This window comes from Pseudaquabacterium inlustre (genome assembly GCF_038066595.1).
GTDB lineage: Bacteria > Pseudomonadota > Gammaproteobacteria > Burkholderiales > Burkholderiaceae_C > Pseudaquabacterium > Pseudaquabacterium inlustre.
This window is the reverse complement of record NZ_JBBUTH010000002.1, coordinates 1-56770: the sequence shown is the minus strand read 5'-3', so window position 1 is coordinate 56770 and position 56770 is coordinate 1. Positions and strand designations below refer to the sequence as shown.

Genomic DNA, 56770 nt, shown 5'->3' with positions numbered 1-56770 from the left:
ACAGGCATACGCTCAAGACACCGCAGGCCACCCGCCGGGTGCCGCTTTCGCTGCTGGCGCCGACCGTGGTGTTGGACCGCATCGCCGGCCGCGTTCAATCGATGATGGCGGAGCTGGCTGCCATGCCGGCGGATAAGGCAAGGCAGCAACTGCTATTCGCCCAAAGCAAGGGTACTGACCGGCTGGCGCATCACAACCGGCTGCTCGCTTTGCTCCGACAGATCCTTCGTCAGGTAACGGGTGATCCAAAATTTCGGGTGTATAGCCTGCGCCACACCTGGGCGAACTGGCTCTTCATGGCCCTGGAGTCCGATGGTTCGGTGGTGTGGACCCGACTGTGGCAGGCGCACCCGGCGACGCTGAAGCACCTGAGCGATGCGAATGCATTGCGCCAGCGCCTGCTGGACAGCACCGACCGCATGGACCGCCGCGCCATGCTGGCCATCACGAAGCTGGCCGGACACCTCGCGGGTGCGACCAGCTTCATGCACTACATCCATACGGCTTGCTTCTTGCAACTTCAGGCAGTCTTCCGCTTTGCGGAAGAGATACCGAAGACCGTGCTTGCCGCCGCGGCGGGCATCTCGCCCGCAACCTACAGCGAGCAAGCATTGCGCGGGCTTGGTGAGGTGCTGCGCCAGGCGCGCAGCCGGGCGGGGTGGACACCTGTAGAGCGAGTCGTTGCCACACGCGAAAACAGCAGCGACACGGGCCCGAAGTCCTGGCTTAGCTTCGACGACCTGTGCCTGATGCTTCGTGCAAAGGCGAGGCATGAGCAACCGACGTCGCAGATTGCTGTCCATTTCGGTCGAAGCGAAGCGGCCATCGAGGACATGATCAGCGGCGCGCTCGAAGCGGCCAATTTTCTGGGTGCCGAGATCGACGAACTGGAGGACGCCGATCGCCTTGTTGCCTCAATCGCCGAGACACGGATGAACGAAGCCGAGCGGACGCAGCTGCGTCACCTATGCCAGAACATCGAAGATCTGCACCGACGGGACCCCGAGCTGGTCGCGCAGGGAATCGCCGTTATTCAGCAGCGAACGACACGCCTGCATCACGAAGTCGCGCTTGATAACAACGCTGATGCGCAGATTGTTCTGAAGTTCCTGCATGCCTGCGCTGTCGCCGAGGACGAACTTCAGATCGTTCTACGCCGACGCGTTGAGGACAGGTCGCTGCCCAGTTGGCTAGCCGGCGAGCTAGGACCGTATGCTGGGTCAACCATAAAACTTGGCGCGCCCGATACCAAAACCTCGGATGCGACGCTGCACCGTTGGGTCCGTCTCCGATTGGTCGATCGCGCCGGGCACGCGATTTCGAAGGTCTTTAGACGGGCGGTGTGGACGGCGCAAACAAACATTCATATGGTGAACGTCGGTGGCCACTAGGCCGACGGTACTTCCATCGACTGTTCCGCAGCGGCTGCTGACGGTCGCGCAATCCGGCCGGTTGGTGGCTTTCGGCCAGGAGGGGCCAGTCGCGACTGGCTGGTATGAGCAGATCCGACCTTGTACAACCACCCCTACTAGCAGCTACACTTCTTGCAGTTTACGACTTACCTGCTCTGCTTCTCGCGGGTGGGATGTTCGGAGACTTCCTAGGTGGTCTGCTGGTTTTCGCCTCCATCATCTCGATGTTGGAGTTCGAGTTCGAATTTGCGGGTTCGCCCGAGAAAAGGAGCAAGAAATGAAGGTCAGAATCAACCTGAAATGCAAGTGCAATGGCGCCAAGTCTCTGGGGGTAAAGGCGGCAGACCACTGAGGGAAGCTAGAACATTCGCTGTGAGAAGTGGGTAAGAGCAGACTCCCCCGCCATTAAAAGGGCGCCCCTGGAAGGGCGCCCTTCCTCTTTGTGCGCCCGTCTGGCGCCGCCCTTATCTATCTGCGAGACGCGGAGGTACCGCCGACTCGAAGGTCAGCCAGTCGGCCTTGCCACAGCAGGAAGCATCCGGCCAGAACTTGACGGAGGGGATAGGTAGCTTTATGGCATCCTGTACCGTCGACACCGTCTCAGACACATTGAAGTCCGGCTCAGTGTGGCAAGTCGACTCCGCAGTGAGATAGCAAGCCTCTTACCGTACATTGGGGCGAGTTTGGGATTTGCGCCAAGTGAATCAGACCCGTCGCGCAACGATCTCCGGCCACTCGACAGATTTGCGCCTCGGCGTACGGACACCGAAACTCTCCTGTGCGAAAGAGGAAGTCGGCAAGCTCCATCACCGTGAATCGATCGAGCAACTCCTGAGTAAGTCCGAAATTCTGACTTGGATCGACAATTCGCGCCCCCCAATCCAACTTTACAAACCCCTGGTCTGGGGTCAGATAAATGATGGGTGCCTCCATTTCCAACAGGATCCCGAGGCCACGACTGCGCATCACCGAACCACGGCTAAGCCTAAACTCACAGGCGTTGAAACGGAGTTTCGCAACCATAGAGCCTTCTGAATGCTCCCGGAGTTCTGTTGCCCACGCCTCATAAACTTCGTCGCTTGCGGGATACTTAATCGGACTGACTTCAATCAGCAACCGTTCCGCCTCTAGGTCGCTACCCTCCATAAGCGCCGTTAGGAACCTGTCCATCGATGCCCCGGCCAGTCTTTGAAAGGCGATCAGTAGACGTCCGAATTTCACCAAAGGCTCAAAGTCATCCAGACTGGCTGACCTTTTCGCGACCCATGTCGCAGGCGGATGTGCTAGTGCGATGTCCGCAAACAAGCCGAAGAGAAGGTTGCCCAGACGGATGGTCGCATTGGCATCCAAATCGCAATGGTGGGCGAGAACTTGGTAAAGATTGGCCCGCGTTCTCCAATACTCTTTGCCCAGCCGCCTCGGGTCGACCAGATCAAGGCTCCCCTCAAGAATCGCGCGCTGCTCCGGCGATACGAGCATCCCGCCAACATACGCCACCACTTCTCCGGCGGCGTCGGACTCCATGATCGCCTGGGTGGAATAGTCAAACAGCGTGTCGTCGCCCAACGGCTGACCGAGGTCGTGTTCAAGAATGCGGCGTAGTCGGTCGCGCTGATCGTCCGCGATCAAATCAAAGGGTGCGTATTTCAGCAAAAGAGTGTCTAGCCCAGTTGCAGGCACTTCGGCATCGAGCGCAGATATGGGCGCACTTGGCTCGTACGGCGGCCTGGGGCCGTGCACTCGAACCATCGAGGCTGCATCATCTAATCGACTGCGCGTGGCACTGGCGTGAACCAAAAAGTCCCAATGCCCGATACCTGTACTCAGATCCTGGGCCAAGTGCGCGAGTTCATGCAAGAGCGCCACGGTGGCTCGAAACTCACCCTCCGTGTTCCAAGGGGCGGCGTTTTGGGCGATCGCGGCAATGGCCCTAAAAATGAAATTTTCAGGCAAAGCTGCCGCTGGCGAAAAGCGACAGAACAGCGTGCTCCAGTGATACTGGGCGAGGGACGGGGATCGTATATCGAATCGCACGACGTCAGCCCTCCATGTCAACCAACTCCGGCTGCCGAGTTATGAGAACATGTGCAGGATGGCCCTGCTGAACCGAACTCGCGTCCTTTAGCTGAGGGGAGTCTACGGTGTCAGTAGATGGCGAGATTGCGCGAATCGAGCCGTCGTCCCTGAGTACGAGATTGACGCAGTTGAATGCGAATGTGAGCCTGCTCTCGGACCGGATCACGAGATTGCCCTTTCCCTTTACAGCGCAATCAACTTTTGCGTTTGCCAACTCCTGCGCAAGGGAGGACATGTCAAGTGCCACTTCAGCACTGCCCTCGCCGCCAATTTCTATCTCCAGCTCCGCGCAGGTGATGACAGAATCCACGAGCCTCACAGTGCTGTGGGGATCGAGCATTACCGGCAACAAAAGGTTGTCCTTAGCGATTGCTCGCCCCGAAAGAAGTCGTCCAAGCAGTGCAATCTCAATGTATTGCCTAGTCACTTTCGGAAAACTGAAATGCACCGACTTTGTGTTCTTGATCTGAGCTGCGGCGCTCGGTGCCCGCCCTGCACTAATGCCCTGCAACATGCCTGACAGAATTTGCGCCGCGATCTCTCCATCGACGCTGCGCGTTCGGCGGTTGACCAGCGTGGCCATGTCGGACTGCATCAGCGCGTTTGTGCTGATTTCAAGCGCTGGCCCCGCTAAGAGCGTCTGAATGTCACCGACAAAACGAACAGCATCCTTAGTCGAAATTAGAACCGTCATCGGCAACACACGCGACTCTGGCACGCGCAAGATGTTGGTCTTGAATGTTCGACGAAGTTCGGTGACGACCGGATCGTTCTGACATAACCTGAACGACATGGTAGATCTCGCTGCTGCTTGTAAGAATTCAAACGTTTACGCTAAGTGCGCCATTTTGTCCATCCCGCGCGCTTGGGCTCGTATCAATGCATCGTGCCGCCCATACCGGCAACGTGCTAGCGGTCAGGAACAGCAAAGGTGGTCCAACTCATCGCGGTAGATGCTTCGTTCGAACGCACCAATATTTGCCGCTGACACACCGACTGTTTGACCGGCGCCATGGTCTGAGGCAATGCGTGGAAGCTCGCAGTGGAACAGGGCGCCATCCGTCTCTCGCTTGGGCTGCCGGCCAATTGCTCGCGTGCTCGGTTCCCGTGTTTGTAGCCTCGGACAGTCTCAGGCGATGCAGCGCGCCTCAATTGCACCGTGTGCCGACAATCTTTCTCTACCTACTGCCGACGGGGCAAACTCGGGGCCTCGGTTCGGATGCGAGCGGCTGCTTCGGGGCGACATGTTCTGGCCAGCGAGCGTCTCTGAAGGGTCGATAGCCGCCGGCCGCTCGGCCCTACACGAGAGACCGCTTCCAGTCTGCAGGAGTCATAGGCGAGCGAAGGACCGCGCCATAGCCCAAGCCTGGGCGAGAAACCACCCGGGAGCCTCACGTGCTGGTCGCGCGGGCGCGAACCGACAAGTGGTTGAACCCCGAAGGATCCGTCGTCTCCTTGACCTCCAAGTAGGTTTGCTTTCGAACCAGTTCACTGAGCTTCGTGAACCCATAGTTCCGCGGATCGAACGACGTGTTGTTCTTGTTGATGAAGGACCCTACCGCCGATAGCGACGCCCATCCACTGTCACGCGACGTCTCCTTGATTGCATGGGTCAGGAGTTCCTTGAGATCAGGAACATCAGACACCGGCACGGGCGCGGCGGCCTCAGCCGGCCGCTTGAGCACTTCGAAGAAGATGAACTTGTCGCACGCAGCGATGAACGGCTCAGGCGTCTTTCGCTCTCCGAGCCCGTAGACCACCTTGCCGGCCTCCCGCATGCGCGTGGCCAGGCGCGTGAAATCGCTGTCACTGGACACCAGGCAGAAGCCGTCCAGATTGCCGGCGTACAGCAGGTCCATTGCATCGATGATGAAAGCCGAGTCGGTCGAGTTCTTGCCCTTGGTGTAGGCGAACTGCTGCATGGGCTGGATCGCATGCTTGTGCAGGTGCTCCTTCCAGCCTGACAGGTTGCTGGTGGTCCAGTCTCCGAATGCACGCTTGACCGTTGCTGTGCCGTACTTGGCAACCTCCTCCAACAGTTCCTTGATCACGCTGGCTGACGCGTTGTCGGCATCGATCAGCACAGCAAGTCGAACCGTGTCGTTGTTGGCCATTCGTTCTTCCCCCGTTTCGATGTTGTCAGAAGTTGCCCACAGCCTGTGGCGGGCAGATGCAGCGGAAGTCGCACGTGCCCTATCCCGGTCCGAGCGCCGACCTCAACGCGCCCCGAACGCCGTAATTGTCTTTCGCGACCAGTGCGGACGCCCGCTCGCCAATGTCGTCAGCTGACAGCCCCGCTGCTTGTGCCGCTGCCGACCAGAGCCTGCAGGCGAGTTCAAATGAGCCGCCGATACATGCCCCGTCGTCGTCGACCCGCTCGAACAGGCTGTCGAGTTCCAGGAAGGCAGCCAACAACCCCATGGCTTCGGCCGGAAACCGCGGCAGCACTTCACGCTGTACCTCGGCCACCCACACGTCGAGCTCATGACCCAACGCCGACGCTTCATCCAGGCGGATGTAGCGATGATCGGAGGCCCAATGCTGCAGCCGTTCGGTGAACGAGGCTGTCAACGCCGCGGCGTCGCCGCGCAGACGCAAGCGCTCCAGGAACACGGCCACTGGCGCATGGTCCTCGTCCAGGTCCAGCAGCGCCTGCGCCAGCGTTTGCGCATCTTGGGTGGCGAGGAACCGGGCCAACTCTTCCCGTTCGCGGATGGTGTCCATGCGCCCATTCTGAAGTCGCCGGGACTTGCGACTCCGTGCCTGCTCAGCACAATGGTCAAGGATCAAGGAGGCTCCCATGCCTGAACCGCTGCTCACCCGCCTGCGCACGCCCTTCGACGACTTTCCGGCCGAAGCCATGCCAGAGTTCGCCGCCTTCGTCCGGACCCATGCGCCCCGGTGGGTACACGCCAGTCGCAGCCTGTCGCGGCTGATGGCGCGCCGGGCGCAGCTGCAAACGTCCACCCGCCATCGTCGGCGCGGCATCCGGTGCATTCCTGCGCCTGCACCGGTGGGCGGCACAGCCCTTCGGCGCCGACCCTGATTCACTCTGCGTCGGTCGAATCTTCCGGTGGGCGGAGGCCCAGGCGCGCCACCAGCGCCAGCGGCCGCGGCCGGTACCACGCATCCTCGCCGCTCCCCCTGTCCACCCAGTCCAGCGCCATCACCTCGTACACCGGCACCCAGCCATCACCGATGCGCAGCTGCATCGCCGGGTTCGGCAGGTAGCGCCCGGTACCTGCCCGCGCCCACAGCTTGCGGGCAGGCTGGTAGGCACTTGCGACCTCCGCCCGCGCCAGCACCTGGTTGACGTAGCTGGGCTTGCGACGCTTGTCGGCCCACAACCAGGCGGGCAGATTGGCGAGCACTTCGTGCAGCTGATCCGCGAAGAACCCTTCCGGGTACTTGCGCAGCTCGGCGCTGCGCACGACACAGCGCGACCACTGCGTCTTCAGCCCTGCCAACATCAGCTGCAGCACCCAGTACTCGGCTTGCCCACGTTCCAGCCGAACGAGCCGGCCGTCGGTCTGCACGTCCAACGCAGGGGGCGCCAGCAAGGGAAAGATGGCCGGCATGCCAGTGCCGGCGAAAGCCGGCTCCTGCATGGCGCGCCCGAGCGCATGGTCCCAGGCTGTGTGGCCGAACTCGTCGCGGCGCTGCGGGTCGGCGCCCTTGTCCAGCAGGGCCTGCACCAGCGGCGCATTGCCGGCCATGGCGGCCAGCATCAGTGGCGTGGCCCCCACCGGGCTGGCGTGGTCGGGGCCGTAGGTGTCGGCCTGCTGCAGCAAGTCCTTGAACTTCTTCGCCTCCCAGGCAAGCAGGTGCCGTTGCCTGACCGCGGCAACCGACTTGCGGGTCAGCGACTCCAGCTGCTCCCAGGTATCACTGCGGAAGCCGTGGGGATGGGGCTTGGTACTGCCAGCGCCCCAGAACACCCCCTGATCCAGCAGCTGCCGCGCCGGTGCAAACCCGGCTTGGCCCAGCGCCGTCACCCACTGGTGCTGCCGGTGCCACAGCGCGTAGTCATACAGCGCCTGCCGCGGCTTGTTGCTGGGGTTCTTCGCATCCAGGGCCTTGGGCGCGAGGTCTTCCACCAACTGCCGGCTCCAGGGCGCCCACGGCACTGTCTTGTGCTGCAGGAAGGCCGCCTGGATGGCCTGTGCCTGCTCGTCCTTGCCCTGCAGCTGCAGCTTGCGCGCTTCCTGGGCCCATTCTTCCCGGGTCGAGGCCCGTACGGGCTGGCTTACCGCGTCACCCGCCTGCAGGCCCAGCAAGGCCAGCAGCGGGTGGGCGGGATCGGACTCCACCAAGGTCAGGCTCTGCACCGCCCTGGTCATCGCCACGTACAAGGCATTGACATAGAACTTGTAGAGCTCCAACGACTTGTCGGCCTTGTCCTTGGCGCGGCGGTAGTCCAGTTCGTCGGCTTCCAGGTCAGCCGGCTGCACACCGTCGCAGACCTCGGCATAGGCCTGGCGCTGGCCAGAGACGATGTCCACCAGCAGCACGTGCGGGTACTCCAGGCCCTTGGCTTCGGCTACGCTGAAGACCAGCGGCGTGCGAAACCGCGCCCGGGCCGCAGCCTTGTCTTCGTCGCGCAGCACGATCAGCGCATGCTGGGCCGACTGGCGCGTGGCCGCGTCCAGCGCTTGCACCGCGGCGCCCTTGGCGGCCACCAGCGACACGCTACCGGCCTCGGGCGCGGTGCTGCGCACCAGGAAGTTGCTCTCGCGGTCGACCGAGCCGAACCTCGCTTGCTTGATCTTCAGCAGCCGGTTGGCCAGTGCGGTCACCGCTTGCGTGTTGCGGTAGTTGGCCTGCAGCACCCGCAGCGGCTGGCTGAGCGCGCGCTCGGCCGCCTCACCAGCCAGGCCCTGCCAGAAAAGGGCTTTCAGCGCCGACCAGCTGAAGAAGTTGGGATGGACGATCTGGTGGCTGTCACCGCAGAGGATGAAGTGGTCGGGCTTCTTCAGCAGCGCCAGCACCAGGGCCAGCTGCACCGGCGTCAGGTCCTGCACCTCGTCGACGACGACGAAGTCGTAGACCGGCCCGGCGGGCACTGCGATCTGGGTGCGCCACGCCTCGGCCACGAGGTTGCTGTCGTACAGCCCGCTCTCGTCCAGCCAGGCGCGGTAGCGCTGGAACAGGCCGTGCGCCAACTCCCTCTGCGCGGGGTTGAGCAGGCTTTGTCGGGTGCCCAGGGCCAGGTAGTCTGCAAGGCTCAACGGCCCGCCGGGCTGCGCGCCGATGACACCGCGGAATTCCTCGAACAGAGCCTGCGCGTCCAGATCGCCCAGCAGGCGCAGCGACTGGCGGTGGCGTGCACACCAGCCGGCGAAGGCCGGCAGCGTTACCTCGCGGCCGGGCGGTACGCGCAGGGTCTCCAGCAGTTCCCGGTAGCTGAGGAAGTCGACCTCCTGCTTCGGGTTCTCGAAGCCGTGCGCGGCGTGCAGGGCACGGGCGCCCTGGGCCAGGTAGGCCGAGAGGGTGACGTACAGCACCCGCCCTTCGGCCTGGCGCAGCCGGGACAGCGTAACCGCCGTCTTGCCCGACCCGGCCGAACCGATGACCACCAGCGGTGCCGGCTGCTCGAGGGCCGCTTCCTGCGCCTCGTCGAACACGATGGGCTTGTCCAGCAGCTCGAACTGCTGCTGCGAGCCCAGCCAACGCAGCGGCGTGGCCGACGCCGCCAGGGCGGGTGCTGCCAGCGCCGAGGGCGGCTCACGCTCGATCTTGGCTTCGTCCACCGTCGCGCCGCGCAGGAAACGCGACTTCTCGTAGGCGTGGTTCTCGATGACCTCCAGCGCCAGGCAAACGGTCACCGGCGCGCCGTCCAGGTTCACCCGGGCGAATTGCAGCAGCAGGCGGTTGGCGTAGTCGAGCTTGGCCCGGTGGTACGGGCCGACATTGAGCTTCTTGACGTCGGCAGAGCGGAAGTCGTCGGCCTCGATCGCCGCCTTGACCTTGTCGAAGGCGGGCTTGACGCGGCGGAGATCGATGTCCTTGTACAACAGCAGGCGCATGAGGGCGAGGAAGAGCGGGGACTGGCGCCTCGCATTCTCCCCGCCCGCCGTTGGCGGCTGGCGGAGACTAAGGCTTGGTCGCGGCGGGCAAGGGCATGATCGATCCCACAGCCTTGGACAAGGCCTCGGCCACCACTTCTTCAGGCGCCAGCGTTTCGCTGAAGGCAGAGGCCAGCACACGCAGTTCCTGCTTGCCGTCGGAGCTGGTGAAGGTCACGAACGCATAGGCCGTCTGCTTGACCTTCTTCCAGTCCTCGCAGCGCGACAGGCAGATGCCCCGCGGGTCTCCGGTCAATGCGGTGTTGAAGGCGCCCTTGATGCCAGAGGCCTCCCCAAGCACGTCGGCCATGCGACTGACGGCCAGGCCGGACCAGAACGGCGTCGTGGCTGATTTCAGCGCCGCAGCATTCAGCGCCACGCCCACGGCAGCATTGGCCGCCTCTCCTGCGCTAGGCGTGCGGTTCGCAGCGTTTGCGGCCAGCGTTCTTTCGGTGGCTTCGCCCATGGCCACCTTGGCGCCCTTGTGAAAGACCGGGCCGCCTATCAGCACGACGTCACCCCGGATGGACAGCGTGCTCTTGGCGGCCGATCGGTCCGTCGTGGTGCGCACGCCCTGGGCTTCCAGCGCGGTGGCCAGCACCTGTGTGAGCGCCGGGCTGCGGTCGAACTCGACGAAGAGGGGCATGTGCGCCTCCGGCTGGAGCTCGATGCGACCATTGGCCTTGCTCTCGATGCTGCCAGCGGCCAGCTTGGGCAGCGGAGTGTCGGTTTGCGCCTGGGCCGTGGACACAGCCAGGAACAGCGGAAGTGAAAGCGCCAAGCCAGCCGCGACGCGGTGCAGACGTGTCGGCATGTGGTTGTTGCAGAGTGTGTGCATATCTTCTCCCTGAGTTGCTTGTTGCATGAGTGGTGATGTGAAAGGGGTCGGCACATCGACCCAGCCCGGATAGCTGGCCTGCCGCCCCATCTGCAAGCCGGCGAGGCTCTACCGCCTGAGCATTTCCTCATGCCGAACGCGCCCGGCTTCCGACGAGGCGGCCTGCGCATCGTCCTTCTGCGCAAAGCGCGTTCTGACCCAGGGCTCGCAGTACGCAGCCAGTTGACTGGCGCTGACGTAGCGGTCTTCATCCCAGTAGGCCTTGGCCTCTGCCGCACCTGTCATGAGCCGTGTGACCAGCTCCGGGTGAGGCCGCAGGAAGTAGATGGCGTTGTGGCACCGCAGCAGCGGCGCGACGGTCTTGCCGCTCTCCATGGCCACGGCCATCGCCGCCGCCAGGGTCTGCAGCACGCCCGAGCACGGGATGTCGCGTTGCCACTGCTCGGGCCGGTGCAACCGGCGGCTCTGCGACTTGTACTCCAGTGACAGCAGTCCCCGGCCGTGCCGGAGCACGGCATCGGGCTGCGCGATCAGCGGGTCAGCCACGAAATTCTTGCGGTCCTTCTCGCTGTAGAGCAACGCCGGGCGCGCCGTCTTGAACACCGGCAGCATGCGCCGGGTGAAGTCGTCTTCGCGTTCAACCACCTGCGGGTCGAAGAAGCAGGCAGAGATGTCGCAGCCGTGCGCGGCTTGGCGGTCGGTCCAGGTCAGTTCCATCGAAGGCTCCTTGGGCTGTTCATTGATCGGGCTCAGCGTCGACTGCCGCGCTGGCAGCGCGGCTGCGTGTCGGTTGGCTGGCCGCTTGGGCCGCCTTGTGGACCGGCTTCCCCACGCCGGAAGCGGGTGTCGATCCGGCCGTTGGCCGGGGCGTGATGACGATGCCGTTCGCCCCGAGCTCCACGGTGATCGCTCCGGGATTCGGCGTGCCGGGCAGAGGGGCCGTCAGTGCGTCCGTCAACGCCGGCAGCGGGGCGTTCTGCGCCTGACCCTGTTTGCCGGGAAACAGCCACCAGAGCGTCCACAACGCAAGCGCCCCGACGACCAGGCCCCAGCCGCCGTTAGTGGCGGCGTTCAGGTTCAGGCCGGAGCTGTTTGGAGCCGAGCGCCCAGGTGCGGAGATGTGGCGGTCGCCCTCGATGTCCTCCTCTGTGAGCTCGGTGCCCAGCGTGAAGTCTCTGTCCATGTCGATCCCCCTGGATCTTGATGTATGAATTAGTGTGTGTACGAATGAGTGTACGTACCGGACAGTGCCTGGGTGCAGACACGTGTCCAGGTCAGGTTTGGGAGTCGGGTGCGCCAGCTCAGGCTGGCCGCTGAGATGACCCAGGAGGATCTGGCCCACCGTTGCGGGCTGTTCCGGACCTACATGAGCCGGATCGAGACGGGCGCTGCCAATCCGACCCTGACGATGATTCATGCACTGGCAAGCAGCCTGCGCGTGCCGGTGAGCTCACTCTTCGACGATGACAGCTCGCCTGAGGCGCCCAAGCGCAAGGCTGCCAAGACAGCAACGCCCTCACCGCCTACCCCTCGCATGGCCCGCAAGGCCCGCGGCTGAGCGGTTGTAGGCCACCAGGCCGCGCAGCCGCTCCACAAGAGCCTGCACTTGCCAGGTCAGGGCGCCATCCGCCCAGCGGCGCACGGTCCGCGTGGGCGTGAGCTGAAGTAGCAGGTCATTGCCCTCGTACTGCATGAGCTGAACGAACGACCCGCTGCGCCCGCCTGCTGACCAGCGGTAGGTGTCGATGTCGAGCAACGCCCATCGCATCGCCTCACCCAGGCGGGCCCTTGGACCTCGCACATCCTTCAACCGGATCGACAGGCAATCACCCTGCCCTTCGACGCACACCGGGTTCAAGGCGCAGGCCCGCAGCAGCAGGTCTTCCATCGCCCACAAGACATCCTGGGCGCTCACGATCACGGCGCTGTCCGCATCCTGCGGGGCGGCATCGAGCAAAGGCCGCGGTGCCGCTTCGAATGGCACCAACGCTGGTGGCAGGCTGGCCACGCCACCGGCCGGCATCTGACGGAGCATCCGCACTGCCGTCCGCAAAGCGGCTGGCATGAACCACTCAGTGTGCCCCTCGAGCTGGTGCGGGGGCACCGCGCGCTGCGTCGCCAACCCGCGGTGCAACGAGCGCTCGATCTGCCGGGCCCGCAGCGGACTGGGCAGCCAAGCCGCGTGCGAGGCCTGCAGGTTGAGTTCATCCGCCAGGAACTCGGGCAGGCGCCTGACTCGTGTCATCGGCTCGACCGCCCAGCCAATCTTGAAGCGTTGGCCGTCGTGGCGTTGCAGCAGGTAGACGGCAGCAGCCGTGGTGCCGTCCCCCGGCTGGGCGGACATGGAGACTGGATTCGAGCCCATGGTCATGCCTCCAGGTTCTCGGACGGGCGGTAGACATAGCTGCCCAGCGCCTCCAAAAAGCCGGCGCCATCCAGCCGTCCGGACTCGTAGAGGGCGCGCGCAGCGTCGACGAGGGAATCTTTTGCGGCAGCCTCGACCCAGATCAGGCCGGTCACCTCCTCGGACAGGTCATTGGCCTTGCCCACCAGCGGGCCGACGCGCCCCTGCTGCACCGCCGGGTCGTCCAGCAGCCGAATCAGCAGGTCGGCCTGGTCGGTGGGCGTCAGCTCGCGCTCGGACACGATGGTGAAGGCCGTCTGCGCGCCTTCCATGACGAGATCGCGTTCTGCGATCCACACTTCCAGGCGGCGCAGGAACGCCAGCTCCTGCGAGTGAGTCAGTCCGCGCCGCATGTGCACGCGCACTGCGAAGTTCGTGGGGCCGGCCGGGCGAATGGGATAGATGTTCACGGCTGAGCCCCCGCGGTGTTGGCCGGCTTGTTGGGTTGTGCCAGCGACGCGTTGGACGTCGCGAAGCGCGTGGCCAGCAGCCGCTCGATGGCCGACCCGTCCTGCCGGGTGAGATTGGGCACGTAGCGGCTGTAGACGCGGAACAGCATCTCGGTGCTGCTGTGGCCCAGTTGCCGCGCGATCCATTCGGGCGCCTCGCCCGATGCCAGCCACAGGGTGGCTGCGGTATGGCGCATTTGGTACGGCCTGCGCTTCTTGAGGCCCAGGTGTCGCAGCAGCGGGTACCAGACGCGGGTGCCGAAGTTGTCGTTGTCCAGCGGCTTTCCTTCCTTGTTGCAGAAGACGTAGTCGCTGAGCTTGGCCGTGGCCGCATGCTGGGCTCGCAACGCCTCGAAGACGACCTGCGTCATCTGGATGTCGCGCTGCGAGCTGTCGGTCTTGGTGTACTCGTCCTCGCCCAGCACGAAGGTCTCGCGCACGAGGATCAGGCGCTTGTCGAAGTCGACGTACTTCCACTTCAGGCCATGGGCCTCGCCGGTGCGGATGCCGGTGAAGAAGCGCACGGTGAAGTAGTTGCGCCAATCCACCCGCACGGTGGCCAGCATCTGCTGCACCTGCTCCAGCGTGAAGGGCTCGACGTCGGTCTTCCTCAACCTCAGCGGCTTGAGGTTGAGCGTGGGCGAGACGAAGCCGTAGCGGTCAGCTGCCTCGGCCAGGATCTGCCGCATCGGCGCCAGGATGCCGTTGATGCGCTTGGGGCTCATCTTGGGCCCGGTGCGGCCAGGCAGGTCGGCCAGCCTGGCGCGGAATGCCAGGATGTCGGCCTTGGTGATGGAGCCGACCGGCTTGTCACCGAAGTGCGGCAGCAGGTGGCCGTCCAGGGTGCACTTCAGCACCTTGAGATGGGACCGGCGCCATTCGATCTGGTGCTCGGACAACCAGGTGGCGGTGAAGTCCTTGAAGGACGGCGTGGGGCTCGTGGCGGCCGATGCTGCTGCGGCAGGTGCTGTCGTGGGCAGGGCCGGGGTACCAGGCGGTGCCTCAGGTGCGGGCCAGGGTCCACCTGCAGGGATGCTTCGGCTGCTGGGGAAAGTGGCCCCGTAGTCGAAGGTGCCGGCGGCGATTTCAGCTTCGATCTTGGCGAGCGCCTTCTCCAGCCGCTTGCGGTTGGCGGGCGTGTCCTGGAGCATCGTCTGCTCTCGGCACCGCTGGCCGCGGAACCGGAAGTCGAAGAACAGCAGGCCCGTTTCTTTGCGGACGCGGATGCTAGCCATGGAGCACCCCGCCGTTGGCCATCGGGATGGCGCTGCGGCCTGCGGCCGACGCCTGACCCATGTCGCGCTCGATGGCCTCCCAGACGAACAGGATCTTTCGCCCGCCGAACGGCCGCACGTAGTGCGTGCCTTCAAGCAGCACGCTGTCCTTCAGCCGCTCTCGGATGGTTCGTACGTCGTACTTGATGCGGGCCGACAACTCGTCGGTGGTGAGGTAGGTCGCTCCAGACACTTTGCGCTCCTTGCTAAGCCTGTGACAATGAGGCTGACAAATTTCCATGCAACTGGCTTTTTTGTCATCCTGAATGGCATTCTTTCTCGCAGAAAGTCGCTTGTCAAGGCTTTTTGTCGTTCTGGATGACTTTTCTTTGTTGGGAACGACATGATCAAGTGCCACCTGTCCCGACTGATGGGGGAGCGCAAGCTGAAGATCGCGGACGTTGCCCGCGACACGGGCTTGCACCGCAACACGGTCACGCTGCTGTACGACGAGACAGCAGCGCGAGTGGACCTGGATGCCATCGATCGCTTGTGCAGCTACTTCGGCATCCCTGTGGGGGAACTCTTCGAGCACCTGGCCAGCGATAAGGAGCAGGCCAGCAAGCCGTGAGCATCGGCGCATGGCACTGCCAAGAGATCAGGGAGAACAACGAATGCAAGACGTCTTCGATTTCCGCAATCGGCTGATTGACGAGTACAGCGCCTTCTCACGCAGCTTCTCGACCATTGCCGCACCTGACCTGGCGGCCAAGGTCGATGACGAATACAGCCGCGGCCGGTACTGGCCGGAGCCGCTCATCCAGATCAACCCGAACTACAAGCGCAGCGGCTCGGTCCAGAAGTTGGTGAAGGAAGGCAGCCTGCACGCCGCATGCGCCGCCCTGTTCCAGACGGGCAAGGTAGAGGGCAAGCCCGCTGACCTGCATCTCTACGTGCACCAGATGCAGGCCATCGCCAAGGCGCAGGAGCGTCGAAGCTATGTGGTCACGACGGGAACGGGCTCGGGCAAGTCGCTCTCGTTCTTCATCCCGATCATCGATCGCATCCTGAAGGCCAGGCAGGCAGATCCGACGCCACGCACCCGCGCCATCGTCATCTACCCGATGAACGCTTTGGCCAACAGCCAGTTGGAGGAGCTGGACAAGTTCCTCCACGGCTACGCGCAGGGCCAAGAGCCTTTCACGGTCAAGCGCTACACCGGTCAGGAGAGCAGCGAGGAGCGCAAGGCGATCGCCGACACGCCCCCAGACATCCTGCTCACCAACTTCATGATGTTGGAGCTGATCCTCACACGTTATGAGGACATCGATCGTCGCGTAGTCGACCACTGTCGAGGCCTTGAATTCCTGGTCCTCGACGAGCTGCACACCTACCGCGGCCGCCAAGGGGCCGACGTCGCCATGCTCGTGCGTCGCCTCCGCGAGCGCATGCAAGCCGATCAGCTCGTCTGCATCGGTACCTCGGCAACCATGTCCTCCTCCGAGCGGCAGGACGATCGCAATCAGACAGTGGCTGAGGTTGCCAGCCTGCTTTTCGGCACGCCCATCACGGCACTGGACGTCATCGGTGAGACGCTCGAACGCGTCACGGACAAGTCCCGTGACGTGGTCGCCGTCAAGCCGCAGCTGCTCGCCGCGCTGTCCAAGACCACCCATGCCTGGTCAAGCTTCGACGAGTTTCGCGGCGACCCACTGGCCATATGGGTCGAGCTCAACCTCGGCATTGATCTTCCCTCCGACCAACCCCCACGTCGCGCCAAGCCGATCACGGTGGAGTCGGCTGCCGAACGCCTGGCTGCAGACGCAGGCTGCGGCATCGAACTCGCCAGCGAAGGCTTACGGCGCTTCTTGGTGGCGGCGCACGAGGTCCGCACGCCAGAGGGGCGCGCCCCTTTCGCGTTCAAGCTGCATCAGTTCATCAGCGGTCCAGGAAAGGTGCTTGCCACGCTGGAGCCAGCAGGCAAGCGCCACATCACCTTGGATGCACAGCGTTTCGCACCGGGCAGGCAGACTGAGGGCACACAGCTCTACCCCGTTCACTTCTGCCGCGACTGCGGGCAGGAATATCACCCCGTCTGGCGATCCGGCAAAGGTGCGCCCCGGTTTGATCCGCGGGAGATCGATGACATCTCTAGCGACGATGACGATGCCGCTCGCTACGGCTTCCTCTGCCCGCTTCGCGCGGGCATGGCCTACACCGGCTGGGAGGATGTGCCCGACAGCTGGCTGGATCTATCGAAGAGCGAGCCCAAGCTCAAAAGTACCTACAAGAACGCCGTCCCTGAGTCCGTCACCGTCACGCCGCAGGGCGACACCGGCTCTGGAGTGACCTACTGGTTCATTCCTGGAAAGTTCCGCTTCTGCCTGAGTTGCGGCCTTACGCACGAGGCGTACGGCAAGGACAAGAACCGGTTAGCCAGTTTGTCCGGTGAGGGGCGCTCATCGGCGACCACCATGCTCACGCTCAGCGCCGTGCGCCAGTTGTTTGAGCTGGGAGACCCGGAGCCGGATCAGCCGGACCCCCGAAAGCTGCTCGGCTTCACCGACAACCGGCAGGACGCTGCCCTGCAGGCGGGCCACTTCAACGACTTCATTTTCCTGCTAACCCTGCGGTCAGCCCTGGTGGCTGCGCTGCAGCGTGCCGGTGGCGTCCTCACCGAAGAGCACCTGGCCGATGCGGTTTTCAAGGCTCTCGGGTTCGATCGCACGGATGCCGGAACGCTGGCCGAATACCTGAAGACGCCCAAGCTGATGGGGCTCGCTAGGCAAGAGGCACAGCGCACGCTTCGCTTCATCCTGGGCTACCGGCTCCTGCGAGATCTCCGACGCGGATGGCGCTTCAACAACCCCAACCTGGATCAGCTGAACCTCCTCACCATCGCATACCGCGGCCTTGACGAGTTCAGCGAGCAACCAGAGCTGTTCGCCCCAAACCAGACACTGGCGGGCATGTCTCCCGCTGAGCGGGCCGTCTTGGCCGAGACCGTCTTCAACGGCATGCGCAGATCGCTGTGCCTGGAGACCCGCTACCTCAACGCGGTGGAGCAGGAGCGGGCCAAGACCACGGCCTTCCAGTACCTCAATGAACGTTGGACGTTTGGTGACGAAGACCTCGAAACCTCGCGGTGGTTGATCCTCAGCAAACGTCCGGAAGACAAGCGCGGAAAGCCCCGGGCCGATCTTGTGCCCGGCGGTGCGCGCTCGCGACTGTTGAAGAGCATCAAGGCGCTGTCCCTCTGGAAGTCGCCCAACCTGGCGGGCATGACGAAGGGCTGGAAAGACGCGCAGTGGCTGGAGCTCCTGCAGGTGCTGCTCGTCGCCGCATCACGCTACGGCTATGTGCAGCGCCACGAAGTCGACGCACAGTTGATCGGCTGGCGACTCAACGCATCAGCCATGGACTGGCTCCTGGTCAACACGCCCGAAGCGGAGCAGGAAGGCAAGCACAACCGGTTCTTCCGCCAGCTCTACCTTGCGGTTGCCGACACGCTAAACCAGCAGAGCCATTCACTCTTCGAACTCGAAGCACAAGAGCACACCGCCCAGGTCGATGCAAGCCGACGCCAACTGCTGGAGCAGCGCTTCCGCTACACCGAGAAAGACCGGCGAGATTGGCTTGAGAACCCAGCCCATGAAGCTCCGCTTGAGCGGCTGCCGGTCATGTTCTGTTCGCCCACCATGGAGCTGGGCGTGGATATCTCTGCGCTCAACACCGTCTACTTGCGCAACGTGCCGCCCACCCCGGCCAACTACGCCCAGCGCAGCGGCCGTGCCGGCCGCTCAGGGCAGCAAGCGCTGGTCATCACCTACTGCGCAGCCCTCAGCCCGCATGACCAGTGGTTCTTCCATCACGCGACCGAGATGGTGCATGGCATCGTGCGCCCGCCGACCCTCGACCTCGCCAATCGTGATCTGATCGACAGCCATCTGCACGCCGTTTGGTTGGCGGCTGCGCGCGTTCAGTTGGACACCAGCATCGCGCCACTGCTCGACCTCGAGAAGCCCGAGAAGCCGCTGGTACCAGCACTGCGCGCCGCCTTGGAAGCATCAGAAGTCACGGCACGCGCCACCGAGAGCGGCGAGCGACTCATGCAGCAGGTGCGACCGCTGTTGGCCACGGCCGGTTGGTTCAGCGACACCCATGTCACCACTACCATGCAGGAAGCAGCTGCCGCGTTCAACGCCGCCTTCGGCCGCTGGCGTGTGATGGTGGACGCCACGCGCAAGCAGATGGACATGGCCGACCAGGTGGTCAAGAGCTACACCACCTCCCACATCGAAAAACAGAACGCGCAACGCCGCTACGGCGATGCCGCCCGCCAGTACGCCGTGCTGCTGAAGACGGGTAACACCCAGAACTCAGACTTCTACACCTACCGCTATCTGGCCAGCCAGGGCTTCCTGCCGGGCTACAACTTCCCTCGTCTGCCACTCATGGCCTGGATCCCGGCGCGCAGCGGCGCGCCCGTCAAAGGCAAGGACGACGATGGCAGCATGGTGAGCCGTCCGCGCTTCCTGGCCTTGTCCGAGTTCGGCCCGCGCAGCCTGATCTATCACCAAGGCCGCATGTACCGCGTGGTCAGGGCCAAGCTCAATGTCGGCTCTGCCGATCATGTGTCGGGCAACACCACCCTGGCCACTGTGGCCAGCCGCGTCTGCAGCCAATGCGGCTACGCCCACATGGGCAGCGAAGACGGCGCCGAGCCCACCGAGAACCTGTGCGAGAACTGCGGAGCCCTGCTCACTGACCACGATTGGGTGCGAAACCTCTATCGGATCGAGACGGTGGAGACCGTGCCGGTGGAGCGCATTTCCATCAATGACGAAGACCGCCAGCGCCAGGGCTTCGAACTGCAGACCACCTACCGCTTCCTGCCCGGCCCGGAAGGCCGCAGCGCACCGCAGACCTCGCTGGTCATGGACGCCCAGGCGGCCGATGAAGCACCATTGGCAAGCCTCAAATACGCACCCGCGGCACAGATCTGGCGCATCAACCGCGGCTGGCGCCGGCGCAAGAACAAGGACCAGCTGGGCTTCTACATCAACCCCATCACGGGGCAGTGGAGCCGCAAGGACGAGCCGGGCGCCGCGGACGAGCCTCCCGAAGCAGCCGATGAGCTGCTGGACAAGGTTCCGAATCAGCCCATCGTTCCCTTCGTCGAAGACCACCGCAATGTGCTCATCCTGGCACCGGTCAAGCCGCTGACCAAGGAGGCCATGGCCACGTTGCAAGCCGCGCTCAAGCGCGGCATTGAGTTGGTGTTCCAGATCGAAGAGTCTGAGCTGGTTGCCGAGCCCCTGCCCACCCAGGACGACCGAAAGGCCTTGTTGTTCTATGAAGCCGCCGAGGGTGGCGCAGGTGTCCTCACGCGGTTGGCTACCGAGCCAGACGCCCTGGCCCAAGTGGCGGCCCAGGCCTTGGCACTGATGCACCATCGCCAGCCGGGCGGCGCCTGGACGCTGGCGGGCCTACCGGACCTAGAGATCAAGCGCCAGGATGGCAGCAGCATCTGCGAAGCGGGCTGCTATCAATGCCTGCTGTCGTATTTCAACCAGCCCGACCACGAGCACATCAATCGCCGTGACCCCAGCGCGCTGGGCCTGCTGGTGGCATTGGCCAACGCCCGCGTCGTTCCAGCCCCCGAGGCGCCTCTCGCGGCCTCTGCCCCGGCGACACCCCATCTGGCGGCCCAAGGTGATCTGCATGCCCAATGGCTCGCAGCGCTGCTCGCCGCCGGCTGCAAGCCGCCCGGCGAAGGGCCGTTGCCTGTTCTAGGCGGCAAGGCTCAGGTGGCGGCTCGGTTCAAGGGGAGCCGCACCTTGGTGACGCTGTCGCCTTTGCCGGCTGACGCGCAAGCGGAACTGGCCGACCTCGGGTGGACGGTGCTCGACATGTCTGATCCTGTCCAATGGACCGGACAATTCGCCACGCACGCCGCACTGTTCAACTGAACCGCATTCTTCCCGCCTGATGACGACAACTGCCGCTGAGTTCCTTCCTGGCAATCTGGTCCGCGCCCGCGGCCGCGAATGGGTGGTGCAGTCCGACAGCCGAACCACGGATGGGGCGTTACGTCTGCGTCCGCTCGGCGGCGCCGATGCCGATGTCATCACCCTGCTGCCCGAGCTCGAGTTCAACCCCGTTGAGCACGCCAGCTTTGCACCGCCCGACCCCGCTCAGGCCGGCAACCACGCCGCCGCCCTACTGCTGCGCGATGCCCTGCGTTTGAAGCTTCGCGCCGGCGCCGGCCCGTTCCGCAGCTTCGGCAACATCGCTGTCGAGCCACGCGCCTATCAGCTCGTCCCCCTCCTCATGGCGCTGCGGCTGCCCACGGTGCGCCTGCTGATTGGCGATGACGTCGGCATCGGCAAGACCATCGAAGCCGCCCTGGTGGTGCGAGAACTGATGGATCGTGGCGAGATTCAGCGCGTGGCCGTGCTCTGCCCACCCCACCTGGTGGAGCAGTGGCAGGGCGAGCTGCAACAGCGATTCAACTTGCCCGCTGTGGCGCTCACCGCAGCCAGTGCCAGCCGCCTAGAGCGGCAACTTCCCCATGGCGTGCGCTTGTTCGATCACCACCCCGTGGTGGTGGTGAGCCTGGACTACATCAAGAGCGAACAGCACCGCGAGCACTTTCTCTCCATCGCGCCCGAGTGCATCGTGGTGGATGAAGCCCACACCTGTTCGGCCAGCGGCGCCGGTAAGCAGTTGCGCTTTGAATTGCTCCAGCGCCTTGCTGCCGATGAGGCGCGACACCTGCTACTGCTTACAGCCTCGCCCCATTCCGGGGATGAAGTTGCGTTCTTCAACCTGCTCTCGTTGCTGAATCCGGCCTTTCTCGAGCTGCAACACCGCACGTCGAAAGACGACCCATTGCGCCTGCAATTGGCCAACCACTTCGTGCAGCGCCGCCGCAAAGACATCGTCGAATGGCAGGCGGTCACTCAAGATGGCCATGGCTTCCCTCGACGAATGAAGTCAGAGCTCACATACCAGCTCAGCGGTGCGTGGGGCAGCTTCTTTGACGATGTGCAGACCTACTGCCGGGAACTGGCGGAAGCGACCGAGTACTCGAACGGCAATGGTGGGGCACGTCTGATCTGGTATGCCACTCTGGCTATGCTGCGCTGCGTGGCTTCATCGCCGGCCGCAGCGGTCAAGGCGCTGACGACGAGATTGGAAGGGCGTCTCGCCGCCGGCGAAAAGGACACCAACGACGAAGGGTTTATTGACCTCCACGACGGTACCTCTGAAGACCTGACCAGCCTGGACCTCGAACCCGCAGCCCAGCTGCAAGGCCAGTCCGGCACCCAGCGCCTGCAAGCGCTGATTGCCAAGGCCGAGGGGCTCAGCGGCGCCACGGGTGATCCCAAATTGGCCGTGCTGATTTCCCACGTCGGTCAGTTGCTGCGCGAAGGCTACGCGCCGGTTGTCTTCTGCCGCTATGTGGCCACGGCCAACTATGTAGCCGGCGAACTCAAGAAGCACTTTCCCGGCGCCGTGGTCGAAGCGATAACGGGCGAACTCGTGCCAGAAGAGCGCCGTGAGCGTGTCGAAAATATGGGCAAAGCCGATACGGCCAGCGGTCGTGTGCTGGTCGCCACCGATTGCCTCTCCGAAGGTATCAACCTGCAGCACCTGTTCACCGCCGTTGTCCACTACGACATGGCGTGGAACCCGACCCGGCACGAGCAGCGCGAAGGCCGGGTTGACCGCTATGGCCAGCGCGCCGCTGAGGTGCGCTGCACCATGCTTTACGGCCAAGACAACCCGGTCGACGGCTTCGTGCTGGAGGTCATCTTGCGCAAGGGCGATGCCATCCAGAGGGAACTGGGCGTATTGGTCCCCATGCCCGAAGATCGGCAGCGCATCAACCAGGCCATGTTGAAGGCGGCGCTGATGAAGCGCCCGACTGGAAGCAGCTCGCAGTTGGGCTTCGACTTCGACGAGCCCGAGCAACTGCTGGCACCACTGCAGGTCAAATGGGAGGATGCACTGGACAAGGCTCGCAGTAACCGCACCGTTTTCGCCCAGCGCGGCGTGCATCCGGCCGAAGTGCTGCCTGAGTGGCTCAAGCAGCAGGAGGCGCTCGGTTCGCAGGCTGATGTGCAGCGCTTTCTGACCAGTGCATGTGCCCGCTTGAACGCGCCGCTGGAGCAGCAACGCGGCCAGTACCGCCTGCACCCACAGCACCTCCCGGAGGCACTGCGCCTGCGACTGGCCGATGAAGGCGTGGTGTCCGAGGGCAGCACCAAACCGCTCGCACTTGATCTCGAAGAAGTGCACCGCAGCCACCCAGTGGTGAGCCTGCTGGCCGAGTACCTGATCGAGACCGCGCTGCAAGGCGAAAGCGCGATCGCCGCGCGCTGCGCTGCCACCGTTACGGCTGAAGTGGACCGCGTTACCACAGTCGTGCTACTGCGGCTGCGGCACCAGCTGTCCTACGAGCAGCAGAACGCGAGTTTCCAGATGCTTGCCGAAGAATGCCTGGCTCTGGCAATACGTGGTCGGCAGTCGCCTGAGTGGCTCACCGGTTCCGACGCCGCTCGCCTGCTCGAAAGTTCGCCCGCGGGCAATCTGCCGCGCGAGGCGGCGCAACGTGAAGTGGCCAGGGCCTTGGAAGCTTTGCAGGCTGAACACCAACGATTGGAAGCGTTGGCCCATCAGCGCGCCACCGCGTTGCGCCAAGACCATGAGCGAGTGCGGCAGGCCGCTGGCCGCCGCATCGGTGCTGGCGCCGGTCAACACCGGGTGCAGGCTTGCTTGCCCGTGGACGTAGTGGGTGTGTACGTGCTGCTACCCGACGCTGTGTGATCCTGACAGACATCAGAAGAACATGACGACCCCTCGTGCGACCCCCTTGAACCTGCCGTCTCTGCGCCTGGAAGGCGGCTTGTTGCTGCCCGATATCCTGGAGAAGGCCGCGCTCGGCCAATGCCGCCTGCAAAGCGATGCCGACTATGGCCTGCCCAAAGGCCTGAAGCTGCGCGACGAAGCGAGCCGCGCGTTCCAGATTGCCAGCGCCCAATGGCGCACCTTTGCCGCTCTTCAAGAACGCAGCGACTTCAACCCCCAGCGCGCCAGCGCGCAGTTCGTCAGCGAACTGCTGCGCGATGCCCTGGCCTATCCGGCCGTCGCCGCTGTTAGCGGCGTACCTGTAGGCGATCGTGTCTACCCTATCACGCACCTCGCACACCCAGCCCCGGCCGCCCAGGCAGCTGGGGCAAAGCCGGTGGCCATCGTCGTGGCGCCGCACAACCAAGGCCTCGACGAGCCGGATCCGCGGTTTGCGGTGCAGGGATCGGGTACCAAACGCAAGTCGCCTTTCCAGCTGGCCCAGGAGTTTCTCAACGCCAGCCCCCACCACGAGTGGGCACTTGTCAGCAACGGGCGTACCCTGCGCCTGCTGCGAGACGCCGAAACGCTCAGCCGGCCCAGCTTCCTGGAAGTGGACTTGCAAGACCTGCTGGCCGGCCAGCGCTTCGTGGAGTTCCGCAGCGCTTGGTACTTGCTGCAAGCCAGCCGCGCAGGCCTGCTGGACCTGGGCACTGACGACGTCACCAAGGTGCCGCCTCCCGTGGCCTGGGCCATCTGGCAACAAGCCGGCCAAGAAGAAGGCACCCGCGTCCGTGAGGGCCTACGCCGCGGGGTGACCGATGCCCTCATCACGTTGGGCCAAGGCTTCATCCAAAACCCAGCCAACGATGCGCTACGCGTGAAGTTGCAGTCGGGCGGCATCACGCGCGATGACTACTTTGCGCAACTTCTGCGGCTGGTGTACCGCTTCATCTTCCTGTTCACTGTGGAGGAACGTGGCCTAGTGCCTGCGACCGCTCAACCGGGCGATGATGACGTCACGATTCAGGCGCGCCACGCTGCAGCTCAGTTGTACGCCGATGGCTATGCCATGGCCCGCCTTCGTGACTTGGCTGTGCGTCGACGCGCCCAGAGTCGCCACAACGATCTCTGGCAAGCGGTACGCATCGTCTTCCGCGGCTTGGGCAAGGGCCAAGCACAGCTGGGCCTGCCGGCTCTGGGCGGCTTGTTCGCCGACAGCCAGTGCCCCGACCTGGACCAGGCGGCGCTGACCAATGCAGCCCTCCTGGCGGCCATCAAGAGCCTGCGCTGGACGACCACGGCTAGCGGGTCGCCCGCGCCTATCAGTTACCACAACATGGACACCGAGGAGCTGGGCAGCGTCTACGAGAGCTTGCTCGAGCTGGTGCCTGACCCCGACGTGCACAACCGAAGCTTCGGCTTCGTGGGCCTCACTAGCGAAGGCAGCACCGCCGGCAACGAGCGCAAGACCAGTGGCAGCTACTACACGCCCAAGAGTCTGGTGCAGGAGCTGATCCGCAGCGCACTCGACCACGTCATCGAAGACCGCATCGCCAACAATCCACAGCAACCCATCGAAGCCCTGCTCTCGCTAAAGGTCGTGGACCCGGCTTGCGGCAGCGGGCACTTTCTTCTGGCCGCGGCGCGGCGCATCGCCGAACGCGTGGCCGCGCTGCGCTCATCCGATGGGGTCATCACGCAGCAGGCTTACCGGCACGCCATGCGCGAAGTGGTGGCCCGCTGCATCTTTGGCGTCGACCGCAATCCCATGGCCATCGAGCTGGCGCGCACGGCGCTCTGGATCGAAGGCTTTGAAGAAGGCCGGCCCTTGAGCTTCTTGAACCACCACCTTCGGGTCGGCGACGCGCTGCTGGGCCTGACAGACCTCAAGACGCTGGAGCACGGCATCGCCAAGGACGCATTCAAGGTGCTGTCGGGCGATGACAAGGCCGTGTGCAAAGAGCTCACCAAGGCCAACAGTACGGCGCTGCGGGATCTGGAGAAGAAGCGCGTGGCCAAGGCCTTTGGGCAGCTGGACGTGGTGCACCAGGCCGACAGTGGGCTGGTGGCGCTGCAGGCCGTCGAGGCCATGCCCGAGGGGGACACGGCACAAGTCTCTGCCAAGGCCCAGGCCTACGACGCTTACCTCACCCAAGCCCGGACCGGGCGACTGGCCCAGGCCGCCAACCAGTTGCTAGGCGCCTACCTTTTGCGCAAGACCGAGGCGACGGCACCTATCATCCCCACCACGGCAACCCTCTACCTCACGCTGCAGGGCATGGCCCTGCAGCAGGCCCAGCAGGCGGTGCAAACGGCGGCCAACGAGGCCTGCGAGAAGGCCCACGTACTGCACTGGCCACTGGCCTTTCCCCAGGTGTTCGCAGTGGGCGGCTTTGACTGCGTGCTGGGCAACCCGCCCTGGGAACGCATCAAGCTGCAGGAGGAGGAGTTCTTCGCCACCCGCCATACCGCCATCGCCGAGGCCAAGAACAAGGCGGAGCGTAGCCAGCGCATCCAGTGGCTGAGCGAGGGCATGCTGGCGCAACACCTGTTCCCCGGTGACTCTTTCCCCCACACGCCGGCCGAGAGCGACGCGGAAAGGCGCCTGTACAACGAGTTCATCACCGCCCGCCGCACAGCCGAGGCCACCAGCCTGTTTGCGCACGTCAAAGGCGGTGACGGCGGGCGTTATCCGCTAACTGGCGTGGGTGACGTGAACACCTACGCCCTGTTTGCCGAGACGATCAGCCAGGTGACGAGCCCTACCGGCCGGGCTGGCTTCATCGTTCCTACCGGCATCGCCACGGACGACAGCACGAAGGCCTACTTTAGCCACATCACCCAGACGGGACGCCTGGTCAGCCTGTACGACATCGAGAACCGAGAGAAGTTGTTCGCCGATGTGGACAGCCGCATGAAGTTCTGCTTGCTAACGTTGGGTCAAGCCGAGCGGGCGGAGTTTGTGTGCTTCGCAACCGATGTGAGTCAGCTAACCGACCCGCGCCGCCGCTTCACGCTCACGCCCGACGAGTTCCGCCTCATCAACCCCAACACGCTCACCTGCCCGGTCTTTCGCAGCGAGCGCGACGCGGAACTCACCAAGAAGCTTTATCGCAACGCTGGGGCATACCTCGCGATTCACGTTGCGGAGAAGGAGGTCAGCCCTTGGGGCTTTGACTACATGACCAAGATGTTTGACATGGCCGATAGCAGCCACGAGTTCATCGAACTTTCGGACACCAAGGGCGTTTCCAAGGAGTCAATTAGCCAGCTTTACGAAGCCAAACACGTTCATCTTTACGACCATCGCTGGGCGTCCAGCAAGAACGATTCCTTCGAGGCGGCTCCTTGCACAAACGAGGAGAAGGCCGATCCAGAGTTCGCAATCCAGACGCGCTACTGGCTACCGAGCAAGCGCGTGAATGAGCGTTTGGCTGTCAAGAATTGGAGCAGTTCCTGGTTGATGGGCTGGCGGGACATCACCAACGCGACCAATGAGCGTACGGTGATTGCGGCTGTCGTGCCAAGAGTGGCGGCCGCTCACACATTGAGGCTTGCATTCATTGATGCGCCGCCCCGCCTTGTTGCGGCATTCTTGGCAAACCTCTCTTGTCTCCCACTCGACTATGTTTGCAGACAGAAGTTGGGCGGCACACACCTAACGGTAGAAGCCCTGAAGCAGCTTCCAACGCTTGCGCCAAATCGATACGCTGAAGCTGATTTGAACTTCATCGTCCCGCGAGTCCTTGCGTTGACCTATACCGCTCGCGACATGAAGGGATGGGCCGAATTTCTTGGTTACCAAGGCGATCCTTTCACGTTTGATGCCGATACGAGGTTGCATCTCCGGGCGGAACTTGATGCCTACTACGCTTCCCTCTATGGCCTGACCAAAGAAGAGCTTCGCTACATCCTAGACCCAGAGCTCGTGACGGAAGCCGGCTACCCGTCGGAGACGTTTCGGGTATTGAAGGAGCGTGAGAAGAAGGAGTTTGGCGGCCACTTCAGAACGGCCGAACTTGCGATCTCCGCCTGGGACCGCATACAAGCCGGCACGCTCAACTGATGCTCACGCACCTCAAGCTCGAAAACTTCAAGATTTGGCGCAGCACTGGCCCCGTGCGGCTGGCACCGCTGACGCTGCTCCTGGGCACCAACTCATCGGGCAAGTCCAGTCTGATTCAGAGCCTGTTGCTGATGCGGCAGACGGTGAAGGGCACCGATGCGGGCCTGGACCTCAACCTGGGCAACCCCGACGCCGGCGACACGGTGACGATGGGCCAGTTCCGCGATCTCCTGTGCCGCCATGGCCAAGCCACCGAGACCACGCCCGACAATCAGGTTGGCATCGAGTTCCGCTGGCATCCCCACGGTAGCACAGCGGCCGATACCACGCTCTTCTCGGCCCGTTACCGTGCCGGCCCGGCAGGCAGCGCCGAGCTTGAAGCTCTGCGCCTGGGCCAGGATGGACAGGGCTTCGCCGTACAGCGCCGCAAGGCAGGCATCTATCGACTCACGCTGGGCAGCCAGGCCGGCCCCGTAGGCCAGAGCGCCGCCTTCCGCCCTGAGCGGTCGTTCGCGTTCTCGGCGGCAACGCTGAACGAGTTGAGCAAGCTGGAGAAGCTCGGCTCACGGGTTGACGAGATTCGCCCTGTGGGCCCGGCACTTCTGGATGAACTGAGCCGCATCATCTACTTGGGCCCCGTGCGCCAACTGGCCCGCCGCGACTATGTGTGGAGCGGCCGCATGCCCACCCACATCGGCGACGACGGCGGGCGAGCAGTGGATGTGCTCATCGCCAGCGGCGTCGCTCAACACGGAAAGCCTGGCTTTTCAGGTGACTCGGGTCGGATCTTCCGCGAGGCCGAGCAGTGGCTGAAGATGCTTGAGGTTGCTGATGGACTTCAAGTGCGACAGCTGGGCCGTTCGGCTCGCTACGAGTTGCTCGTCAAGCACCGCGAAGCCGTGGTCAACCTCAAGGACGTGGGCGTCGGCGTCTCGCAGGTCATCCCGGTGGTGGTGGCGGCCCTGTTTGCGAAGCCCGGTCACATCGTCATCGTCGAAGAGCCAGAGAGCCACCTCCACCCATTGGCTCAGACCAAGCTGGCCGAACTGCTCGCCAAGATCAGTACGGAACGGGACGTGCAGTTCATCGTGGAGACGCACTCCGAACACCTCTTCCGCAGGCTGCAGACGCTCATAGCGCGGCAAGACGTGCGACCTGATCAGGCCGCGCTCTATTTCGTGGAGCGGAATGGACAGTCGGCAAAATTGCGTGAACTGAAGCTGGACAACTTCGGCCGAGTTGCCAACTGGCCAGAGAAGTTCTTCGGCGACACATTGGGCGAGACACGTGAGCAGACCGCGCTGGCCATTCAGCGCGCCAAGCAGATGAGGGCACACGACGACCATGCATCTGATTGACACCAACGTAATGATGGCGGCCAGCGCAGTTCGCGAACTTTCCGCCGTGGCCGCAAGGGCCATGCCCCAGGAGGTTCTTCTTCGTGAGATCGTTTTCGACTGGTTGACGCAGTTTGATCAGTCCGACTCGCGAATCGTTCTTGATGATGCCGGCCTCATCCGAGGTGAGTATGAGCGAAACCTGCCCTTCAACTGGCAGGAGCAGGAGTACGGTCTTCAGGTTCTGCAGAGCAAGCTCGACAGGAGCCAGGTAGAAATCGTCCCCATTGACTCGGTCCAGGCTAACGGTGAACACATCGCTGTGCTCGCGCATCAACATGAAAAGCTAGTGCCCGACAGAGAGGACAGGAAGTGGGTGGCCTGCGCATTGGCTGCCAGCGTGCTGCATAGCGCAACACCACCCATCGTCTACGGGGCTGAGTCCGATTGGTACATGGCCGAGAAGGAACTGAAGCGCATCGGACTTCAGTTCATTCGCCTTCTGCCTGATTCGTGGTACCAGGCAAAGCTTCCCGCAACGTGAACCGCGACTTCTTCCGTTTCCCTCACACGCCGCACTTAGCCTGGCTGGGCTCGGGTGAGCCGCGAGATGACAAGGTGCTATCCACGCTGGAGGCCGCCAACCTGCTTGATGCTGAGGTAACGCTGGAAGAAAAGGTCGACGGCGCCAATTTGGGCCTCTCTCTCGGGCCCGATGGCGCGCTATGGATGCAGAACCGAGGGCAGTACCTCCATACGCCTCACGCCGGCCAATTCACGAAGCTGCCGGCATGGCTAGCCACGCACGGCGCCGCTATCGCTGACCTGCTGCTGGAGCATGCCCAACAGCTCGTGTTGTTCGGTGAGTGGTGCGCCGCGCGTCATTCGCTGCACTACACAAGCCTGCCTGACTGGTTCTTGCTGTTCGACGTCTACGAGGCCGATGCTGGCGCAGGGACGGGGCGATTTTGGAGCGCAGTCCGCCGCAATGCACTGGCGGCAAGGGTCGGTTTGGCGACCACGCCGGAGCTCAAGCGTGGCCACTTCACCGTGGCCGATCTCAAGAGACGGATCGCGCAGTGGCCCAGTCGATTTCGCGATGGGCCGCTGGAAGGCATCGTGATTCGGCGTGAGTCGACACAGTGGTGCGAGCAACGTGCCAAGCTCGTGCGTGCCGATTTCACCCAGGCCATCGGCGAGCACTGGCGCAGCCGACGACTGGAGTGGAACCGCCTTGGCAGCGCAACGGCATAGACGACCATGAACCTGCTGCAGCACGCGCTCATCGAGAAGGCCGGCCACGACAACGGCTTTGAGCACGTGCTGCCCAGTTCACCAGAGGGTTGGCTGGCGTTGGGCTCGGCGCGGCATCCAGCGCAGGTGTCGGTCCAAGTCCAGGAGGGTGGCTTTCGCGCTGTGCTCGCGCGCAGTCAGCCTGGCCTGCGGGAAGAGTTGGCGCGAAGCTTTTCCGAATTCGTCGGAGGCGAGACGATATCTGGCCCCTCCTTCCTGCTTCCGTCCCAAGCCGCGCTGGCCGGCTGGCTGCGCCGGACGGCAGCGCTGGCCCAGGCCCTGCCCAATCAGGCGATGGTCGCCTTCGATGGTCAGGTGAAGTCCGCTCTTGCCGAACTGGAGCCCGCGGCGGCCATGAGCACGGAGGTGCAACGCATGGTGCGCCAGCGCGTGGGCCAACAGGCGTTCCGACAAGCCATGCTCGACTACTGGGGCGGCGCCTGCGCCGTCACCGGCGTGGCCCTGCCCCAGGCGCTGCGCGCCAGCCACGCCAAGGCGTGGGCCCTTTGCGCCACCGATGCCGAGAGGCTGGACGTCTACAACGGGTTCCTGCTATGCGCCAACTTGGACGCCCTGTTCGACACCGGGCTGGCCACGTTTGATGACGACGGTGTGCTGCACTTAGCACCTGTGGTCACCGGGCCAGCGCTGGCCGCTCTGGGGCTGGCACCAGGACTGCGGTTGCGCTGGATGGATCAACGGCATCGGCCGTACCTGGCGTTTCATCGCGCGCAGTGCGGGTGGTGGTTGTCATGAGCTTGAATGCTGGCCTGATGGAAACGTGCGCTGGCCCACGCGACACATCGAGGAAGGGAGGAACGGCCTATGCAGCCGAACAAGACATCACCGTTGGCGCTCTTCGGCCAGCCCTTGCAGTACCTGGTGCCCATCTTTCAACGAGGCTACGTCTGGACCGTTGAGCGACAGATTCAGCCGCTGTGGGCCGACATCGTCGACCGGGCCCGCGAGTTGGAGCGCTATGAGACGATTCGGCAGACCGCAGAGGCCCAAGGTGCCCCGCACCTGGCGCGCCAACCCCGGCGGCACTTTCTGGGCACCGTCATCGTCACCGAGCACCGGGGCGGGACGATTGGGGAGCCAACCACCGCCGAGGTGATCGACGGCCAGCAACGCATGACCACCACGCAAGTGCTTGCGCTGGCGTTCCGAGATGCCGTGGCCGACCTGGATGATGAGTTCCTGCGCCAATGCATGGACACCTACACCGCGAACGCCGGAACGTACCGTGCACCTCATGCGCGCTACAAGGTGTGGCCCACCAATGCTGGGCGCCAGGAGATGACCGATCTGGTCGAGAGCCGGTCATTCAAGAAGGTTTGCGAGCGGTATCCGGTAGTGACGATCGGCGGCGGCAAGAGCCGCAAGCGCGTCCCTAGGCCTCCGCTGGTGGAGGCCTATCTCTACTTCTACGGTGTTATCGGCCTCTTTCTGCGCGGCGTGGATTTCGACGAAGTGGTGCCACCCGAACCAGGAAGCTTGGAAGCGCTGACCGACGAGGTGTTGCTGGAAGCGGGCCACGACGTAGATCGGACGCTGGCTGCGCACTGGATCCATGAGATCCGGCATGAGTCGGACCCCAAGCTGCCGCGGAGCGAGCGGCCCATCCTGCCCGAGCGCATACAGCTGCTGATCTCCACGCTGACGGAGTATGTGCAGTTGATCGAGCTTCGCCTCGGCGCCGATGACGATGCGCAGGTGATCTTTGAGTCGCTGAACGACCGCGGCGAACGCTTGACCCCGGCCGACCTGGTGCGCAACTTCGTGTTCCTGGAAGCCACGCGCAAGAACGCGTCTGCAGCGGCCTTGTACGACCAGCATTGGCGCGACTTCGACGAAGCTCCCGCCGAGAAGGGCGCGATCAGCAAGAGTAAGTTGTTCTGGAAGGTGGACGAACGGCAGGGCCGCCTGACGAACACGCGGCTGGACACCATGCTGTACCACTACGTGTCGATGCGCACGATGAACGACGTGAAGCTCGATCACGTCTTCGAGGAGTTCAAGCAGTGGTGGTTGGCCGGGAAGAAGGACGTTGACCAAGAACTTGCGCGCCTGAAGCAGGCGGCCGCCGTTTTCCGGGCGATGGTGAATCCGGACCGCACCACGCGCTTGGGCCGCTTTGCCTACAACCTGCGGGTACTGGACAGCACCACGGTCACGCCGGTGGTGCTGTTCCTGGCGGAGCGCCTGGGCAGCGATAGCGATGCATTCCTCGCGTGCTTGACCGTGATCGAGTCCTACCTGGTGCGACGTGCCGTGTGCGGCCGGTCAACCAAGGCCTACAACCGAGTCTTCCCCGGGCTCTTGAAGCGCTTGAGCGAGGCAGATGCGCCAACGGCGGCGTTGCTTGCAGCGCATCTACAGGGCTTGTCCGGCGGCGAGACGCAGGACTGGCCTGACGATCCGACCTTCCAGAAGGCATGGCTGGAGCTCAACACCTACAAGGCGCTGCGCACGGCCAAGACGAAGATGCTGCTTGAGGCCTTGGAACTGGGCAGTCGGAACGACGTGCACCATGAGTCGGCGCAGCTGCCCTCCGCTGCGCTCCACGTCGAGCATGTGCTCCCAGTGGCTTGGGAAACCCATTGGCCGTCGCCGGGTGACGAGAACGCGGTGCTGCTGCGCAACCATCTGCTGCACAACATCGGCAATCTCACGCTGCTGACGGCCAAGTTGAATCCCTCGCTGAGCAATTCTGGGTTTGGCGTGAAGCGGCCTGAGATCACCAAGAGCCTGCTGGCGCTGAACGCCCACTTTCAAGGGCCGGCCTTTGCAGTTCAAGAGCCGGTGTGGGACGAGACCCGCATCCGTGAACGGGCGCGAACGCTGTTCGACGTGGCCGCTCGAATCTGGCCCTTCGGCGCGCCGACGTCGTCGAAGCCCTGATCGGGGGCATACCTGTGCCGATCCGAATCACAGACTTGCTGCGCAAGGTTGAGCCCGAGACGGAGCGCGTCGTCACCGAGACCCGGCAACGCTTCAATCAGGCGGTACGACGGCATCTCCGGGATGAGACGCGGCTGCATCTCACCTCAGGAGGTGAGCGTGGCGATGAAAGGGACGTCCGTGCCGTTCGGGTGGCGGTGACGGCGGGCATTCCAGAAGAGCTCGAAGATCAGCAGTTCGACGATGGGCTGGCGCTTGCGCTCGCGTTGGCACCGTTGACGCGCCTGCTGGAGGAGGCGCATGTTGGCCTGTCCAGCCTCATCCCGCCCGTGGCCCGGTTGTACGACCGTGAGGACTTTGTCGATGCCTTCGCGGATGTGGGCCCCACGCTGGAGGAGGCGCGCGACTCGATCGCAGAGATGTTGAAGGAAGCCTCGCGAGCGAACGTGTTGGGGCAAATCTTCGCCATCCGGGACGACGTGCTCGGTGTGTATCGCTTCGATCCACCGAGGCAACCGAGTTGGGACGATTCCGATGACGCCAACGCGCGCGTCGAATTGTTCTGGGGCGTGATCGGTTTGGTTTCCCGCCTGCTCGGGGTCAGCGTTGAAGGGCTGACGGTCAAGGTCCTCGCACACGAACTGGCCCACGCGTACACCCACGTCGGTGCCGATGCAGACGGGCGCCGCTGGGGAACCACCGCATTCCAGAGAACAGACCGGGCGTTGCTGGAGGGCTTGGCGCAGTACTACACCTGCCGCGTGCTTGAGCGCCTTGGAAAGCAGGCCCCAGGGGCGATGGACGCTTATGAGAAGTTGCTGCCGCATCAGCCGGCCATTTACCGAACGCACCTCGGCTGGCTGGAGAACCATTCGCCTGAGGAGGTGCGCGACGCGATGCTCACGATTCGATGCCGGGGTGCCGGCAGCGTTGCCGAGTTCGAGCACCTGCTGAGCGAGGCGCATTCGCGGCGCAGGAACCGATGACTGACCCAGCGGTGACATTGGCGGACAGAGTGCTCGCTGAACTGCGGCGGGCGCCGGGCTTGAAGGCTGCCGAGCTGGCGGAGTCCCTGGGGGCGGAACGTCGCGACGTGAACCGATGCTTGTCCTTCGAACTGGTGGGAAAGGTCCAGCAGGGGGCCGACTACCGCTGGCGGCCGATAGGGCCCACTCGGCCTGCTGCAGCGCCGCCCCCGGTGGCGGCTTCGTCCGAGATTGCCAAGCTGTGCCGGTACTACCTGGAGTGCATCGGGCAGGACATGGACGAGGGGGCGAACGCCTTCGCGAGCAGCAAATACGGCTAGCCTGACTACGCGGAGCTGCCCTGCCTACCCGGCCCCCATGCCGCAACGGACTGGTTCAACGCATCTGGTGTGGGTCGAGTCTTGGGGAAGGTTCGACAAGACCGAGCCAAGCTGGTGGCGTGGCTGGGCTACCCAGTGCGCCTGCGCCGCCATCGCACGCCGCGGTGGGAGGGCTTCTTCGTTGAGCCCTTGCTGTTGTGGCGCATCGAGTTGGGTGACCAGGGCGGCGATCTGCCGCGCATTGAAGATGACGCGCCGTTGCTGAATGCCAAGTTCCTGCGGTCGGTCGCGATGGGCGATGGAATTCAGCTGGCCGAAGAGACAGCGCGCCTGACCGACGAGCTTGGCCTCAATGTGGCGATGGCTGACCTGCCGGAGGCGGAGGAGATCGTCGAACGCTTGGCTCGAATTCGGCCGGACTGGGACTGGAAGGAGAACCTGGATCCGGCGGGCTGCCAAGGTGGCACACCATTGGCCGAGATCACAGAAGAGGGCATCTACAACCGGGCGATTGTGCTGCCGGGCGAGCGATCGCCGTTCACGCAAGGTCTGGAGACCGAGCTCAAGGCCCTGGGCGGTGTAAGCGAGGCAAGCTTTAACGGCACCGCCTTGGGTCGTTGGCTGTCCGGCGTGGTCGAAGCGGGCGAGCGACAGGCCGACCTCGAGCCACTCATCGAGGTGTTGCCCATGAACACCGAGCAGCGAGCGGCCGTTCGCACGGCCCTAACCGCGCCGCACACAGTGGTCACCGGGCCGCCGGGCACGGGCAAGTCGCAGGTGGTGACCAATCTCCTGGTCAATGCGGCTTGGCGCGGCATGAAGGTGTTGTTCGCCAGCAAGAACAACAAGGCTGTTGATGTGGTCGAGGCCCGCGTTAACGGCCTGGGCAATCGGCCGGTACTCCTCAGATTGGGCTCCAAGGAGTACCAGGCCAAGGTGGCGGGCTACCTGACGCAGTTGTTGGCAGGAAGCCCGGGCGCAGAAGACAAGCAGAACTACGAGGAAGGCCTCGAACGACACCGCGGCCTGGCCGCCAGGTTGGCTGAACTGGATCGCGCGCAACAGCTGACTCTGGAAGCCAGAAACACGGCCGATCGGTTGGACGCCGAGGCCGATGACGCACGCCATCTGTTCGGGCAAAGGCTGGCCGCCGTCGACGAGCCCGCGGTGCGCCGGGCCACCAGCGATCTTGCCGCGCTGGAGCAGGCACTGGGCCGCGCTGACCGCTCTAGGCAGGGCATGTTGACGCGCCTGTTCTGGACACTGGCGTTGCCGGGCCGCCTTCGTAGCTTGGATGCAGCCGTGGCCGCTGTGGCGCCATCTGCCAATGTCTTGGGTGTACCCCTGCCGCAGGCGGCCACGGAGCCGGCCCTCCCTGAGTTCGCGAGTGCCACGCGCGAATGGGGGCGCCGCCTGGAAGCGGCAAACAAGTTGCTCCGCTACCGGCAAGCGCTGGATGTGCTGAAGCACAGCCCTTCGTTCGAAGACATTGCCAAGCAGCGAACGACCCTCGCGGAGCAAATCGCGCAGAACTCCCAGCGCCTATGGCGCGACTGGGTTCAGCTGGCTCCCACGAGATTGACGCACGCGCAGCGCAAGGATGTGGCGGACTACGCCGCCGTATTGCAACTCATCACCGGCCCGGATGCCGAGCGTGTGCATGGGTCGGTTCGCCAGCGGGCGCGCGAGCTGCAGAGCAAGGTGACCGAGTTGTTCGCCTGTTGGGCCGTTACGTCGCTTTCGGCGCGGGGACGGGTGCCGTTCGAGCCGGGGTACTTTGACCTGGTAGTCATCGACGAGGCCAGCCAGTGCGACATCGCCTCCGCCTTGCCTCTGCTGTATCGAGCGAAGCGCAGCGTGATCATCGGCGACCCGCAGCAGCTCAAGCACATCAGCGCGCTGAGCAAGCCGCGGGACAGCGAGTTGCAACACAAGCATGGCCTGGTCGACACGCGGGTGGGATGGATGTACTCGGTGTCGTCGCTCTACGACGTGGCCGCCAGCGTGGTGCCGCAGCAGGCCATCGTGAACTTGCGGGACCACCATCGATCGCATGCCGACATCATCGAGTTCTCGAACCGCGCGTTCTACGAAGGACGATTGCGAGTGGCGACGCGGTACCGCCAGTTGAAGCGGCCGCGCAATGCCGAGCCCGGCGTGGTGTGGCAGGACGTGCGGGGCAAGGTCACGCGTCCGGCCTCGGGTGGCGCGCAGAATGCGCAGGAAGCGCGCGCACTCGTGGCGGCGCTGGAAGACCTGGTGGTCACGCGCGCCTACGACGGGACGGTCGGTGTCGTGACGCCGTTTCGAGCGCAGGCGCAGCTGCTCCAGCAGTTGGTGGAGGGCAGCGATGGCCTGACTTCGGCAAGGGAACGGTGCGACCTGCTTGTGGACACCGTGCACCGCTTCCAGGGTGATGAACGCGATGTGATGTTCTTTTCACCGGTCGTGTCGAGCGACATGCCGACTGGTGGGCTGGGCTTTCTGCGCAGCAACGGCAATCTATTCAACGTGGCGATCACGCGGGCGCGCGGCCTGCTGCACGTGGTGGGGGACAGGGCGGCGGCATCCTCGTCAGGTGTCGACTACCTCGCCGACTTTGCGGGGTATGTGTCAGCGCTTGATGGGGCCGCTGGCCGCCGACATGAACCGCCGGATCCCGTGTCGCTGGGTGCTGAATATCCGCAGGTGGCTAGACCCGAGCGGGTTTCTGATTGGGAACGCGTCTTCTACCGTGCCCTCTATGCTGCCGGCGTGCGGCCGATTCCGCAGTACTCGGTCGAGCAGTACGACCTGGACTTCGCTGTGATCATCGGCGACCGGATGTTGAACATCGAGGTCGATGGCGAGCGTTACCACCGCAGTTGGACCGGCGAGCTCTGCCTGCGGGATCAGCTTCGCAACCAGCGGCTCATCGAGCTGGGATGGGAGGTCAAGCGCTTCTGGGTCTATGAGGTGCGCGACAGCCTGCATGAATGCGTCGAGGCAGTCGCGCGCTGGGTGCGTAACTCAAGGGGGGCGGCCTGAACTCGCCCATCAAGCCCCAGGCGCGCTCCGGCGCCGTCAGCGAAGAAACTAGCGCGAGCCGCGCGCGCCCCAAACGGCATGCAGTCGGCAGGCCCAAGCCATTGCCTATGTGCAGCGTCTTCCTTCTGGCCCCCTCCGCTGGCTTGCAGCTCGACGGGCTGCCAACCATGCGGGAGATGTTCAAGGCGGAGGGGTTCGAGCATCAATACAGAGTGGTCGAGCCACTGATGCACGGACACGCACCAGAATCCTGGCCCAAAGTGCTTCGAGCAGCCAAGGTCTTCTTGCCAAGCGACGGGCCGGATGCGCTGAAGACGATTCGGCGTGCCCTTTACGAGGCAGACCCGTTGGCCCAGGAAGAGGTGAGCTCATGGGGTGTCTGGGAGGCAGCGCGTCAAGGCCTGGGATCCATCGACGACACATTGCTCGGCTGGACCATCTCGCACTGTGTTGAAGTTGAGCGCGCGGCGGGCGAGGCCGAGAAGTTGATCGGCCGCGGGGACTTCCACGGCGCCGCCGCGTCCATCAGGCGCAGCGACATTCTGGGCTCCTACATGAGCGAGCGGATGGCGGAGGACTTGGCAGGTGCGCGAAGCGATGCGGATTCGTTGCGTTCGCGTGTGGCAGCCCTATTCGAGTTTCAGGTCTCGCAGGTGGCCAGGGTTGAGGTGCGCCTTAGAGTGGAGCGAGCGCCGCTGAATGTAGGCGGGTTTCTTCCACTCCTGGTGCTTGCGAAGAACGGTCGCTGCCGCCCGGGCGGCGAGTTCTTGCGCTGGCTACAGCGTCGGCGCGGTCTGCCCACGATCAAGAGCGTGCTGGACCACAGCGCTGCTCAATCGAAGGCCGGCTTTGGCCCCGTGAACGAAGCGACCCTGAAGCGTTGGAGCAGCGGCGCCAGCTTCCCGACCAAAGAAAAGCTGAAGGCACTCGTCCGTGCGCTGGCGACAACGCCGAGTAGCGAGGAGCCAGACGCCAATGAGTTGGAAGCAGCTTGGTACCAGTTCTGGGCTGCACGCCGATTTAACCTGGTGCTGACGCTTGCCGAGCAGATTGTCGACCGGGACCAGGCAGTACCCGAGAGCCGCCGATTGCTCTACCTGATGGACACCGACAGCATCGATGAGTGGAGCCGCCGCCGGTATGCGTGGTGGTTGGCCTACTGGGCCGAGCGGGCCGTTCCAGCATGAAGTGCGCCGGACCGACAGGCGGCCCGGCGCAAACAGGTCTTCCGCGCCTACGTCTTGGACGGGTTGTTGCCGCGGCCGCCGCCGGACGGATTGCCCGTCTTGCTGGGGCCGTTGACCGGCGTGTTGTTGGCGGTCAGGTGGACTTGATGGACGATGGCCATGTGATGACTCCTTTGCGGTTGTTGCACCGGGACATCCGATGCAAGGAGCACACGGTAGCGATCGGGTCTCGTCGCGTCGGTAGCAAAGTTTGGTGCGTTCGGGCACCGCTTCGTTGACTCGACGCTGGCCAAAACTCGCTACTCAGGCGAAGGAGATGGGCACGTCGCCCAACGGTCGTTTTGGTTCACGTTGGCAAACCGCTGGGCACGGCCCGGGCACGAAGTGGGCACAGGGTGGGCACAAAGCAAAAAGCCACCCGGCTGGGTGGCTTCCGCTTCGCAGTTAACTCGTTGATCTAGCTGCTGTTTTTTTGGTTGCGGGGGCAAGATTTGAACTTGCGACCTTTGGGTTATGAGCCCAACGAGCTACCAGGCTGCTCCACCCCGCGACTGAAGCTAGCAGTATAGCAGCGATTTCGAGATCTGCAAACTTTTCTTCAACTCACAGTCCCGCGGTGCCCAGGGTGCGCCCGAAGCGGGCGGCATCCTGGAAGCCGATGGCCCGCGCAGCCGTGATTTCCTGGCCCTGGCCGTTGAAGAACAGCGTGCCGGGCGGGCCGAACAGGCCGAAGCGCTTGAGCAGGGCGCGCTGGTCCTCGGTGTTGGCCGTCACGTCGGCCTTCAGCAGCACCGCCGCCTGCATGCGGCGGGCGATGCCGGCATCGCGGAAGGTGAAGCGCTCCATCTCCTTGCACGACACGCACCAGTCGGCATAGAAGTCCAGGATCAGCGGCTGGCCCGCCGCGGCGCGCAGCGCGTCGTCGAATTCGGCCTGGCTGCGAATGACGCGGAAGGCTGGCCCTTCCGCCTGCGCCGCGCGCGCACCACCGGCCAGATGGCCCAGCGGCTGCAGTGGATCGCGCCCGCCCGAAGCCGCGCCCACGATCTGCGCCAGGCCCCAGGCCAGCGCCGCCAAGCCCAGCGCCCGCGTGAGGCTGTTGCGCAACGCGTGCTGGTGCGGCGCATGGGGCGCGAAGGGCTTCATCAGGTAGCCCAGCAGCAGCAACAGCAGCCCCCACAGCCCCAACGCCAATTGCGCGGGCAGCAGCGGCTGCGCCACCCACAGCGCCACGGCCAGCATCAGCACGCCGAAGAAGCGCTTGACCGCCTGCATCCACGGCCCGGCCTTGGGCAACCAGCGGCCTGCCGATGCGCCCAGCAGCAGCAGCGGCACGCTCATGCCGGCCGTCATCGCAAACAGCGCACTGCCGCCCAGCACTACGTCGCGGCTCTGGCTGATGAACACCAGGGCACCGGCCAGCGGGGCGCTGACGCAGGGGCTGACGATCAGGGCCGACACGCCCCCCATCGCGAACACGCCAGCCAGCTGGCCGGCGCGCAGCCGGTTGCACTTGGCCGTGAGCTGGGTGGTCATCACCGCCGGCAGTCGCAGCTCGTAGACGTCGAACATCGACAGCGACAGCGTGGCCAGCAGCGCCGCGAAGATGCCGATGGCCAGCGGTGTCTGCAGCGCGGCGCCGAAGCCCTCGCCGGCCAGACCGGCGGCCACGCCGAGCGCGGTGTAGACCAGCGCCATGCCGAGCGAGTAGCTGCCCGCCAGCGCCAGGCCGCGCACACGCGACGGCGCACAGCCACTGCCTACGATCAGCGACGACAGGATGGGCAGCATCGGCAGCACGCAGGGTGTCAGGCTCAGCAGCAGGCCGAGCACGAAGAACACACCCACCACTCGCCAGACATGCCCGCCGCGCAGCACCTCGCCAACGGCCGCGTCATCCAGCCAGTGGCTGCTGCGGCCCGCCCCCGCACCGGCGGCGCCCGTCCCGCCTGGCGCGGCAGACGAGGCGGCGGCCGGATCGAGCTGGAAGGCCACCGTCTGCGGGGGGTAGCACAACCCGGCGTCGGCGCAGCCCTGCACCACCACCTCCAGCTTGAAGGCGCCTGCGGCCTGTGTGACCGGCGCCCCCACCTGCAGCGTGCCGCGATAGGTTTCGACGTTCTTGCCGAAGTTCGCGTCGAACTTCACCTTGCCGGCGGGCACCTCCAGTGGCCCCAGCGTGGCCCCTTCGGCCGTGACCCGCAGTGGCTCACGGTACAGGTAGTAGCCGTCGGCGATGCGCACCTGCACCTCGGCGCGTTGTGCCGAGATCATCGCCGCCTGCACCCGGAAGGCCTCCTCGGGGGGCAGGAACTGATCAGCCGCCCAGGCCGGTGCGCCCAGCCACAACAGGCACAGACTGACCAGACCGGCCCAACAGGCCACCAGCCAACGGCGAAGCGCGGTCGGCTCAGGCCACCTCGGGGCAGCAGCGGGAGCCGGTGCTCCCTGGCGATACGGCAACATCATCACAGCGAAGGATTCTGGCCCCGTGCCGAGGTTCCGCGCCGGCGCGGCGAATGAAACCCCTGGACGCACGCGCCATGAAAAAAGCCAGCCCGAAGGCTGGCTCTTTGGGAGGCCCGGCACACCGCGGTAGATCCGCTGGCGCGCATGGCCTCTGCCGTCCTGCCGAGGCTTACTCGGCGGCGGCTTCTTCGGCGGCGGCCGGCTCGGCGCGGTCCACCAGCTCGACGAAGGCCATCGGGGCGTTGTCGCCCACGCGGAAGCCCATCTTCAGGATGCGGGTGTAGCCGCCCGGACGGGTGGCGAAGCGCGGACCCAGATCGCCGAACAGCTTGACCACGGCGTCGCGGTCGCGCAGGCGCGAGAAGGCCAGACGCTTGTTGGCCAGCGTGGGCTCCTTGCCCAGCGTGATCAGGGGCTCGACGACGCGACGCAGTTCCTTGGCCTTGGGGACCGTGGTCTTGATCGCTTCGTGCGTGATCAGCGAGACGCACATGTTGCGCAGCATCGCTTGACGATGCTCGCTGGTGCGGTTGAGTTTGCGAAGGCCGTGACGATGGCGCATGGTGCTTTCCTTTCGTTATCGAACCCCGGCCGTTCCAGGTACCGGGGCGTGCACTCTGGCCAGACCGAGGTCTGGCCGGTGGTTGGACGCGCTGACGATCAGCGCTTGTCCAGGTTCTGCGGGGGCCAGTTCTCGAGACGGGCACCCAGGGTGAGGCCGCGCGAGGCCAGCACTTCCTTGATCTCGTTGAGCGACTTGCGACCCAGGTTCGGGGTCTTCAGCAGCTCGGTCTCGGTGCGCTGGATCAGGTCGCCGATGTAGTAGATGTTCTCGGCCTTCAGGCAGTTGGCCGAACGCACGGTCAGTTCGAGCTCGTCGACCGGGCGCAGCAGGATCGGGTCGTGCGTCGGGGCCGCGGCACCCACGCCGGTGACACCGCTGATGCCGCCGGACAGATCCACGCCTTCCAGACCGGCGAAGACCGCCAGCTGGTCCACCAGGATCTTGGCCGAGGCACGGATCGCTTCCTCCGGCGTCACAGCGCCGTTGGTCTCGATCTCCATGACCAGCTTGTCCAGGTCGGTGCGCTGCTCGACACGGGCGTTCTCCACGGCGTAGCTGACGCGCTTGACCGGCGAGAACGAGGCGTCCAGCACGATGCGGCCGATGCTCTTGGTCGGCTCATCGCCGTAGCGGCGCAGGTTACCCGGCACATAGCCGCGGCCCTTTTCGACCTTGATCTGCATGTCCAGCTTGCCGCCCTGGGCCAGGTGGGCAATGACGTGCTCGGGATTGATGATCTCGACGTCGTGCGGGACCTGGATGTCGGCGGCCGTGACCGGGCCTTCGCCTTCCTTGCGCACCACCAGCGTCACTTCGTCGCGGTTGTGCAGGCGGAAGACCACGCCCTTCAGGTTCAGCAGCAGGTGCACGACGTCTTCAGCGACGCCGTCCACGGTGGAGTACTCATGCAGCACGCCGGCGATCGTGACCTCGGTCGGCGCATAACCCACCATCGACGACAGCAGCACGCGGCGCAGGGCGTTGCCCAGCGTGTGACCATAGCCGCGCTCGAACGGTTCCAGAGTGACCTTGGCGCGGTGGTTGCCGAGCGGCTCGACGTGGATGGCTTTGGGTTTCAGCAGATTGGTTTGCATCGAGTCCTGTTCCTCTCAATACCCTCGGCTCGTTACACCGATAAGGCTGGCGGACCATGCCGGGCTGGTTTGTGCGTCCGCTCCGTGCCCGGCACGCGAAGCGGCGAGCAGGGCCTGCCGCGCCGCACACCCAAGGCGTGCGCCGCCGCGGCCCGATGGCATTAGCGCGAGTACAACTCGACGATCAGCGATTCGTTGATCTCGGCGCCGAATTCGTCGCGGTCCGGGGTCTTCTTGAACACGCCCTCGAGCTTGGCGCCGTCAACCTGCACCCAGCCCGGCATGCCGATCGACTCGGCCAGCTTCACGGCGTCGATGATGCGCAGCTGCTTCTTGGCCTTCTCGCGCACCGACACCACATCACCGGCCTTGACCAGGTACGAGGGGATGTTCACGCTCTTGCCGTTGACCAGGATGGCCTGGTGCGACACCAGCTGGCGCGCTTCGGCGCGGGTCGAGCCAAAGCCCATGCGGTAGACGACGTTGTCCAGACGCGATTCCAGCAGCAGCAGCAGGTTGGCGCCGGTGTTGCCCTTGCGGCGCTCGGCCTCGGCGAAGTAGCGGCGGAACTGGCGCTCCAGCACACCGTACATGCGCTTGACCTTCTGCTTCTCGCGCAGCTGCACACCGAAGTCGGAGGTGCGCTGGCCCGAGGTGCGGCCATGCTGGCCCGGCTTGCTCTCGAACTTGGCCTTGTCGCTGATGGCGCGGCGGGCGCTCTTCAGGAAAAGGTCGGTGCCTTCACGGCGGGACAGTTTGGCCTTGGGGCCGAGGTAACGTGCCACGGATGTTCCTTCTGGGATGTGTCTGACGCGAGGCTGGGTCGCGCGAGTCTGGCGTGTGTTGTTCGATCGCTCAGACGGTGGGCTTGCGGGGTGCCGACGGCCCCCAACGAAATCGCCGGCCAGTGCAAAGCACCCGCCGGCTGTCGGAAAACTCTACATTGTAGCAGTGCGGCCGCGCAGGCGGCCGGCACCAGCGCGCGGCATCAGATGCGGCGGCGCTTCTGCGGGCGGCAGCCGTTGTGCGGCACGGGCGTCACATCGCTGATCGAGTTGATGCGGATGCCCAGCGCGGCCAGCGCGCGAACCGACGATTCACGGCCAGGGCCGGGGCCCTTGATCCGCACGTCCAGGTTCTTGATGCCCTGTTCCTGAGCGGCGCGGCCGGCCACTTCGGCAGCCACCTGGGCCGCGAAGGGGGTCGACTTGCGCGAGCCCTTGAAACCCTGGCCGCCCGACGAAGCCCACGACAGGGCGCCGCCTTGACGGTCGGTGATGGTGATGATGGTGTTGTTGAACGAGGCATGCACGTGAGCGATGCCGTCCGCGACGTTCTTGCGGACCTTCTTGCTCACGCGGCGGGCCGCGTTATTGGCAGGTGCTTTGGCCATGTCGAATCTCGGTCAGGGGCTGTTCAGTGCGGCGGCTTACTTCTTGAGCGCGGCGGCACCCTTGCGCGGACCCTTGCGGGTGCGGGCGTTGGTGCGCGTGCGCTGGCCGCGCATCGGCAGGCCACGGCGATGGCGGAAGCCGCGATAGCAGCCGAGGTCCATCAGCCGCTTGATGTTCATCGTGGTCTCGCGACGCAGGTCGCCCTCGATGGTCATCTTGTTGATCTCGTCACGGATCTTCTCGAGTTCCGCGTCGTTCAGATCCTTGATCTTCTTGGCGTAAGGCACACCGACCGCGTCGCAGATCTTCTGGGCGGTGGCACGGCCGATGCCGTAGATGGAAGTCAGGCCGATTTCGGCGTGCTTGTGCGGCGGGATGTTGATGCCGGCAATACGAGCCATGGTTCTAAGTCCTTGGGTTCAATTCGTCGCGATGCGTCAGCGGCGAGGGCTCATCAGCCCTGGCGCTGCTTGTGACGCGGATCGGTGCAGATCACGCGCACCACGCCCTTGCGGCGGATGATCTTGCAATTGCGGCACATCTTCTTGACCGATGCAGAGACTTTCATCGTCTTCTCCTATGGCGCCTGTACCGCACTCGGCATCGCAGGCGCAAATCAACTGGGGCAGCGCCTGGGCGGTCAGACCCTGGCGCGCCATTCAACTTGCCTTGAAGTTGGCCTTCTTCAGCAAGGATTCGTACTGCTGGCTCATCACGTAGCTCTGGACTTGCGCCCAGAAGTCCATCGTGACCACCACGATGATCAGCAGCGAGGTGCCACCGAAGTAAAACGGAACGTTGTACTTCAGCACCAGGAACTCGGGCAGCAGGCAGACGAGCGTGATGTACACGGCGCCAGCCAGCGTCAGACGACCCAGGATCTTGTCGATGTGGCGCGCCGTCTGCTCACCCGGGCGGATGCCCGGAATGAAGGCGCCGCTCTTCTTCAGGTTGTCCGCGGTTTCGCGGCTGTTGAAGACCAGGGCCGTGTAGAAGAAGCAGAAGAACACGATCATGGCCGCGTACAGCAGCACATAGATCGGCTGCCCCGGCGACAAGGCCGACGACAGATCCTTCAGCCAGCGCAGGCCGTCACCAGTGGCGAACCAGCCCACCACCGTGGCCGGCAGCAGGATGATCGACGACGCGAAGATCGGCGGGATCACGCCCGACATGTTCAGCTTCAGGGGCAGGTGCGACGACTGGCCGCCGTACACCTTGTTGCCAACCTGGCGCTTGGCGTAGTTGACCAGGATCTTGCGCTGACCCCGCTCGACGAACACCACGGCGAAGGTGACGAACACCACCAGCGCGATGATGAAGATCGCCGCCACCGGGCCCATCGCACCGGTACGCACCAGCTCGAACAGACCGCCCACCGCACTCGGCAGACCCGCGGCGATGCCGCCGAAGATCAGGATCGAGATGCCGTTGCCCAGACCGCGCTCGGTGATCTGCTCACCCAGCCACATCAGGAACATCGTGCCGGCCGTCAGGCTGACCACGGTGGTGATGCGGAAGCCGAACCCCGGGTTCAGCACCAGACCAGCAGAACCTTCCAGCGCCAGCGCGATGCCCAGCGACTGGAACAGCGCCAGGCCGACCGTGCCGTAGCGGGTGTACTGCGTGATCTTGCGCCGACCCGCCTCGCCTTCCTTCTTCAGCGCCTCGAGTGTCGGCACCACGTAGCCCATGAGCTGCATGATGATCGACGCCGAGATGTAGGGCGTGATGCCCAGCGCGAAGACGGCAAAGCGCTGCAGCGCGCCGCCGGAGAACATGTTGAACAGGTTCAACACGCCGCCGGCGTTGCTCTTGAAGAGCTGCTGCAGCTGGTTCGGGTCGATGCCCGGGACCGGGATGTGGCCGCCGATGCGATAGACCACCAGGGCCAGCACCAGAAAGACCAGTCGGCGACGCAGGTCGCCGAACTTGCCACTCTTGGCCAGCTGGTTTGCCGAGGTTGCCAAAACGCGGGTCCTTCAGCAGGAACGATCAGGCCAGCGAGCCGCCGGCCGCTTCGATGGCGGCCTTGGCGCCGGCGGTTGCGCCGATGCCCTTGAGCACCACCTTGCGGGTGATGGCGCCGCTCTTGATGACCTTCACGTTGCGAACCAGCTCAGCCACCAGGCCAGCGGCCTTGAGCATCAGCAGATCCACTTCGTCCTGGCCCAGCAGTTCGAGCGCCGTCAGGCTGATCTCGCCGTTGAACTTCAGGTTGTGCGACTTGAAGCCACGCTTGGGCAGGCGACGCTGCAGCGGCATCTGGCCGCCTTCGAAGCCCACCTTGTGGTAGCCACCGGCACGCGACTTCTGGCCCTTGTGGCCACGGCCTGCGGTCTTGCCCAGGCCCGAGCCGATGCCGCGACCGACGCGGCGGCGCGGCTTCTTGGAGCCAGCGCCGGGCTTGATGGTGTTCAGTTCCATGATTGTCCTCTTGATGCGGCGGGGGCTTTACAGCACCTGCACCAGGTAGGCGATCTTGTTGATCATGCCGCGCACCGCGGGCGTGTCCTCGAGCTCGCTGACGCTGTTCATGCGACGCAGGCCCAGACCACGCACCGTGTCACGGTGCGACTGCTTGCAGCCGATCGGGCTCTTGACGAGCTTGACCTTCAGGGTTTTCTTGTCCGACATGGAGTTCTCCGTCGCAGTCGAATCAGTTGAAGAGGTCTTCAACCGACTTGCCGCGCTTGGCCGCCACTTCGGACGGCGTGGTCGAGCGGCGCAGGGCGTCCAGCGTGGCACGAACCATGTTGTACGGGTTGGTCGAACCGAGGCTCTTGGCCACGATGTCGGTCACACCCATCACCTCGAACACGGCGCGCATCGGGCCGCCGGCGATGATGCCGGTACCAGCCGGCGCGGGGGCCAGCAGCACCTTGGCAGCGCCGTGCTCACCGCGCACGTTGTGGTGCACGGTGCCGTTCTTCAGGGCCACCTTGAACATGCCGCGGCGGGCCGATTCCATGGCCTTCTGCACTGACACCGGCACTTCCTTGGCCTTGCCCTTGCCCATGCCGATGCGGCCATCGCCGTCACCAACCACGGTCAGCGCCGCGAAGCTCAGCGTGCGGCCGCCCTTGACGACCTTGGTGACGCGGTTGACCGCGATCATCTTTTCCTTCAGGCCGTCGTCGTTGCCTTCGGCCTGGGCGCGGGGAGTGAACTTTGCCATTTGCTTGATTCCTTATCGCCGCATCAGAACTGCAGGCCGGCTTCGCGAGCCGCCTCGGCCAGCGCCTTCACGCGACCGTGGTAAGCAAAACCAGCGCGATCGAAGGCAACCTTCTCGACGCCAGCGGCCTTGGCCTTCTCGGCAATGCGCTTGCCCACCAGCACGGCGGCAGCGGTGTTGCCACCCTTGTCCTTGCCGATCTGCTCGCGCACTTCCTTCTCGACCGTGGAGGCCGAGGCCAGCACCTTGGCACCGTCGCCAGTGGTGACACTGGCGTAGATGTGCAGGTTGGTGCGGAAAACGGTCAGTCGCACGGCGCCTTGATCGGCGATGCGGGCGCGGGTCTGACGAGCGCGACGAAGGCGCTGTTCCTTCTTGTTCAGCATGATCAGACCCTCACTTCTTCTTGGTTTCCTTGATCACCACGCGCTCATCGGCGTAGCGGATGCCCTTGCCCTTGTAAGGCTCGGGGGGACGGATAGCGCGCACTTCGGCGGCGATCTGGCCCACGACCTGACGGTCGGCACCCTTGATCAGGATTTCGGTCTGGCTCGGGGTCTCGACCTTGATGCCGGCGGGCATGTCCTTGACCACCGGATGCGAGAAACCAATCTGCAGGTTCAGCTTGGTGCCCTGGGCTTGCGCGCGGTAACCCACGCCGACCAGGTTCAGCTTCTTCTCGAAGCCCTTGCTGACACCCGTGACCATGTTGTTGAGCAGCGCACGCATCGTGCCGCTCATGGCATTGGCCTCGGCGCTGTCATTGGCCGGAGCCAGCTTCAGCACCGCACCATCCTTCTCGATGGTGACCAGCGAATTGGCCGAACGGCTGAGGGTGCCGTTGGCGCCCTTGACCGTGATTTGATCGGCCGAGATCTGCACGTCCACACCCTGCGGGACGGCGATCGGCATCTTTCCAACGCGGGACATTGTTGCCTCTCCTTCGTCCGTCAGGCCACGTAGCACAGGACTTCACCGCCGACGCCCGACTGGCGCGCCTTGCGGTCGGTCATCACGCCCTTCGGCGTGGTGACGATGGCCACGCCCAGGCCGTTCATGACCTGGGGAATCTCGTCGCGGCCCTTGTAGATGCGCAGGCCGGGACGGCTGACGCGCTCGATGCGCTCGATGACGGGACGGCCGGCGTAGTACTTCAGCGCCACTTCCAGCTCGCTCTTGCCACCGTCGGCGTTGATCTTGAAACCGTCGATGTAGCCCTCGTCCTTCAGGACTTGGGCGATTGCCACCTTCAGCTTCGACGAGGGCATCACGACGACAGCCTTCTGCACCATCTGCGCATTGCGGATGCGCGTCAGCATGTCGGCGATCGGATCACTCATGCTCATTGCGATATCTCCTGCTCGTGCCCGCGCTTACCAGCTGGCCTTGGTCACGCCCGGGATGTCGCCCTTGAAGGCGAGCTCACGGATCTTCATGCGGCCCAGGCCGAACGTACGGAACACGCCGTTGGGACGACCAGTCAGTTCGCAGCGATTGCGCAGACGGGTCGGGTTGGCGTTGCGGGGCAGCTTCTGCAGCTCCAGGCGGGCGAGGTAACGTTCCTCGTCCGACTTCTTGCTGTCGGCGATGATGGCCTTCAGCTCGGCGTACTTCTTCGCGTACTTGGCGACCAGCTTCTCGCGCTTTTCTTCACGCTGCTTGAGGGAAAGTTTGGCCACAAAGCACCTCAGTTCTTGAACGGGAAGCGGAAGGCAGCCAGCAGCGCCTTGCACTCTTCGTCGGTCTTGGCGGTGGTGGTGAAGCTGATGTTCAGGCCACGCAGCGCGTCGATCTTGTCGTACTCGATCTCGGGGAAGATGATCTGTTCCTTGACGCCGACGTTGTAGTTGCCGCGGCCATCGAACGAACGACCCGAGATGCCGCGGAAGTCACGCACGCGCGGCAGCGCGATGGTGACGAAGCGGTCGAGAAACTCGAACATGCGCACACCGCGCAGGGTCACCATGCAGCCGATGGGCAGGTTCTCGCGGATCTTGAAGCCCGCGATGGCCTTGCGGCTCTTGGTCACCACCGGCTTCTGGCCGGCGATCTTGGTCAGGTCGCCAACGGCGTGATCCATGACCTTCTTGTCAGCCACCGCCTCGCTCACACCCATGTTGAGCGTGATCTTGGTCAGGCGCGGGACTTCCATCACCGACTTGTAGCCGAACTTGGCGGTCAGGTCAGGAACGACCTTCTCGCGGTAAAACTGTTGCAGACGAGCCATGAGGAACCTCGTTACGCCTTGATCTCTTCGCCGCTGGACTTGAAGACGCGGACCTTCTTGCCGTCGGCCAGCACCTTGATGCCCACGCGATCACCCTTGCCAGTGGCCGGGTTGAAGATCGCGACGTTGGATTGGTGAATGGGCATGGTCTTGTCGACCACACCGCCCGTCGTGCCCTTCATGGGGTTGGGCTTGACGTGCTTCTTCACCACGTTGACACCCTCGACGACGATCTTTTCCTCGTCGACGCGCAGCGTCACGGTGCCGCGCTTGCCCTTGTCGCGACCCGTGGTCACGATGACCTGGTCGCCCTTGCGAATCTTGTTCATGGCTTGAAGTCCTTTGACCTGCGCGCGTTACAGCACTTCAGGTGCCAGCGACACGATCTTCATGAAGCGCTCGGTACGCAGTTCACGCGTCACCGGGCCGAAGATGCGGGTGCCGATCGGCTCGAGCTTGCCGTTCAGCAGCACGGCGGCATTGCCGTCGAACTTGATCAGCGAGCCATCCTGGCGGCGCACACCCTTGGCGGTACGCACCACCACTGCGCTATAGACCTCGCCCTTCTTGACGCGGCCACGCGGAGCGGCTTCCTTGATCGACACCTTGATGATGTCGCCGATGCCGGCATAACGGCGCTTGGAACCACCGAGCACCTTGATGCACATGACGGACTTCGCGCCCGTGTTGTCAGCGACGTCGAGTCGCGATTGCATTTGGATCATGTGTGTCCCCAACTTGATCCGCAAACCCCTGGCACTTGGCGCGCCTTCGGCAAGCAGATCAGTCTTGGGCCCGTCATCACCTGCAGAAGCACCCGCAGGCTTTGGTTGGGCGGATCCGCCTGGGCCCCGATACGCGAATACGCACGGCACACCAAGCGGCGAAGCTGCGGATTATGGCAGCGCAGCAATGGCCGTGTCAAGCGGCCATTGCAATTCTTCTTTCGGGCTGGCGCGAGACCGCTCAGCCCTTGAGCTGCCGGGCCTGGGCCAGCAGGGTGGCTGCGTCCGACACCTCGAACTTGCCGGGGCCCTCGACGTTCAGCGTCTTGACCACACCATCGACGACCAGCATCGAATAGCGGTTGCTGCGCAGGCCCAGGCCGCGTGCGGCCAGGTCCAGCGTGAGACCGGTGGCGCGGGCGAAATCGGCACTGCCATCGGCCATCATGCGCACCTTGCCTGCCGTCTGCTGCTCGCGGCCCCAGGCACCCATCACGAACGCATCGTTGACGCTGACGCACCAGATCTCGTCGACGCCCGCGGCACGCAGCGCGTCGGCCTGCTCCACGTAACCCGGCACATGCTTGGCCGAACAGGTGGGCGTGAAGGCGCCCGGCAGCGCGAACAGCGCGATGGTCTTGCCGGCCGTGGCCTTGGCGATGTCAAACGGGTTGGGACCGATCGAGCAGCCCTCGCCCTCGACTTCCACAAACTCGAACAGGGTGCCGGCAGGCAGCTTGTCGCCAACTTGGATCATCGGTGTCTCCTGGAATGAGAAAGGCCATCGCCAAACGACGACGGCCGGAGCGCCAGTATCCCAGCGTTCCGGCCGTTCAGGCCTCCGGGCGGAGGCGAAGCCCCCGCACCGTTTACGGCTTAGACCAGGCCAGCCTTGGCCACCAGACGGGTCACCGTCCAGTTCTTGGTCTTGCTCAGCGGACGGCTCTCGGCGATCTCGACGGTGTCACCCATCTTGTATTCGCCGTTCTCGTCATGCGCGTGGTACTTGCGCGACTGGCCGACGATCTTGCCGTAGAGCTCGTGCTTGACACGGCTCTCGACCAGGACGGTGACGGTCTTGGCGCGCTTGTCGCTGACAACGCGACCGATGAGGGTGCGCGTGTTCTTCTGGGCTTCGCTCACTTGGCGGCTCCCTTCTTCTTCTCGGCCAGGATGGTCTTGGCGCGCGCGATGTCACGACGGGTCTTGCCCAGCTGAGACGTGTTGTTCAGCTGTTGGGTACCCTTCTGCATGCGCAGGCCGAAGTGGGCCTTCAGGAGGTCGGTGACCTCCTTCTCGAGGCCGGCGACGTCCTTCGCGCGGAGATCGGATGCTTTGGTCATGGTGGTCTCCGTGATCACGTGCCGACGTGGCGCGCGACGAAGGTGCAGCGCAGCGGCAGCTTGGCAGCGGCCAGCGTGAAGGCCTCGCGGGCCAGCGCTTCGGGGACGCCGTTGATCTCGTACAGCACCTTGCCCGGCACGATCTCGGCCACGTAGTACTCGGGGTTGCCCTTGCCGTTGCCCATACGGACTTCGGCCGGCTTCTGCGAGATCGGCTTGTCGGGGAAGATGCGGATGAAGATACGGCCACCGCGCTTGATGTGGCGCGAGATGGCACGACGGGCGGCTTCGATCTGGCGGGCCGTGATGCGGCCGCGCTCGGTGGCCTTCAGGCCGAAGTCACCGAACGACACGTTGGCGCCACGGGTGGCGACGCCGGTGTTGCGGCCCTTCTGTTCCTTGCGGTACTTGCGACGTGCTGGTTGCAGCATGTTCTCAACTCCTTAGGCGGCGCCACCGGGCGCGACCTTGCGGACGCGCTTGACGGCGGGCTGGCCTGCACCGGCGTCGGCCGGACGGGCATCGCTGCGGGGGCCGCGACGATCAGCACCCGGGGCACCCGGACGCGGACCGCGGCGCGGACGGCGCTCTTCTTCCTGGGCCTGGGGCTGCTGGGCGCCCGGCGCGTCACCACGGCCGAGGTTGTCGCCACGGTAGACCCACACCTTGACGCCGATGACGCCGTAAGTGGTCTTGGCTTCGGAGAAACCGTAGTCGATGTCGGCGCGCAGCGTGTGCAGCGGCACGCGACCTTCGCGGTACCACTCGGTGCGGGCGATTTCGATGCCGTTCAGGCGGCCGGCGCTCATGATCTTGATGCCCTGGGCGCCCAGGCGCATCGCGTTCTGCATCGCGCGCTTCATGGCGCGGCGGAACATGATGCGCTTTTCCAGCTGCTGGGTGATCGAGTCGGCGATCAGCTGAGCATCGATTTCCGGCTTGCGGATTTCTTCGATGTTCACGGCCACCGGCACGCCCAGACGCTTGGTCAGTTCGGCCTTCAGGTTCTCGATGTCCTCGCCCTTCTTGCCGATCACCACACCCGGACGTGCCGAGAAGATGGTGATGCGGGCGTTCTTGGCGGGGCGCTCGATCAGGATGCGCGAAACCGCGGCATTCTTGAGCTTCTTCTTGAGGAACTCACGCACCTCGAGGTCTTCGGCCAGCATGCCCGCGAAGTTGCGGTTCGATGCGTACCAGCGCGAAGCCCAGGCACGGGTCACCGCCAGGCGGAAGCCGGTCGGATGGATCTTCTGTCCCATGTTCTTCCCTCAGCCTTTCAGTTGCCGACCGTCACGTAGATGTGACAGGTGGGCTTGCTGATGCGGTTACCGCGGCCCTTCGCACGGGCGGCGAAGCGCTTGAGCGTGGCACCCTGCTCGACGTAGATGGTCTTGACCTTCAGTTCGTCGATGTCGGCACCGTCGTTGTGCTCGGCGTTGGCGATGGCCGACTCCAGAGCCTTCTTCACGATGCCGGCGGCCTTCTTCTGCGTGAAGGTCAGGATGTTCAGGGCCTGGTCCACCTTCTTGCCACGGATCAGGTCGGCCACGAGGCGACCCTTGTCCACGGAGAGGCGAACGCCACGAACGACTGCTTTCGTTTCCATCGTCGTGACTCCCTTACTTCTTGGCCTTCTTGTCCGCCGGGTGACCCTTGAACGTGCGGGTCAGGGCGAACTCGCCGAGCTTGTGGCCGACCATCTGGTCGGTCACGTACACGGGCACGTGTTGCTTGCCGTTGTGCACGGCGATCGTCAGACCGATGAAATCGGGCAGGATCGTCGAGCGACGCGACCAGGTCTTGATCGGCTTCTTGTCCTTGGTGGCCACGGCCTTCTCGGCCTTGGCCAGCAGGTGGTGGTCCACGAACGGACCCTTCTTGAGCGAACGAGTCATGTTCAGTGCCCCTTACTTCTTGCGACGCGAGACGATCATGCCCTGCGTGCGCTTGTTGTTGCGGGTGCGATAGCCCTTGGTCAGCGTGTTCCACGGCGACACCTGGGCACGACCCTCGCCGGTACGGCCTTCGCCGCCACCGTGCGGGTGGTCCACCGGGTTCATCGCGACGCCTCGCACGGTCGGGCGGATGCCCTTCCAGCGGATGGCACCGGCCTTGCCGTACTGGCGCAGGTTGTGTTCCTCATTCGACACTTCGCCGATGGTGGCGCGGCAGTCGATGTGGATCTTGCGCACTTCACCCGAGCGCAGGCGAACCTGGGCGTAGATGCCTTCGCGGGCCATCAGCGTGACGCTGGCGCCAGCCGAACGGGCGATCTGAGCACCCTTGCCCGGCAGCATCTCCACGCAGTGGATCGTCGAACCCACGGGGATGTTGCGGATGGGCAGCGTATTGCCAGCCTTGATCGGGGCCTCGGCGCCGCTCAGCAGCGTGGCGCCCACTTCGAGACCGCGCGGGGCGATCACGTAGCGGCGCTCGCCGTCGGCGTAGCAGACCAGCGCGATGTGGGCGGTGCGGTTCGGGTCGTACTCGATGCGCTCGACCTTCGCCGGGATGCCGTCCTTGTTGCGCTTGAAGTCGACGACGCGGTAGTGGTGCTTGTGGCCACCACCCTTGTGACGCATCGTGACATGGCCGTTGTTGTTACGACCAGACTTCTGCTTTTGCGGCTCGAGCAGCGAAGCCTCGGGCGCGCCCTTGTGCAGGTGCTTGTGCACCACCTTGACCACGGCACGGCGGCCGGGCGAAGTGGGCTTGACTTTGACGACGGCCATGACTTACGCAGCCTCCCCGGAGAAGTTGAGCTCCTGGCCCGGCTTCAGCGACACATACGCCTTCTTGGCGTGGTCGCGGCGGCCGATGCGGCCACCGAAGCGCTTGACCTTGCCCTTTTGGTTGGCCACGGTCACGCCAGCCACTTCGACCTTGAACAGCAGCTCGACAGCGGCCTTGATCTCGGGCTTGGTGGCGTCGCGCAGCACCTTGAAGAGCACCTGGTTGTGCTTCTCGGCAACGTTCGTGGCCTTTTCGGACACGATCGGAGCGATCAGCACCTGGGCCAGACGGCCCTCGGCGAACTTGGGAGCGGTCATGCGAACATCTCCTTGAGCTGCTCGATCGCGGCCTTGGTCACCAGCACCTTCTTGTAGAAGACCAGCGACAGGGGATCGGCATAACGCGGCTCGACCACCAGCACGTTGGCCAGGTTGCGCGAGGCCAGCGCGAGGTTGTCATCGACAGCGTCAGTGATGACCAGCACCGAGTCCAGGCCCATGGCCTTGAACTTGGCAGCCAGCAGCTTGGTCTTGGGGGCTTCGACCGAGATCGAATCCACCACGGCCAGACGGCCGTCACGGGCCAGCTGCGACAGGATCGACGCCATGCCGGCGCGGTACATCTTCTTGTTCAGCTTCTGCGAGAAGTTCTCGTCAGGCTTGTTCGGGAAGATGCGACCGCCCCCGCGCCACAGCGGCGACGAGGTCATACCGGCGCGAGCGCGGCCGGTGCCCTTCTGGCGGAACGGCTTCTTGGTCGAGTGGTGAACTTCGGCGCGGGTCAGCTGGGCACGGGTACCCTGGCGGGCGTTGGCCTGGTAGGCCACGACCACCTGGTGCACCAGGGCTTCGTTGTAGTCACGCGCGAACACGGTGTCGGGAGCATCCACCTTGGCGGTGGCCTGGCCCTGTTCGTTCAGGAGCTCGAGTTGCATCACTGGGCTCCCTTCGCCTTGGCCTTGATCGCGGGACGCACGGTGACGAAGCCGGTCTTGGCACCCGGAACGGCGCCACGCACCAGCAGCAGCTGGCGGGCTTCGTCGACGCGCACGACGTCGAGGTTCTGGGTGGTGACGGTCACGTCGCCGAGGTGGCCGGACATCTTCTTGCCCGGGAACACGCGGCCCGGATCCTGCGCCATCGAGATCGAACCCGGCACATTGTGCGAACGGCTGTTACCGTGCGACGCGCGCTGCGAGCCGAAGTTGTGGCGCTTGATGGTGCCGGTGAAGCCCTTACCGATCGAGGTGCCCTGCACGTCGACCTTCTGGCCCACGGCAAACAGGGTCACCGGCACGGTGGCGCCAGCGGCGTACTGGCCGACCACATCGGCCGGCACGCGGAATTCCTGGAGGATCTCACCGGCTTCCACACCCGCCTTCGCGAGGTGGCCGGCTTCCGGCTTGGTCACGCGCGATGCCTTGCGCGAACCGAACGCCACCTGGAGGGCGTTGTAGCCGTCGGTGGCCTCAGTCTTGACCTGGGCGATGCGGTTGTTCGACACGTCGAGCACCGTCACGGGGATGGCATCGCCATCGTCCGTGAAGATGCGCATCATGCCGACCTTGCGGCCCAGCAAACCGAGGCGATAGCCTGCAGCGGCTGTCGTCATGGCTCTTCTCCAGCCTCCAACGATTGGGAGGCCTCTGTTTCAAACACCCGACATCGATTGGCCGGGGGCGGTATGCGTGCCACACAGGCTTGTGAAGCACGCGAGCGCCGGACCCTTTCGGGCTCGGCGCAAAAGCTGGCGATTCTAGCGCGTTTGCAGGAAAACCCGCAAGCGCGCTGGGCACGCTGGATTACTGCAGCTTGATCTCGACGTCCACACCGGCCGGCAGGTCGAGCTTCATCAGCGCGTCCACGGTCTTGTCGGTGGGGTCGACGATGTCCATCAGGCGCTGGTGCGTGCGGATCTCGAACTGGTCGCGCGAGGTCTTGTTGACGTGCGGCGAACGCAGGATGTCGAAACGTTGCATGCGCGTCGGCAGGGGCACGGGGCCCTTGACGATGGCGCCGGTGCGCTTGGCGGTGTCAACGATCTCGAGCGCGGACTGGTCGATCAGCTTGTAATCGAAGGCCTTCAGTCGGATGCGGATCTTTTGCTTGGACATGTCCGCTCCCGATTACTCGATGATCTTGGCCACGACGCCGGCGCCGACGGTGCGGCCGCCTTCACGGATGGCGAAGCGCAGGCCTTCTTCCATCGCGATCGGGGCGATCAGCTTCACGGTGATGCTGACGTTGTCGCCAGGCATGACCATTTCCTTGTCCTTGGGCAGCTCCACCGCGCCGGTCACGTCCGTCGTACGGAAGTAGAACTGCGGACGGTAGTTGTTGAAGAACGGCGTGTGACGGCCGCCTTCTTCCTTGCTCAGCACGTAGATCTCGGCCGTGAAGTGCGTGTGCGGCTTCACCGAACCCGGCTTGCACAGCACCTGGCCGCGCTCGACGTCTTCGCGCTTCGTGCCGCGCAGCAGGATACCGACGTTGTCGCCGGCCTGGCCCTGGTCCAGCAGCTTGCGGAACATTTCCACGCCGGTGCAGGTGGTCTTGGCCGTCGGGCGGATACCGACGATCTCGATTTCCTCGCCGACCTTGAT

General features: G+C 64.4%; 58 protein-coding genes and 1 tRNA gene (1 of these 59 cut by a window edge). 15 read left to right on the top strand and 44 right to left on the bottom strand.

Annotated features, from left to right (window positions below; genetic code table 11):
• On the top strand, positions 1-1391 hold the final stretch of the coding sequence (locus AACH10_RS04940; RefSeq protein ID WP_341409259.1) for a hypothetical protein. Its footprint begins 4588 nt before the window's first position; the window shows 1391 of its 5979 coding nt (coding positions 4589-5979); the start codon falls outside the window, past its left edge; its stop codon occupies positions 1389-1391.
• Positions 1392-2033: 642 nt separating this feature from the next.
• Here the strand turns inward: AACH10_RS04940 and AACH10_RS04935 are convergent.
• The 4 genes from AACH10_RS04935 to AACH10_RS04920 all read right to left on the bottom strand — a co-directional run bounded on the left by AACH10_RS04935 (position 2034) and on the right by AACH10_RS04920 (position 6212).
• Complete coding sequence (locus AACH10_RS04935) at positions 2034-3446, bottom strand: hypothetical protein (RefSeq protein ID WP_341409258.1); 1413 nt, start codon at positions 3444-3446, stop codon at positions 2034-2036.
• A 4-nt stretch (positions 3447-3450) separates the two neighbouring features.
• Positions 3451-4281 carry a gasdermin gene (locus tag AACH10_RS04930; RefSeq protein WP_341409257.1) on the bottom strand — a complete coding sequence of 277 codons (831 nt, stop codon included), beginning with the start codon at positions 4279-4281 and terminating at the stop codon, positions 3451-3453.
• Between the two features lie 598 nt (positions 4282-4879).
• On the bottom strand, positions 4880-5602 hold the full coding sequence (locus AACH10_RS04925; protein WP_341409256.1) for an NYN domain-containing protein: 723 nt from the start codon (positions 5600-5602) through the stop codon (positions 4880-4882).
• 79 nt (positions 5603-5681) lie between these two features.
• Entirely contained in the window at positions 5682-6212 is a 531-nt protein-coding gene (locus AACH10_RS04920; protein ID WP_341409255.1) for a DUF6880 family protein, read from the bottom strand.
• Between the two features lie 76 nt (positions 6213-6288).
• On the opposite strand from AACH10_RS04920, the gene AACH10_RS04915 reads away from it, so the two are divergent.
• Positions 6289-6534, top strand: a complete 246-nt coding sequence (locus AACH10_RS04915) for a hypothetical protein (RefSeq protein ID WP_341409254.1) — start codon at positions 6289-6291, stop codon at positions 6532-6534.
• Between the two features lies 1 nt (position 6535).
• Here the strand turns inward: AACH10_RS04915 and AACH10_RS04910 are convergent, their stop codons facing one another.
• From AACH10_RS04910 to AACH10_RS04895, 4 genes are all read right to left on the bottom strand, one after another.
• On the bottom strand, positions 6536-9514 hold the full coding sequence (locus tag AACH10_RS04910; protein WP_341409253.1) for a helicase domain-containing protein: 2979 nt from the start codon (positions 9512-9514) through the stop codon (positions 6536-6538).
• Between the two features lie 67 nt (positions 9515-9581).
• Positions 9582-10367 carry a hypothetical protein gene (locus AACH10_RS04905; RefSeq protein WP_341409252.1) on the bottom strand — a complete coding sequence of 262 codons (786 nt, stop codon included), beginning with the start codon at positions 10365-10367 and terminating at the stop codon, positions 9582-9584.
• A 132-nt stretch (positions 10368-10499) separates the two neighbouring features.
• The gene (locus AACH10_RS04900) at positions 10500-11108 is read right to left on the bottom strand and encodes a hypothetical protein (RefSeq protein WP_341409251.1); all 609 of its coding nucleotides are present in this window, start codon (positions 11106-11108) and stop codon (positions 10500-10502) included.
• Between the two features lie 19 nt (positions 11109-11127).
• A complete protein-coding gene (locus AACH10_RS04895; RefSeq protein ID WP_341409250.1) occupies positions 11128-11574 on the bottom strand; it encodes a hypothetical protein in 447 nt (148 codons plus the stop codon).
• A 48-nt stretch (positions 11575-11622) separates the two neighbouring features.
• Here AACH10_RS04895 and AACH10_RS04890 point away from each other — a divergent pair, with 48 nt between their 5' ends.
• The gene (locus tag AACH10_RS04890) at positions 11623-11949 is read left to right on the top strand and encodes a helix-turn-helix domain-containing protein (RefSeq protein WP_341409249.1); all 327 of its coding nucleotides are present in this window, start codon (positions 11623-11625) and stop codon (positions 11947-11949) included.
• On the opposite strand, the gene AACH10_RS04885 is transcribed toward AACH10_RS04890, so the two are convergent.
• Genes AACH10_RS04885 through AACH10_RS04870 form a run of 4 tightly spaced genes read right to left on the bottom strand, consistent with a single transcriptional unit; the run spans position 11908 to position 14759 of the window.
• Positions 11908-12756 (bottom strand): GIY-YIG nuclease family protein, encoded by an 849-nt coding sequence (locus AACH10_RS04885; protein WP_341409248.1) that lies wholly within the window; start codon positions 12754-12756, stop codon positions 11908-11910. The two genes, AACH10_RS04890 and AACH10_RS04885, sit on opposite strands and share 42 nt — an antisense overlap.
• Before the next feature lie 2 nt (positions 12757-12758).
• The gene (locus AACH10_RS04880) at positions 12759-13205 is read right to left on the bottom strand and encodes a hypothetical protein (RefSeq protein ID WP_341409247.1); all 447 of its coding nucleotides are present in this window, start codon (positions 13203-13205) and stop codon (positions 12759-12761) included.
• Positions 13202-14479, bottom strand: coding sequence for an Arm DNA-binding domain-containing protein (locus AACH10_RS04875; RefSeq protein WP_341409246.1), 1278 nt, complete (start codon positions 14477-14479; stop codon positions 13202-13204). The genes AACH10_RS04880 and AACH10_RS04875 overlap by 4 nt, the downstream gene beginning before the upstream one ends.
• Positions 14472-14759, bottom strand: a complete 288-nt coding sequence (locus tag AACH10_RS04870; RefSeq protein ID WP_341409341.1) for a hypothetical protein — start codon at positions 14757-14759, stop codon at positions 14472-14474. Before AACH10_RS04870 ends, AACH10_RS04875 begins: the two co-directional genes overlap by 8 nt.
• A 102-nt stretch (positions 14760-14861) precedes the next feature.
• Between AACH10_RS04870 and AACH10_RS04865 the strand changes: the two genes are divergently transcribed.
• The 12 genes from AACH10_RS04865 to AACH10_RS04810 all read left to right on the top strand — a co-directional run bounded on the left by AACH10_RS04865 (position 14862) and on the right by AACH10_RS04810 (position 38437).
• Positions 14862-15089 (top strand): helix-turn-helix domain-containing protein, encoded by a 228-nt coding sequence (locus tag AACH10_RS04865; protein ID WP_341409245.1) that lies wholly within the window; start codon positions 14862-14864, stop codon positions 15087-15089.
• 43 nt (positions 15090-15132) lie between these two features.
• Positions 15133-20430, top strand: coding sequence for a DEAD/DEAH box helicase (locus AACH10_RS04860; protein ID WP_341409244.1), 5298 nt, complete (start codon positions 15133-15135; stop codon positions 20428-20430).
• Positions 20431-20449: 19 nt separating this feature from the next.
• Positions 20450-23293 (top strand): helicase-related protein, encoded by a 2844-nt coding sequence (locus AACH10_RS04855; RefSeq protein WP_341409243.1) that lies wholly within the window; start codon positions 20450-20452, stop codon positions 23291-23293.
• Between the two features lie 46 nt (positions 23294-23339).
• Positions 23340-27383 (top strand): Eco57I restriction-modification methylase domain-containing protein, encoded by a 4044-nt coding sequence (locus tag AACH10_RS04850; protein WP_341409242.1) that lies wholly within the window; start codon positions 23340-23342, stop codon positions 27381-27383.
• Positions 27383-28741, top strand: a complete 1359-nt coding sequence (locus AACH10_RS04845) for a DUF3696 domain-containing protein (RefSeq protein ID WP_341409241.1) — start codon at positions 27383-27385, stop codon at positions 28739-28741. Before AACH10_RS04850 ends, AACH10_RS04845 begins: the two co-directional genes overlap by 1 nt.
• Positions 28728-29264 (top strand): hypothetical protein, encoded by a 537-nt coding sequence (locus AACH10_RS04840; protein ID WP_341409240.1) that lies wholly within the window; start codon positions 28728-28730, stop codon positions 29262-29264. The genes AACH10_RS04845 and AACH10_RS04840 overlap by 14 nt, the downstream gene beginning before the upstream one ends.
• The gene (locus AACH10_RS04835) at positions 29261-29974 is read left to right on the top strand and encodes an RNA ligase family protein (RefSeq protein WP_341409239.1); all 714 of its coding nucleotides are present in this window, start codon (positions 29261-29263) and stop codon (positions 29972-29974) included. The genes AACH10_RS04840 and AACH10_RS04835 overlap by 4 nt, the downstream gene beginning before the upstream one ends.
• A 6-nt stretch (positions 29975-29980) precedes the next feature.
• On the top strand, positions 29981-30769 hold the full coding sequence (locus tag AACH10_RS04830; RefSeq protein WP_341409238.1) for an HNH endonuclease: 789 nt from the start codon (positions 29981-29983) through the stop codon (positions 30767-30769).
• A gap of 69 nt (positions 30770-30838) precedes the next feature.
• Positions 30839-32917 (top strand): DUF262 domain-containing protein, encoded by a 2079-nt coding sequence (locus AACH10_RS04825; protein ID WP_341409237.1) that lies wholly within the window; start codon positions 30839-30841, stop codon positions 32915-32917.
• A 35-nt stretch (positions 32918-32952) separates the two neighbouring features.
• Entirely contained in the window at positions 32953-33903 is a 951-nt protein-coding gene (locus tag AACH10_RS04820) for a hypothetical protein (protein ID WP_341409236.1), read from the top strand.
• Positions 33904-34337: 434 nt separating this feature from the next.
• Positions 34338-37250: an AAA domain-containing protein gene (locus tag AACH10_RS04815; RefSeq protein ID WP_341409235.1), complete on the top strand. Its 2913-nt coding sequence runs from the start codon at positions 34338-34340 to the stop codon at positions 37248-37250.
• 167 nt (positions 37251-37417) lie between these two features.
• Positions 37418-38437, top strand: coding sequence for a hypothetical protein (locus tag AACH10_RS04810; RefSeq protein ID WP_341409234.1), 1020 nt, complete (start codon positions 37418-37420; stop codon positions 38435-38437).
• A 473-nt stretch (positions 38438-38910) separates the two neighbouring features.
• Here the strand turns inward: AACH10_RS04810 and AACH10_RS04805 are convergent.
• The 32 genes from AACH10_RS04805 to AACH10_RS04650 all read right to left on the bottom strand — a co-directional run.
• A tRNA-Met gene (locus tag AACH10_RS04805) sits at positions 38911-38987 on the bottom strand.
• Between the two features lie 53 nt (positions 38988-39040).
• Positions 39041-40822: a protein-disulfide reductase DsbD gene (gene dsbD, locus AACH10_RS04800; protein ID WP_341409233.1), complete on the bottom strand. Its 1782-nt coding sequence runs from the start codon at positions 40820-40822 to the stop codon at positions 39041-39043.
• A gap of 253 nt (positions 40823-41075) precedes the next feature.
• Positions 41076-41468 carry a 50S ribosomal protein L17 gene (gene rplQ / locus AACH10_RS04795; protein WP_341409232.1) on the bottom strand — a complete coding sequence of 131 codons (393 nt, stop codon included), beginning with the start codon at positions 41466-41468 and terminating at the stop codon, positions 41076-41078.
• Between the two features lie 98 nt (positions 41469-41566).
• Positions 41567-42565, bottom strand: a complete 999-nt coding sequence (locus AACH10_RS04790; RefSeq protein WP_341409231.1) for a DNA-directed RNA polymerase subunit alpha — start codon at positions 42563-42565, stop codon at positions 41567-41569.
• Positions 42566-42726: 161 nt separating this feature from the next.
• Positions 42727-43350, bottom strand: a complete 624-nt coding sequence (gene rpsD, locus AACH10_RS04785; RefSeq protein WP_341409230.1) for a 30S ribosomal protein S4 — start codon at positions 43348-43350, stop codon at positions 42727-42729.
• 203 nt (positions 43351-43553) lie between these two features.
• Entirely contained in the window at positions 43554-43958 is a 405-nt protein-coding gene (gene rpsK, locus AACH10_RS04780; protein ID WP_260788810.1) for a 30S ribosomal protein S11, read from the bottom strand.
• Positions 43959-43994: 36 nt separating this feature from the next.
• Positions 43995-44360: a 30S ribosomal protein S13 gene (rpsM, locus tag AACH10_RS04775; RefSeq protein ID WP_341409229.1), complete on the bottom strand. Its 366-nt coding sequence runs from the start codon at positions 44358-44360 to the stop codon at positions 43995-43997.
• A 53-nt stretch (positions 44361-44413) separates the two neighbouring features.
• Positions 44414-44527 (bottom strand): 50S ribosomal protein L36, encoded by a 114-nt coding sequence (gene rpmJ / locus AACH10_RS04770; RefSeq protein ID WP_035036301.1) that lies wholly within the window; start codon positions 44525-44527, stop codon positions 44414-44416.
• A gap of 91 nt (positions 44528-44618) precedes the next feature.
• Complete coding sequence (gene secY / locus AACH10_RS04765) at positions 44619-45929, bottom strand: preprotein translocase subunit SecY (RefSeq protein WP_341409228.1); 1311 nt, start codon at positions 45927-45929, stop codon at positions 44619-44621.
• 25 nt (positions 45930-45954) lie between these two features.
• Positions 45955-46386, bottom strand: a complete 432-nt coding sequence (gene rplO, locus AACH10_RS04760) for a 50S ribosomal protein L15 (protein WP_341409227.1) — start codon at positions 46384-46386, stop codon at positions 45955-45957.
• Between the two features lie 27 nt (positions 46387-46413).
• The gene (rpmD, locus tag AACH10_RS04755; RefSeq protein ID WP_260788813.1) at positions 46414-46596 is read right to left on the bottom strand and encodes a 50S ribosomal protein L30; all 183 of its coding nucleotides are present in this window, start codon (positions 46594-46596) and stop codon (positions 46414-46416) included.
• 22 nt (positions 46597-46618) lie between these two features.
• On the bottom strand, positions 46619-47137 hold the full coding sequence (gene rpsE, locus AACH10_RS04750; protein ID WP_341409226.1) for a 30S ribosomal protein S5: 519 nt from the start codon (positions 47135-47137) through the stop codon (positions 46619-46621).
• Between the two features lie 23 nt (positions 47138-47160).
• Positions 47161-47523, bottom strand: a complete 363-nt coding sequence (gene rplR, locus AACH10_RS04745; RefSeq protein ID WP_341409225.1) for a 50S ribosomal protein L18 — start codon at positions 47521-47523, stop codon at positions 47161-47163.
• Positions 47524-47533: 10 nt separating this feature from the next.
• Positions 47534-48067, bottom strand: a complete 534-nt coding sequence (rplF, locus tag AACH10_RS04740; protein ID WP_341409224.1) for a 50S ribosomal protein L6 — start codon at positions 48065-48067, stop codon at positions 47534-47536.
• Positions 48068-48087: 20 nt separating this feature from the next.
• Positions 48088-48483, bottom strand: coding sequence for a 30S ribosomal protein S8 (rpsH, locus tag AACH10_RS04735; protein WP_341409223.1), 396 nt, complete (start codon positions 48481-48483; stop codon positions 48088-48090).
• A 27-nt stretch (positions 48484-48510) separates the two neighbouring features.
• On the bottom strand, positions 48511-48816 hold the full coding sequence (rpsN, locus tag AACH10_RS04730) for a 30S ribosomal protein S14 (protein ID WP_341409222.1): 306 nt from the start codon (positions 48814-48816) through the stop codon (positions 48511-48513).
• Between the two features lie 8 nt (positions 48817-48824).
• Positions 48825-49364, bottom strand: coding sequence for a 50S ribosomal protein L5 (gene rplE / locus AACH10_RS04725; protein ID WP_341409221.1), 540 nt, complete (start codon positions 49362-49364; stop codon positions 48825-48827).
• 11 nt (positions 49365-49375) lie between these two features.
• The gene (gene rplX / locus AACH10_RS04720; RefSeq protein ID WP_341409220.1) at positions 49376-49693 is read right to left on the bottom strand and encodes a 50S ribosomal protein L24; all 318 of its coding nucleotides are present in this window, start codon (positions 49691-49693) and stop codon (positions 49376-49378) included.
• A gap of 27 nt (positions 49694-49720) precedes the next feature.
• Positions 49721-50089 carry a 50S ribosomal protein L14 gene (gene rplN / locus AACH10_RS04715; RefSeq protein ID WP_341409219.1) on the bottom strand — a complete coding sequence of 123 codons (369 nt, stop codon included), beginning with the start codon at positions 50087-50089 and terminating at the stop codon, positions 49721-49723.
• Between the two features lie 241 nt (positions 50090-50330).
• Positions 50331-50846: a peroxiredoxin gene (locus tag AACH10_RS04710; protein ID WP_341409218.1), complete on the bottom strand. Its 516-nt coding sequence runs from the start codon at positions 50844-50846 to the stop codon at positions 50331-50333.
• A 119-nt stretch (positions 50847-50965) separates the two neighbouring features.
• Positions 50966-51232, bottom strand: a complete 267-nt coding sequence (gene rpsQ / locus AACH10_RS04705; RefSeq protein ID WP_341409217.1) for a 30S ribosomal protein S17 — start codon at positions 51230-51232, stop codon at positions 50966-50968.
• On the bottom strand, positions 51229-51432 hold the full coding sequence (gene rpmC / locus AACH10_RS04700) for a 50S ribosomal protein L29 (RefSeq protein WP_341409216.1): 204 nt from the start codon (positions 51430-51432) through the stop codon (positions 51229-51231). The genes rpsQ and rpmC overlap by 4 nt, the downstream gene beginning before the upstream one ends.
• 14 nt (positions 51433-51446) lie before the next feature.
• Entirely contained in the window at positions 51447-51863 is a 417-nt protein-coding gene (gene rplP, locus AACH10_RS04695; protein WP_341409215.1) for a 50S ribosomal protein L16, read from the bottom strand.
• A 12-nt stretch (positions 51864-51875) separates the two neighbouring features.
• Positions 51876-52694, bottom strand: coding sequence for a 30S ribosomal protein S3 (gene rpsC, locus AACH10_RS04690; RefSeq protein ID WP_341409214.1), 819 nt, complete (start codon positions 52692-52694; stop codon positions 51876-51878).
• 17 nt (positions 52695-52711) lie between these two features.
• Positions 52712-53041, bottom strand: coding sequence for a 50S ribosomal protein L22 (gene rplV / locus AACH10_RS04685; protein WP_341409213.1), 330 nt, complete (start codon positions 53039-53041; stop codon positions 52712-52714).
• Between the two features lie 13 nt (positions 53042-53054).
• Positions 53055-53330 carry a 30S ribosomal protein S19 gene (gene rpsS / locus AACH10_RS04680; protein ID WP_341409212.1) on the bottom strand — a complete coding sequence of 92 codons (276 nt, stop codon included), beginning with the start codon at positions 53328-53330 and terminating at the stop codon, positions 53055-53057.
• 12 nt (positions 53331-53342) lie between these two features.
• Positions 53343-54167, bottom strand: a complete 825-nt coding sequence (gene rplB / locus AACH10_RS04675; protein WP_341409211.1) for a 50S ribosomal protein L2 — start codon at positions 54165-54167, stop codon at positions 53343-53345.
• Between the two features lie 3 nt (positions 54168-54170).
• Complete coding sequence (gene rplW, locus AACH10_RS04670; RefSeq protein WP_341409210.1) at positions 54171-54485, bottom strand: 50S ribosomal protein L23; 315 nt, start codon at positions 54483-54485, stop codon at positions 54171-54173.
• Positions 54482-55102, bottom strand: coding sequence for a 50S ribosomal protein L4 (rplD, locus tag AACH10_RS04665; RefSeq protein WP_341409209.1), 621 nt, complete (start codon positions 55100-55102; stop codon positions 54482-54484). Before rplD ends, rplW begins: the two co-directional genes overlap by 4 nt.
• On the bottom strand, positions 55102-55779 hold the full coding sequence (rplC, locus tag AACH10_RS04660) for a 50S ribosomal protein L3 (protein ID WP_341409208.1): 678 nt from the start codon (positions 55777-55779) through the stop codon (positions 55102-55104). The genes rplD and rplC overlap by 1 nt, the downstream gene beginning before the upstream one ends.
• A 190-nt stretch (positions 55780-55969) precedes the next feature.
• Entirely contained in the window at positions 55970-56281 is a 312-nt protein-coding gene (gene rpsJ, locus AACH10_RS04655) for a 30S ribosomal protein S10 (protein ID WP_210801696.1), read from the bottom strand.
• 12 nt (positions 56282-56293) lie between these two features.
• Positions 56294-56770: EF-Tu C-terminal domain-related protein (locus AACH10_RS04650; RefSeq protein WP_341409207.1), on the bottom strand; the 477-nt coding region annotated here is incomplete at its 5' end.

Coding starts and splice junctions, on each gene's coding strand:
- AACH10_RS04930 (WP_341409257.1), bottom strand. CDS start 4,281: ATGTCGTTCAGGTTATGTCAGAACGATCCGGTCGTCACCGAACTTCGT.
- AACH10_RS04925 (WP_341409256.1), bottom strand. CDS start 5,602: ATGGCCAACAACGACACGGTTCGACTTGCTGTGCTGATCGATGCCGAC.
- AACH10_RS04920 (WP_341409255.1), bottom strand. CDS start 6,212: ATGGACACCATCCGCGAACGGGAAGAGTTGGCCCGGTTCCTCGCCACC.
- AACH10_RS04915 (WP_341409254.1), top strand. CDS start 6,289: ATGCCTGAACCGCTGCTCACCCGCCTGCGCACGCCCTTCGACGACTTT.
- AACH10_RS04910 (WP_341409253.1), bottom strand. CDS start 9,514: ATGCGCCTGCTGTTGTACAAGGACATCGATCTCCGCCGCGTCAAGCCC.
- AACH10_RS04905 (WP_341409252.1), bottom strand. CDS start 10,367: ATGCCGACACGTCTGCACCGCGTCGCGGCTGGCTTGGCGCTTTCACTT.
- AACH10_RS04900 (WP_341409251.1), bottom strand. CDS start 11,108: ATGGAACTGACCTGGACCGACCGCCAAGCCGCGCACGGCTGCGACATC.
- AACH10_RS04895 (WP_341409250.1), bottom strand. CDS start 11,574: ATGGACAGAGACTTCACGCTGGGCACCGAGCTCACAGAGGAGGACATC.
- AACH10_RS04885 (WP_341409248.1), bottom strand. CDS start 12,756: ATGGGCTCGAATCCAGTCTCCATGTCCGCCCAGCCGGGGGACGGCACC.
- AACH10_RS04875 (WP_341409246.1), bottom strand. CDS start 14,479: ATGGCTAGCATCCGCGTCCGCAAAGAAACGGGCCTGCTGTTCTTCGAC.
- AACH10_RS04870 (WP_341409341.1), bottom strand. CDS start 14,759: ATGGAAATTTGTCAGCCTCATTGTCACAGGCTTAGCAAGGAGCGCAAA.
- AACH10_RS04865 (WP_341409245.1), top strand. CDS start 14,862: ATGATCAAGTGCCACCTGTCCCGACTGATGGGGGAGCGCAAGCTGAAG.
- AACH10_RS04860 (WP_341409244.1), top strand. CDS start 15,133: ATGCAAGACGTCTTCGATTTCCGCAATCGGCTGATTGACGAGTACAGC.
- AACH10_RS04855 (WP_341409243.1), top strand. CDS start 20,450: ATGACGACAACTGCCGCTGAGTTCCTTCCTGGCAATCTGGTCCGCGCC.
- AACH10_RS04845 (WP_341409241.1), top strand. CDS start 27,383: ATGCTCACGCACCTCAAGCTCGAAAACTTCAAGATTTGGCGCAGCACT.
- AACH10_RS04840 (WP_341409240.1), top strand. CDS start 28,728: ATGCATCTGATTGACACCAACGTAATGATGGCGGCCAGCGCAGTTCGC.
- AACH10_RS04830 (WP_341409238.1), top strand. CDS start 29,981: ATGAACCTGCTGCAGCACGCGCTCATCGAGAAGGCCGGCCACGACAAC.
- AACH10_RS04825 (WP_341409237.1), top strand. CDS start 30,839: ATGCAGCCGAACAAGACATCACCGTTGGCGCTCTTCGGCCAGCCCTTG.
- AACH10_RS04810 (WP_341409234.1), top strand. CDS start 37,418: ATGCGGGAGATGTTCAAGGCGGAGGGGTTCGAGCATCAATACAGAGTG.
- rplQ (WP_341409232.1), bottom strand. CDS start 41,468: ATGCGCCATCGTCACGGCCTTCGCAAACTCAACCGCACCAGCGAGCAT.
- AACH10_RS04790 (WP_341409231.1), bottom strand. CDS start 42,565: ATGCAAACCAATCTGCTGAAACCCAAAGCCATCCACGTCGAGCCGCTC.
- rpsK (WP_260788810.1), bottom strand. CDS start 43,958: ATGGCCAAAGCACCTGCCAATAACGCGGCCCGCCGCGTGAGCAAGAAG.
- rpsM (WP_341409229.1), bottom strand. CDS start 44,360: ATGGCTCGTATTGCCGGCATCAACATCCCGCCGCACAAGCACGCCGAA.
- rpmJ (WP_035036301.1), bottom strand. CDS start 44,527: ATGAAAGTCTCTGCATCGGTCAAGAAGATGTGCCGCAATTGCAAGATC.
- rplO (WP_341409227.1), bottom strand. CDS start 46,386: ATGGAACTGAACACCATCAAGCCCGGCGCTGGCTCCAAGAAGCCGCGC.
- rpmD (WP_260788813.1), bottom strand. CDS start 46,596: ATGTCGGACAAGAAAACCCTGAAGGTCAAGCTCGTCAAGAGCCCGATC.
- rpsE (WP_341409226.1), bottom strand. CDS start 47,137: ATGGCAAAGTTCACTCCCCGCGCCCAGGCCGAAGGCAACGACGACGGC.
- rplR (WP_341409225.1), bottom strand. CDS start 47,523: ATGCTGAACAAGAAGGAACAGCGCCTTCGTCGCGCTCGTCAGACCCGC.
- rplF (WP_341409224.1), bottom strand. CDS start 48,067: ATGTCCCGCGTTGGAAAGATGCCGATCGCCGTCCCGCAGGGTGTGGAC.
- rpsH (WP_341409223.1), bottom strand. CDS start 48,483: ATGAGCATGAGTGATCCGATCGCCGACATGCTGACGCGCATCCGCAAT.
- rplE (WP_341409221.1), bottom strand. CDS start 49,364: ATGGCTCGTCTGCAACAGTTTTACCGCGAGAAGGTCGTTCCTGACCTG.
- rplX (WP_341409220.1), bottom strand. CDS start 49,693: ATGAACAAGATTCGCAAGGGCGACCAGGTCATCGTGACCACGGGTCGC.
- rplN (WP_341409219.1), bottom strand. CDS start 50,089: ATGATCCAAATGCAATCGCGACTCGACGTCGCTGACAACACGGGCGCG.
- AACH10_RS04710 (WP_341409218.1), bottom strand. CDS start 50,846: ATGATCCAAGTTGGCGACAAGCTGCCTGCCGGCACCCTGTTCGAGTTT.
- rpmC (WP_341409216.1), bottom strand. CDS start 51,432: ATGACCAAAGCATCCGATCTCCGCGCGAAGGACGTCGCCGGCCTCGAG.
- rplP (WP_341409215.1), bottom strand. CDS start 51,863: ATGCTGCAACCAGCACGTCGCAAGTACCGCAAGGAACAGAAGGGCCGC.
- rpsC (WP_341409214.1), bottom strand. CDS start 52,694: ATGGGACAGAAGATCCATCCGACCGGCTTCCGCCTGGCGGTGACCCGT.
- rplV (WP_341409213.1), bottom strand. CDS start 53,041: ATGGAAACGAAAGCAGTCGTTCGTGGCGTTCGCCTCTCCGTGGACAAG.
- rpsS (WP_341409212.1), bottom strand. CDS start 53,330: ATGACTCGTTCGCTCAAGAAGGGTCCGTTCGTGGACCACCACCTGCTG.
- rplB (WP_341409211.1), bottom strand. CDS start 54,167: ATGGCCGTCGTCAAAGTCAAGCCCACTTCGCCCGGCCGCCGTGCCGTG.
- rplW (WP_341409210.1), bottom strand. CDS start 54,485: ATGACCGCTCCCAAGTTCGCCGAGGGCCGTCTGGCCCAGGTGCTGATC.
- rplD (WP_341409209.1), bottom strand. CDS start 55,102: ATGCAACTCGAGCTCCTGAACGAACAGGGCCAGGCCACCGCCAAGGTG.
- rplC (WP_341409208.1), bottom strand. CDS start 55,779: ATGACGACAGCCGCTGCAGGCTATCGCCTCGGTTTGCTGGGCCGCAAG.
- rpsJ (WP_210801696.1), bottom strand. CDS start 56,281: ATGTCCAAGCAAAAGATCCGCATCCGACTGAAGGCCTTCGATTACAAG.